A 57,671-nucleotide genomic window follows, 5' to 3' on the forward strand; every position below is an offset into this window, starting at 1 on the left:
TGTCCGATACCTAGAAAGTAAACGACCCATATTTATCAATGCACTATTTTGTTATTCTGTCAATGCGTAAGTCCTAGTTAGGTAACTAGGACTGGCAAGAATGGAGAAATGTGACAACACAATTTTTCTGTCCATATCTCCATAGTGAGGTTGAACTTACTGAAGAGCGAGAACTACATATTGTCGATACACATCCCGATTTCCTACCATCTTATCAGGAAAGAATTGCTAAAACTCTAGCTGACCCAGATGAGGTTCGATGTGATTAACGTTTCGGCAATACTCTTCTATTTTCACAGCAGTCTGGTAAGGGTCGCAAGGGTAGGTATGTTGTAGTAGCTGTTGTGAATGATACAGATCCCACAGAGCGCTATTGGATCGTGACAGCTTACTTAACAAAAAATGTTACCCAAGGAGAGATAATATGGCAAAAAAACTAACTTTTAAATACGATGCTATTGGGGATTTTTTGTACGTCAATAAAATGTTCGCCTTATGCAGAGCAAGAATCGCAAGAACTAGACTATGGAATTGTGGCTCGTCTCAATCCTGACACGGAGGAAATTGAAAATCTGGAAGTTATGTTTTTCTCAAAGCGGTTGCGAGAAAGTAATGTATTAGAATTACCAATTGTCGGTGATTTGCACTTGAGTCAAAAAGCTTAAAAAAGTGACGACACGCTAGCACTCCCCTTAAAATCCCGATCGCCTGTGTTAAAATTATGGAAACTCAACCATGAGAAGTACAGAACTACCTAAAAGCCGATGGGACAAGTCCCTTGGAAGGATGGCTTGATTCCTTTCAAGATACGAAAACTGTATCTAAAATCAAGAAACGACTCAGGCGAGTTGAGCTAGGCAATCTGGGAGATTATCGCTCACTAGGAGCCGGAGTTTATGAACTTAAGATTGATTATGGCCCTGGCTATCGGATCTATTTTGGACAAATCGGGTTAACAGTTGTGTTGCTGCTATGTGGCGGTGATAAAAGCACTCAAGAGCAAGATATTAGCCAAGCTAAAAAATATTGGAGAGATTATGAAAGAACTCAAAGTGCCAACAAGTAGAAGCTACCACGAATACTTGATTTCTTCTCTGAAAAACCCTGAAAGTGCTGCTAGCTATATCGAGGTTATGTTGGAATTAGAGTCAGAAACACCAGAACCAGAATTGCTGCGAGCCGGACTTAAAGATGTGGTGGATGCTTATTTGCAGATGAATAAGTTATCGACGGAAGCTAAAGTTATATATGAGAAACTCGATCGGATGTTGTCTGAGAGTGGGGGCGAGGAAATTTATGCTTTGATAGTTTTACTGGATAAACTGGGGTTCCAGTTAGCTGTCGCGGTAAAGTAGGTTAATTAATCGAGTAGTTAGGGCGATTCCCTACGGGATAGCTGCGCTTCACGCACTTTTTGACAATTTGGGATGTAAGGGCGATCGCACTTTTTCAGCTTCAAGTATTCGGGTTAGCTACTGCCTTCGTGATGTACTGGATAATCGCGTCAAAATCCTTACGGATTTCTGCCAGTTGTTTTACCCAAGTATTAGAAGCATAAATCACTTCCTCTTGATTCTGGCGAGCCGCCGCAATTTGCTTCTCAATCTCACCGTAAACCTGTTGCTCAAATTCAAATAGCTGTATTTCAATTTGATTTTCTAAGTCTTTGGCTATCGATTGAAATTGACTCGTAATATCGCGGCGGATATCAGCCATTTGCCTTTCTCGCTCGTGTTCCTGTTGCATTTGTAAAATATCTACTCCTACCGAAACAATTGCTAGAGCAGGCCCCAGGAATTTAGCAGCATTGCCGATGTTTTTTGCAATACCAACCGCTTGCCAAGGTTTAAACTTAAAGCCGACAAATTTTCCCACAGCTAAAAAACCTTGATGTAGACCGCTTCCTACTACATCTCTAGAACGTAGAAAGCCTTGTCCAGCGGTCTTTGCAAAACCCCTCGTTGCCAAATTAGTCAGCTCCACTCCGGCCGTCTCACCAATTTTTTTAAGCCAATTAACTTGGCCTTTAATTCGCTCCACATCCATACCAGAACCAGGATTTTGGGCTGATACATTTTGGTTTTTATCTAGGCAAGCAACAAAACTCTTGACTAGATTACCTTTCAGCACTTCTTCAACCTCCTGCCGGATATCTTCAACTGCTAAATTAACAACTTCTTGCAGTTTGGTTTCTGCTTTCTCATAGTGCGTCTGCACGGTGAGTTCAGCTTGTTTATTAAGGATTTCAAAGTTACGATCGCTACCTACTGCTGCGGCAAGAGTGTTGCCTTCGCTAGCAACTCCTGAAGCCATCTCTAGGGCTATATTTTTAACCTTGGTTCGCAGGCGATCGCGCTCTTTACGCACTGTGCGAGATAACCGTGTCAGCACTTCAAAAAAAGTTGAATCTGCGCCTGAGTTGCGAGTAAAGCTCAACTGAGCCTCATCCACACAGCTTAGAGCAATTCGGACTGGTGTATCAAAACGAGCAAGAGAGCCTCGACGTTCTACAAACTGATTTAGAGCATCAATAAAAGTTGGAAATCGGCTGATTTCCGTCAGAAAATCATCTTTATCATCAATGCCTTCACAGTAGTCTTTGGCATCGATAAAGCAGATCGGAAATTCATCAAGACTGTAAGGCTTCAGTGCATCGGCAAGACTTTGGCGGTAGTTGGAAATCTTTTGCTCTTCTTCTCCTGCTTCATCAGACATTTTATTGATAACCAGCATCATTTTCCAGCGATAGCCTTTTTCATAGGCTAACTTCTTGAAATTCTCTGCTGTCAACGAGTCAAAGAGCATATAGGTGAGGCAGAAAACCAGCAAGTCTGATTTGTTGATTGCCTCATAAGTAATCTCATCATGATCTTGGCGGTCTGTAAAAAGTCCAGGCGTATCAATTAGCTTGATACCGTTCCAGTCATAATTGGTAGTTTTATCAGTAGCAATATCAGCATCAATACGGATATCGCGCCGTCCCGTCATGGCAGAGATAATAGTTGATTTACCAGCACTGTATTGCCCGACAAAAGCTACACCTAGAATTCCCTGTTCTTGATACTCTTTTAATTCATCGTCCACTTTTTTGCGGATAGCTGTTAATTCTGATGTGTTTCCCTGAGCCAGTAAGCTGTCAAATTTTACTAGCGTTTTGTTGAAAAATGCGCCGACATCGGCAGCTTGAAAGTTGGAGTTGTTCTGAGTCATGGTAGTTTAGTCCTTATTTGGGAGATTTGAGAGCGCTAATCGCTAAAGGAAATATCCTCTTGAAGGATGTGTTTAATATCCTCTAGTGATTTTCGTAGTTGAACTTTGGATTTTGTGACAATCTTCATGTTGCGCCCTAAATCTCGTTCGACTGTAGCAATGATTTGGTTGATACACTCATCTGTCATAGTTTCATATTTTTCAGCACACCAGTCAATGATTCGTTTGGCATAAGCACGATTGAGATAATTTTCTATACCTGATAACTTCTTTTTTGCTCGTTCGAGATGAGTCACGATCGCCTCTAGTCCTGAAATCAATTCTTCAAAATAGATGTTGATATTCGTGGTTACAGAATCAGAATACTTACCAAAATATCCCTGATCCTGCTGTAGAGTCTTGTGCCTCTGAGTGTTGAGCTGAGTTTCCAATGAAGTTGAGATATTTATAACAGCCTCGCGTCGCTTTTCATCTTTGGATTTAAACATTCCAACAATCCCGCTAACCACACCACTTACAATCCCGATAGCGAGACTCACAGGAGGGGCGACGAATAACGCAATAATTCCTGCTATCCCTAGAATGCCTCCAGCAATTCGCACAAAATCTCGAAAATTGTTTGAATCCTGCTCAGAAAATTTGAAATCGCTACTACCAAGCTCAGATATTAGCTGTAATTCATTTCCTATTTCCTCCAGAACTTCCTGAACTTCCTTATTTAATTTTTTGCTAGCCTCTTCATAAGCTATCTTTAAGCGTTTTTCAAATCGAAGTGCTTTTAATTTTTTTTCCCATTCCTGCTTCATGGTAACTTCGTTACAGTTCCAATGATCTTCTGCAAAAGATGGAACAGCTTCTATAGCATCTTGAAAAATCCTCTCGATTTGTTGCAGTAAAGAGTCTTTAGCATCCTTAGCTGCTGTTTGGATGTCCTTTTGAATTTCCTCACGCTTATTTCTCAGCGTCTCTGTCAATTTTTCATAGACTAAAGCTTGTTGATTCACCCATTGGTAAGGATTATCAATTGCACCTACGGTAGAACCTAGCAAAGTTTGAGAGCGACGAATTGCCCCATGATTAACCAGAGATACACGGATTGAATCCAGAAAACCCTGCATCCGACTTGCTTTAAAAAGCTCCTGTTTCTTCTCTTCGTGTTCTGGTTCGCGGGAAAGCTGGGCCGCCAGCAGCATCACAGGAACAATATCGAAGTAGTCATTAGCATAATGCTGTTTAGCGTAACGGCGGATACGTTGAATGTGCCCACCAATACCGCTTTGACCCTCCATAACAAACAGTTTATCAGGGTTCTGTAAGAAATGCTCCAACCGGCGTGGGTCGCTCAGATTTTTATGGATATTCAGCAGAATAATGAGCGGCTTAGCTTTTTCCTTCAATAATTGTAAGAAACCAAACTCACTCTCTTGGATGCTGTCATTTGTGACCACATAACAAATCACATCTGACTCGTCGATAATACTTTTAGCAATTTCTTCATCACTTTTGCCACCGGGAGCGCCAATCCCAGGAGTATCAATGATGCGAATATTCTTCCATTCGCACACCCGATTAGACCGAGTTGTGCGCTGCTTGCCTACACCGATCGCATCCCATCCACCATCTGTAATTATGGCGTGAAGAGTGCTCTTTCCCGCCTTAGTTCTGCCCATAAAAGCGATGCTGAAATGATTGAGAGCGCGTTCCTTAGCCCGAAGCGAGTCGCGCACAATTTTCATTTCTTTGATAATTTCGGCACTTAGATCGTTTCCAGTATTCTCAAGTTGCTTGGCGACTTCCTTAGCAGTGGTAGCTTGACCTTTACCGCTTGTTTTATATTTGATGTCTTCGATAGCCACTTTAATATTTTTTTCCAACTTGGAAAGAGCTTTATCAGCACTTTCAAGTGCCCCTTCAGCAAATTTGTAATCTTCATCGGCGATGACTGCACATTGACGTATGGCTTCATCATATTCTGGTCCCGTTAACAGGATTTCTCGTCGCAGTTCCTCAACTTTTTGCTCGCTCCCAGTGAGCTTTGCTAAATTATCCACCAATGCGCGTGAAAGGAGAGAATCAGCCCCTGCAAGGAAACGCGCACAGAAAGAGACTTTCTGTTGTTGGTTGTGTTCGCCTATGAATCGGGTATCAGCGAAGGCTCCTGCTTCTGCCAACTGTCGCTGTACTTCTCCAGTTGGCCAGTTCCAAATCCCTGCTACTTGTTCCGCCATCTGGCGTTCTAATGCTGAACAGAAACCGTCAACATAGGCGATCGCCAACATTTGGGACATGGCCTCACTTTGCTCACCGGGCGACACTTTCCGAGCTAAATCTTCTACAGAAAGGTGGTTTTCATCTTGAGCCAGAATTTTTTCCATCTCAGCTAGAGTGCGTTGAGAAGCGCTGATCTGCTTTGCTAGTTCGCGTAGTGCTTTCGACTCTTCACTATGAATCTGCTGATCCGCACATACCATGTGTGTGACTAATAGGAATGGGTAGTCTAGGTGTTCGGTGGTTTTTGAGATTAGGTCAGACATCTTAATTTATTCAATATAAAGTCATATTAGTAGGTTTTTCCATCCCAGCTCGACCATAAAAAGTCACATTTAGCTGGTTGCTACCGAAAAAGTCATAGATTCAAGACTTATTCGGCGGCAGTGTTTCCGAATTCCTGTCCTATGATACCTTATTCTTAGGTGACTTAGAATCACTATTGCAGCAGCAGTGCGATCGCCTAACCGCATCGGAACAACAAGTTATCTCTTGGCTAGCAAGTGCGATCGAACCAGCAGACATCTCAAAAATACCAGACAACCTGCAACTATCACCGCCAGAACTCTTGAAAGTCATGCAATCTTTAGGACGCAGGTCATTACTTGAAACAGTTAAACAAAACGGGCGATCGCACTTTACGATCGAGCCAGCAATCAGAGAGTACATAACAAACAAAAAATGAAAATCGCCACCTGGAACGTCAACTCAATCCGCACCCGCCTAGAACACGTTACTAGCTGGTTGCAAACAAACTCCCCAGACATTCTCTGCCTGCAAGAAACCAAAGTCACAGACAAAGACTTCCCCCTAGAACCCTTCACCAACCTCGGCTACAACTGCTACATTTCCGGTCAAAAATCCTACAACGGCGTCGCCATTTTGAGCCGATCGCCCTTAACGCAAATCAGCACCGGATTTGCCCCAATTCTCGGCGACGAAACCACAGGTATCTTTGACGAACAAAAACGCCTAATAGCCGGAATAATCGACGATATTTGCATTATTTGCGTATACGTTCCCAACGGTTCCGAAGTCGGCAGCGAGAAATATGAGTACAAACTAAAGTGGCTCAAACTCCTCCAAGAATACCTCAAAATTACCCTCGACAAATCCCCCAAATTGTGCATTTGCGGCGACTTCAACATCGTCCCGGACGATCGAGATATCCACAATCCCAAAGCCAATGCTAACTCCGTCGGCCTATCAGTAGCCGAGCGCCTCGCGCTAACAGAAATCATAGAATTAGGATTAAACGACCCCTTTCGCAAATTCACATCAGAAGGAGGTCATTATAGCTGGTGGGACTACCGCGCCGCCGCATTTCCCCGCAACAACGGCTGGAGAATCGACCACCATTATCTCAGCCCTCCCCTCTACGAACAAGCAAAAAACTGTACAATAGACATTGCTCCCAGAAAATTAATCAAACCCAGCGACCACGCCCCCGTAATTGTCGAAATTTGATTTATAAGTTATAAGGTTAATAGCAACTGAGATATTGCACCATTCTCAATAAGCCTTTTCTGGGCGGGCAGGATGCCCACCCCATAAGAAAATTCACTCTTTGTGGAACAGGCATCTTGCCTGTTTTTGAGAAATGTGCAAGATGTAAGTAACAACCAACAACTAAAAATCATGTTCTTAGTAACCGGAGCAACAGGCGCACTAGGTCGCCGAATTGTACGAGAAATCAGACAGCAAGAGAAGCCTGTCCGCGCATTTGTTCGCCTCGCCTCTCGCTACTCAGAACTAGAAAACCGAGGCGCCGAGATTTTTATCGGCGACTTAAAACAAGACAAAGATATTAAAAAAGCCTGCCAAGGAGTGCAGTACATCATCAGCACCCACGGCACCGGCGGCGACGTTCAAGCAGTACATTACCGCGCTAACATAGAATTGATCGACTGCGCCAAAGAAGCCGGAGTTGAGCACTTTGTATTTCTGTCTGTACTGGGAGTCGATCGGGGATACGAAGATTCCGCAGTATTCAAAGCCAAGCGAGAAGTTGAAAAATACCTGCAAAACAGCGGATTGAATTATACCATTTTGCGGCCTGCCGGCTTTGCTTCCAGCTTGTTACCGCTAGCAGAAAGATTTCGAGAAACCGGATTTTACCTGCTAATTGGCGATGGCAAAAACCGCACATCTGTTGTCAGTACCGACGACTTGGCTCATATTGCCGCAGACTCGCCAACAGTCGAAGGCGCGCGCAACCAAATTTTACCAGTCGGCGGCCCAGATGTGCTGACAAGAGACGACATAGCCCGCATTTTTGGACGTTTGTTCAATCGCGAACCGACGGTAATTAACCCGCCGCTGGTTGTGTTTGACGGATTGCGAAATGCCTTGGGTTTATTGAATCCTCAAGCTCAAAAAGGCTTGGGAACTTTGCGGGTATTGCTAGCTAACGAGTTTTTCTGCACGCCGGAAGAAGTGCAAAATTTAGAATCAATCTACGGCATGAGAATGGAATCCTTAGAAAGCTTTCTGCGGCGAAATTTGAGCGTTTAAAAGGCTAATTTAACTTGTAGGGTGCGTCAGACATTGATTATTTCGATGTCACCAGGTTTTTCTCCTTTGACGCACCTTACAGATGTGCTACAAACCTTTTCTTTTAAGCAGATATCGGCTGAGATTCAATATCAATATACCTCGTAACTGCGATCGGCGGAGCAGTCGGCTTAGCAATCAAATAACCTTGAACAAAATCCGCTCCCCGCTGCCGCACCCACTCTAACTCCTCCAAAGTTTCCACACCTTCAGCAACTGTTTTAATTTCTAATTGAGCGGCAATTTCTAACATCTTTTCAGTAATTAGTGCCTTATAATAATCTTGATGGACGTTCCGAATTAATTGCATATCCAACTTCAGAAAATCTGGACGCAACTGGTGCATCAAATTTAAATTAGAAGAACCGCTGCCGAAATCGTCTAGGGCAATTAAAAATCCCGCTTCTCGGTAAAACCTCAGAATTTTAATCAAGTGATCGATATCAGGAGGGTGCTGAGATTCCGCTACTTCAAAAACAATATTGCTGTGAGGAATTCCCGATTCATCAATAGCCTGTACAGTCATTCGCAGGCACGTAGCGGGATCGTAAACTGAAGTCGGAGAAAAATTAATAAAAAGTAGTTCTTTGATATCGTAAACATGGGCTTCGCGGATAGCACGAGTCCGGGCCAAAGCATCTAGTTGAAAAATTATGCCTGCTGATTCTGCTTGCCCAAAAATCCGACCCGGAGGAATTAAGTTTCCTTGCTCGTCAATTCCTCGGAGTAGGGCTTCGTGGGCAAAAATTTTAGAAGTATCTGAGGTATAAACAATGGGCTGAAAATGGGTAGTAATGCGTTCTTCGGACAATAAATCTAACAGCCAATCAGACTTGTTGAAGTTAATAAAAGAGTCTAAGGAAGTGCTGCGATAAAAATCGCTAAGTTTCGGCTGTTCTACTTCGCGCATCCACAAAACTTTTGTCTCTTTCAACTCTTGATTTGTCAGCACGGATGATGCTAGGGCGCTAAACTTTTCTCTCGCTATTCCCTCAAGGATAACGTACAAACACTTGCTCTCTTCTAAAAGCTGGAATTCAAGTTTAGCCTTTGCCAGTGCAGAAATAACCTTGTTCAGCGTGTGCGATACTGGAAACCACAGGTATAAACCTCCGCTGCCCTCTATTTTTGCGGGTACTGTTTCGCAGCGAGAGCATGAGCCGAAGGCTTTGCCACTTCTTTGCACTAGAATATCCTCCGATTTTTGGGTAGATTTTAAAACTTCTAGGAACTAATATTAATTATAAGCTTATTCAGCTATTAATACATCTATCTCAAGGTGTAAATCTCGATTAACTTATAGTTAAGAATTATTGTAGTGTTTTTACTTGCCTTTGGTTTCAAACCTTGGTAAAATTTATAAGCATTGAGCAAGTAAGTGTAGTTAAACATAGTGCAACATCCCAACAGAGGGAGAAGACAATGACTTGCTGCTCTGATTCTTTACGCCTTATTCTCGGCGTTGCCTTTGCAAAAACAGTCGCTACAGTTGATTTTTTGGCAAACGGGAATTAACACGCCCGATCGCCCGATAGACCAATTTATCCCAACCACAAATATACACAGCCGGACGATCGCCCCAAGCAAACTCAAGAAAAACTCAATTGCTGCGGAATATCCGATTTAATTTAAAAATCGGGATGACAGGATTTGAACCTGCGACCCCCTCGTCCCGAACGAGGTGCGCTACCAAGCTGCGCTACATCCCGAATTTAGTCACTATTTCTTTAGGATATCACATTAAAGTCAAAATTGAGCAAGCTCGTATATAATTATTTGTAAAACACTACTCAGGCGGAGACAGACGTGACAGTTAAGCCCCAGTGGTTGCGAGTTAAAGCCCCCCAGTGGGAGCGCGTCGGCAACGTCAAAGAAATTTTACGGGATTTATCCCTGAATACAGTTTGCGAAGAGGCTTCGTGTCCGAACATCGGCGAATGCTTCAGCGCCGGTACTGCCACATTTTTGATTATGGGCCCGGCTTGTACCCGCGCCTGTCCCTACTGCGACATCGATTTTGAGAAAAAGCCCAAACCTTTAGATCCGACGGAGCCCGAAAGATTGGCGCAAGCGGTGCAGCGGCTCAAACTCAACCACGTCGTGATTACCTCTGTCAACCGGGACGATTTGCCGGATGGGGGCGCGTCTGTGTTTGTGGAGTGCATTCAAGCGGTGCGATCGGCGATGCCCGATACAACTATAGAAGTTTTGATTCCCGACTTGTGCGGCAACTGGCAAGCTTTAGAAATTATTCTCGCAGCCCGCCCCGATGTACTTAACCACAATACCGAAACCGTCAAGCGACTTTATCGGAAGGTGCGGCCGCAAGGAAAGTACGATCGCACCTTGGAACTATTGCAGCGAAGTCGCGAACTCGCACCGGGGGTTTACACCAAATCCGGCATCATGGTGGGACTGGGAGAAACAGACAGCGAAATTCGAGAGGCGATGCAGGACTTGCGGGCTGTCGGCTGCGATATTTTAACAGTTGGACAGTACCTGCAACCGACTCAAAAGCACTTGAACGTAGAAAACTTTGTGCCGCCGGAACAGTTTGATGCTTGGAGAAAGTTTGGCGAATCTTTGGGATTCTTGCAAGTTGTCGCTTCTCCCTTAACTCGCAGTTCGTATCACGCCGAACAAGTGAGGGAACTGATGAAACTTTACCCGCGCTAGCAATTTGAACTTGAGCTAAGTCATATCAAATCCCTTAGCATCGGAATGATATAGAGGACACGGCACTGCCGTGTCCCTACCGCGATTAATTGTAGGGACGGCAGTGCCGTGTCGAAAGCTGTGGGTAATATTAATTCCGATGCTACGGGATTTGATATCACGCCCAGAGCAACATTCTCAGTAAGATAGAACTTAGCCACTCGCCCACAAAAAAACCGGGTTTTTTAACAGAGATTTAGGGCTTTAATCAAGTATTTTGGTTAACAAACCCGGTTTCGACGCACCCATGCGTCCAGGACTGTAAGACCCGATCGAGTCAAAAGCAACGAAAAACCTGCGCTTTCTGTGCAGGCCAGGTGCAAAAGACCCCGTTTCTGATGCTGGTGTTCTGGGCGTGATGTTAACCGGGAAGCAGCAGCCAATAGCAAAACAATTATCGGTCGATCGCCCCCTCAAACTCATGACTTACGCAAAAGACATCGAGAAACCCGGTTTTTGCGTCAGCCGCTAATTCGGTACTGCGGACTTTACAAACTCTGAAGCTGATATTCTGTAAGGATTAAACTTGGGCCCCACTGCTGGGTATTTAATTGAGAGCGCCGAGTTATATAAAGTTTTATTAAAAAAATTGCTAATTTTCCGAAGTGATCGGGAACCAGGTTATTGGTGATGAAGATTAACTTAACTTCTGACGAAGGTCACTGGTTTTTAGCTAGTCACTATCTATACTAGCTACATAAACAAACAAGTACAACGCACTTTTTTGGCCCTCAACCTGTTACATCAGAAAGTTCTTAGCGTTTTCCCGAATCTTGGTAAAACAAGTGGGGCCGCGAAAGTTCGATCGACAACAGCATCCAAGTCAGGAAAGTTAGTAAAGAAACAAAAAGCGGTGATGCTTCGTCTTTACAAAATGGGCATCATAATTATCAATAACCGCTAAGCGTAGCATCTTTTCACCCGGAGCAACTGAGAAAATTACTATGCCAGCCACCTCTTTTTATGCTGAAGCTGAATTCGACGAACAACTGCGAGTCAATCCCTTGCAAGATGATGTGTTGGATGAAGATGCTGAAGAAGCTGGAGACGAACCGATCGATCGAGACCCAGCAGAGACAGAGGATGCAGACCAAGCAGCCAAATTGCAAAAAAATGCCAGCCGCCGCACTACAGACTTAGTGCGCCTGTACCTCCAAGAAATCGGTAGGGTTCGTCTCTTGGGTAGAGACGAAGAAGTCTCGGAAGCTCAAAAAGTTCAGCGCTATATCAAATTGCTGGAATTGCGCACCACCGTCGCCTCCCAGGAAGAAGGGCTAATTGGGCGCTTCGTGCATTTAATTGAGGTGCGCGATCGCTTGTCGGCACAGTTGGGACACAAACCTTCCTTGGAACGCTGGGCCTTAACCGCCGGCGTCGCTGACGTGCCAGAACTCAAGCGAATTATGGCAGAAGGCAAGCGCCTGTGGGCCGAGTTAGCAGAAATGACGGTGGAGACGATCGAAAGAATTCAAGCGGAAGGCATCGAAGCTAAAGACCACATGATTAAGGCGAACCTGCGCCTAGTGGTTTCGGTGGCGAAAAAATATCAAAATCGCGGTTTAGAATTGCTCGATTTAATACAAGAAGGTACTCTCGGACTGGAGCGAGCGGTAGAAAAGTTCGATCCGACGCGGGGCTATCGGTTTAGCACCTATGCCTACTGGTGGATTCGGCAGGGAATTACGCGGGCTATAGCGACTCAAAGCCGCACCATCCGCCTCCCCGTCCACATCACCGAAAAACTTAACAAAATCAAAAAAGCCCAGCGCAAAATTTCTCAAGAAAAAGGTCGGACAGCTACGATCGAAGATATCGCTGTCGAGTTGGACATGACGGCGCCCCAAGTCCGAGAAGTTTTGCTGCGAGTCCCGCGCTCTGTTTCTCTGGAAACTAAAGTGGGGAACGAAAAAGATACAGAGTTGGGCGACTTGCTCGAAACCGACAGCATCTCCCCAGAAGAAATGCTGATGCGAGAAGCTCTGCACCGCGACTTGCAGCAACTGCTGGCAGATTTGACCAGCCGCGAGCGAGATGTAATTCTGATGCGCTTTGGTTTGGGAGACGGACACCCCTACTCGCTGGCAGAAATTGGTCGCGCTCTGGACTTGTCCCGCGAGCGAGTGCGCCAAATTGAAGCCAAAGCTTTGCAAAAACTCCGCCAACCCAAGCGCCGCAACCGCGTGCGGGACTATCTGGAGTCTCTGACTTAAATTTGCCCGTGGGCCCGCCGGCTCGCGGAGCGAGGCATTCGGCACTTATGCAGAAGGCAGAAGGAATTCGGCTGAAGTAAAAATTTTTATAACTTCTAAACAACTTCTCTGTCCTCTGCCGCAAGGCATAAAGCTTGTTAAAAGTCAAAAAATATCAAAAACCCAATTTTTTCCTCAACCTTTTTTTCAATAAGCTTCGATATTTGCAAAATATCTCGATCGTTGTGTATTATTGTCAATAGGCAGACTTTCTTGAGAGGGTCACTATGGCACTTTACACCGCGTCCTCATTTAAATCCGAACTCAATGACAAAGGCTGGCGGATGACTCCCCAACGGGAAACTATCTTGCACGTTTTTCAGAACCTCCCCAAAGGCAATCACCTGAGCGCCGAGGATTTGTACACTTTGTTAAAAAATCGCGGAGAAAACATTAGCTTGTCCACCATTTACCGAACTTTAAAGTTAATGGCAAGGATGAGCCTCCTCCGCGAACTCGAACTAGCCGAAGGTCACAAACACTATGAAATAAATCAGCCTTACCCGCACCACCACCACCATCTAGTCTGCGTTCAGTGCAATAGAACGATCGAATTTAACAACGACTCGATTTTGAAAATTGGCATGAAGCAAGCTGAAAAGTCTGGGTTGCACCTGCTAGACTGCCAGCTAACCATTCATACGGTTTGCCACGAAGCTTTGCGGATGGGATGGCCGTCTTTGGTTTCCAGCAATTGGTCTTGTCCGAGGTCGATCGCCCAGCACGGAAGCAGCGCCCCGGATGCAATCGAGTGACAACGCACTATTTTTCGCATTTCAAGTACGGCTTGTTACCTTTTTTAACAAAACTCTTCGGCGCAAGTGCGATTGCAGTTACGCAGAAACCGGGTTTCTTAAGAAAAATACATCATTTCAGGAATGAGTCGGAAACCAGAAACCCGATTTCTTTGATGTAGCATCCGCAAGTCCGGGGCTAAAAAGTTGGGTTCAACAAATCGTCGCTGCTGACCCCGCAACTGTGCTGAGCTCGCTCGATGGCGTTTTTCGTTGAAGCATCAAAAACTCCGCCGATCGGGCTTGTGTAAAAGCCGAGGTCTTGCAGCCGCGTTTGTAATTGCTGAATCCTCGATCGAGAGTTAAAACTGCTGCTAATCGCAACAGCAGGAACAGCCAACCGCCCAGCTCATCCGTTTTGGCTCTGGGCCAAAGTCGCCGGAGTGGCAATACCCGTCGCCGGTGACAAATTGCGTTCCTGCTGAAACGACAGCACCGCAAACTCGGTCTCGGCTCCAAATACTCCGTTCACTCTTGCGGGATTTTTGCCCAGACTTCTGAGCGAAGACTGAAGCTGCCGGACACTACTGCCCAGTATCGCCCCGCCGCAGACCAGCGACGACCAGGGGCTGCGGCTGTGCCGCCTGCCTGTTGCCTTGTCGCAAAGCCGATCGAGTGCTGCGATCGACTCTGCCAGTCCCGAACAGCCCGCTATCCCTCTGAAACCGGATCAAAGCTGCTTGAGTTGGTCGATCGAACCAACCGTGAATCTGGCTCCTGTAATAACCCAATTCTTGCAGCCGCCGCTGCACAAATTCTACTTGTCGGCCTCTATCGCCCAACTCCAGAAAATCTTCGGCATTACCCTGTTGGTCATCTTCCTCAGTCGATGAGGTAATTTGAGCTTGCCTCATCTGGGCATCGATAGCAGTCAAAGTAGCAGTGTCAGCACAGCCGTCAGAAACCAGATTGTAATCTTGCTGAAAACGAGTCACAGCGTAGAGAGTGCGTTCGCGAAACTTGCCGTCAACGCCGCCTTCAAAATAGCCCAAAGCTTTTAACTGCCGCTGGATCAAGTCTACCGTCGCTCCTGTGTCCCCGAACCGCAGCCCCTTGCAACCACCATTTTCCGAAATATCCCCCGGAAGGGTAACGGGGGGAATCGGGCTGGTGGAGCCAAACAGCAAAGCTAAAGTTTGCCTGTCAGCAACTCCAGTCACCCGCAGTCGATTAATTCGCTGGAAATATCTAACCGCATTCATGGTAACTTCCCGAAAACTCCCTGTGGGATGCGTGTTGAAGTAGCCTAGCTGCTTCAATCTCCGCTGGAGAGCAGAAACATCTGCACCCGCATCTCCAAAACGCAGTTCCCTATAATTTGTATGGTATGTTGTCAAAGAGGTTTTAAAAGGTCGATCGTCATCGGCAAAACTGTTGAGTGCTATCACAGTAGATCGATCGGGCCTGCCAGTCAGCGACAGTTGATAGTCTCGCTGAAAATTAGTCAGAGCTTGTCTAGTAACCGGGCCGAGTTGACCTGTCGAAGACCTGGGAAAATAGCCGAGTTCCCGCAACCTGTCTTGAACCGATCGCAAATTTGGGTTTCTTGGATCTATTTGAGCAAAAGCCGAACCGGCTGCACTCAAAACCGACAGCATCAAAGCCAGAGACAGCAAACGGACGTAAGTCTGAGTCGATCGGTTTTGCCACTTGGGATCGTTAAAAATTTTCGACTCTGCGGGTGCTTCGCAAACAAGAGCAAGTTCGAGGTAGGCGAGGGATTCCATAACTTTTTACTGTGAAATTGTGGCTGGGGTATTTGGACAAACTGCCAAAGCTAAGCTTTGGTTTCTTAAGGATTTACGAAGGCTAAGTTGTACCTGGAAAGCGCGAAGCACCCGTTTTTAAAAAAAATTTGCCTTCAAAAATAATTGCAGGTAACAACCAAGATAGCATCGCTGTTGATGGAGACGCGAGTGTCTGCAAAAAAGTTTGCAGCCATATCTTAGCCTTGAGGGGGGAAAATGACCAGTTTTGGGGTATTTTTGCTGAATATTTTATGGTGTTGTGTCTGAAAAAATTAGTTACTGACGATAAATTAGAAATCCCCACCCTTGCTAGTTGCAAATAGGGCGGGGATTTTATTGGTTAACTGTTCGTAAAAATGGGATATTAACTTAAATTAAGCCGAACCGATCGCAAATTAAAGCTACTCCCGCTGCAAAAACCGTAATTCCCAAGGCTACCAGAGGATTTTGCCCTCTGCTAACGGCAAAAGAGGTAACGACCCCAGCTCCTAAAGCCGCAGTAACAGCAGCACTCGCCAAATCTCGATCGGGACGTTTGTCGTACATATTTTTTATTGTTGGTAGCTGTTAAGCTGAAAACTTACATCTTGGGATCAAAGCTACCACTCTTGCCTCTGCGGCGGTGACAACAGTCGGCGTTTTGCAACTAACCTTAAAATTTTGCTAATTTTCTTAACATAGTCTCATTAATAACATAAGTTAAGATTATGTATTTTCGAGTTTTTATGTTGAGTTTTAGCTATTGAAACCTTTTGGTCGCTGGGCTTTTATGTAAAATTCAGGATTTTGCAGAGGCGATCGCACTCACAGTCTCAGCCTCTGGTGACTGCAATTCCAAATATCGTAAATAAATTTAACTTGACTTTTTGTGATAAATATGTATCTAGCTATTTAAGACAACAGACAGGAAAAACCCGGCGTTGGCGAACAACCTGCACGCTGCGATCGCTTCGCTGCCCTCACAATGAGAGGAGTATATTTTTTGTCGAAGTCCTATTCGCCCTCAACTTTTTCAGTATTGCCGCCCTTGACCCAACCTTCGCGATTGCCATCCTCAACCCGAATTCGCTGCCACTCTTTGTCCGGCGAATCTTCCAAAACCACGACTTTTTCCTTGTAACCAACACCGCCAATGCGGTTCGAGTCTCGGTTGCCACTATCCCGGAGAATTAAGCCGATCGGCTGAGTTACCAGAGCTCGGTAAGCTCCCGGTTCCAGCGGTTTCGGAGACGGGGCATCGCTAGATGTAGAAACAGGGCTGGCCTGGGCTGTTGACTTCGGCTCAGCGCCTGCAATTTGAACTGCTGTTTTGTCGTTGGAAAAAACAGGTCTTTCGGGCGCAGTAGTTAGCTTAGCGGCAAAGTAAAGTGCAGCCGCCACGCTAGCACCTGCCATCAGGACGATCGCTAGCAGAAAACCCACTAAAAATTTGAAAACGCTATATACACTGTTCATAAAACCGCAAATGAAGGAAGAAGGAAGAAGGAAGAAGGAAGAAGGAAGAAAGGAGAGGGAAGAAAGTTAACTGTTGAGTGTTGACTGCTGAATGTTGAGTAAAATCTGGTAACTGCCAACTGACAACTGGCTGCTAACTACTGACTGCTGACTTCAAAAGCTTACCCCTGAATCCGGCGGCTCAAGCTGCCGTATCTAGAAGCAAGGCGAGCTTTCCCAGCAGCGGCCCAATCTTGGAGAAACTGGATTTGTTCGCTCGCCGTTCTGGCTAAGGGTACCATCTGGCTAGCTGATTCTAAAATATCATCTGTCGTAAAGTCTCGATTTTGGCTAAACCCAATGTGCATTGCTTCAATCAAAGTTTGCTCGATTTCCGCTCCTGAAAAATCGGGAGTTTCGTAAGCCAAGCGCTCTAAATCGTAATTTTTGATAATGTGCGATCGCAACCGCAACAAATGTACCTCAAAAATCGCCCGCCGTTCCTCCTGGCTGGGCAAACCCACAAAAAATATTTCGTCAAACCTGCCTTTTCTGAGCATTTCCGGTGGCAAAGACTGGATGTTGTTGGCAGTTGCAACTACAAACACCGGCGAAGTTTTTTCTGCCAACCAAGTAATAAATGTCCCGAACACCCTGCTGGTTGTCCCGGAATCGCCTTTACCGTCGAATCCCGCAAAAGCTTTATCAATCTCGTCTATCCACAGCACGCAGGGGGCCAAAGCTTCCGCTAGCTGAATCATTTGTCTGGTGCGCGATTCCGATTCTCCTACTAATCCGGCAAACAAGCGCCCCACATCCAAACGCAGCAAAGGCAAATGCCAGTGGTGGGCGATCGCCTTTGCAGTTAAGGATTTTCCGGTTCCTTGAATTCCCACTAACAATAAACCTCTGGGATGCGGCAAACCGTATTGGCGGGCTCGATCGGAAAAAGCACCGCCGCGCCGCAGCAGCCATTCTTTGAGATTGTCCAAACCGCCGATATCGGAGATATTTTCGCGGGCTGGGTAAAAATCCAGAATTTGAGTTTGGCGAATTGTTTGGCGCTTTTCTTCTAAAATCAGTTCCGCGTCGTCGGGATGCAGTTCGCCTCTGGTGGCGATCGCCTTTGCCAAAACTCGGCGGATTCGTTCGATCGACAGCCCTTGACAGGAGCGCACCATTTCATCCAGCAAACGCCCCTCAATGGCTTGTCCGGTTGCCCCTAACAGCCTTTCCACCTCAATTTTGATTTCCGCCGCCGCAGGCAGGGGAAACTCCAAAACTGTCATCACTTCGCTGAGGTCTTCCGGGATCGAAATTATCGGAGATACGATGACAATATTTTTGGGCACAGATTTGAGGAGTCTCGCCAAATTCCGCAGCTTGCGGGAAATCGAGACATCTTCTAAAAACCGGTGAAAGTCCCGCAGAATAAAAATTGCCGGCGCGGTGGCGGGCAATTTTTCTAGAAATTCTAAAGCTTGCAGCGGGTTGCGCTTGCCAAAACCGGCATCGTTGGGATTGCCTTGGTAGCCGTCAATAAAATCCCAGATGTAGACAGCGCGAGAACCTTGTTTTTTGGCACATTGGGCGATCGCCGCTTCTACGCGCTCTTCTTCCCGTGTGGGAATGTAAATTAGGGGGTAGCGCGATCGCAGCAGTAGTTCAAACTCGTCGCTAAAAATAGTCATTAGTCAGTTGTCAGTGGTTAGTTGTCAGTGGTTATTTCTTATTTGTTATTTCTTATTTGTTATTAGCTAATGCCAACTGCCAACTGCCAACTGCCAACTGACTAAGGCAATTGCCGTTTAAGTGCTTCCAGAGACGCCCAGCGACTGTCAGAGACTGTTTCTGAGCTTTCTGTATTTGCATCATCAGTTGTTAAAGAAATTCCCGGACATTCAGTATCACATATCTGTTTGTGCGGCAGTTCCAAACACATTTGCTCGTACACCCAATCGCTGGGAGAGAAATAGCCTGCAGGGGACAAATTTTCCACCAAATCTTCAAAATCAACTTCAAATTCTCCTGAACTTGAATCAAGCTGATTCGCTTTTTCTTCAAGCCAGATTAGTTCCGATGATTGGAGTGCCAAACGGTGATTGTATTGTTTCAAGCATCTGTGGCAGGTGAGAGTAACAATTGTTTCTGCTTTCGCCTTCACCTCAAGATAATTTCCTTGGTGAGTCACTTGCAGTCGCCCCCGCACCGGAGTAAGAGTTTCTAAATCGGGGATAAATTCTTCAAAATCAATGACCTCTTTCCGCTCAGTTTTTGTGAGGAGATGAGGGATATAAATTGTCTCCATAATCTTTTGCCTTCCTACTTCTTGAATTCAAAGGTCAAAAGGAATAGTTAATTTTTAACTTCTTCCTTCTTCCTTCTTCCTTCTTTAGCGTCAGCGCAGCCGCACTACCAAACGCCGATCGGGTTCTTGTCCTTGACTGTAAGTTTCTATGTCCTCACATTCGCTCAAAAAGCTGTGGACTTGACGGCGTTCTGCTGAAGACAGGGATTTGAGTTCAAATTCAACTCCCGTCGATCGCGCTTGATCTGCTGCGTACTCTGCCATCGATCGCAATTCCTCTTGGCGGCGGATGCGATAGCCATTGAGTTCAACTGTATAAGGAAGTGACTCCTCTACTTCCTGACCTATATTCTGAACCGTGTTGCAGAGGTACTGAATGGCATCTATTACATTACCGTCAGGCCCGACTAAAATTGCCACTTGTTCTGCCGTCAGATTGCTTTCATCTATTGTCATCCAATAGCAATCTTTTTGTTGTTCGCATACCACTTTTGACGGAATTGCGGACAGATGTAGCAATTCTTCTAACCATTGCTGTCCGCGCTGCATTTGAGAGTCTTTCATTGTTGTTAACATCAAGCCTTTTTCTTAGAACGCTTGGGCTCAAAGGGAAGTGCATCTAATCCCTGTTCTTTTTGGGTTTTCGCCTCTGCTTCGTCCACGATTTTTTGCAGGTTTTCGGGCAGCGGTTCTCTGGACAAAATAAACGATTGAACTGTCTGGAAGATGTTAGCAATCAGCATATACATCAACACGCCAGCGGGCAGCGGGAAGAACAAAAACATCCCCGAAAATATGACAGGCGTCAGTTTGTTGACTGTAGCCTGTTGGGGGTTGTCGTTTGGCCCTTGTGCTTGTCCCGAAAGGGTTTGGTTGATGTACAAACTGATGCCGAAGCCGAGGATCATCACCAAAATATCCCAGTGGATTGTACCGTCGGAGTCGATCGCGCCAACGCGACCTAGAGCTTCAATAAACAGGAATCCTTTGTTAGTAGCCAATCCGGGGATTGTGCCTTGAACTGTGGCTTCACCGGGCGCTAAGGCTGTGATATTGCCCTGTTCGTCTACTTGTACCAGTTCTTCGCCTTTGATGACTTTCCACCGGGGTGCAAAGTCTATTTCGCTCTTGTTTTCTGTCGCTACGGCGTTTAGAGGTTTACCCTCTGGCGTTTGAAATTCAATCTTGGTTTTGTCGCCGACTGCGAGTTTGTCGCCGCCTGGAATTAGGCCAATAATTGGAGCGTGAAAAGTACCTGTGACGTAAATATTTTGGGGCGGTGTAGCAAAAGCTTGCGGTTGAACAGCTTCGATTTGTTCTTTGGGAAAAACTTGGACGTTCACGCTGTAATTTATGTCCGAAAACGGCGAACCTCTGAGGGTTGCAAACAGTGCAAACAGCACTGGCATTTGCAGCACTAACGGGAAGCATCCTGCTAGAGGATTGCCGAATTCTTTGTATACCTTGCTCATTTCTTCCTGCTGTTTGGCAGGATTGTCTTTGTAGAGTTTTTGAATTTGATCTACTCGCTCTTTCATCAATGGCTGCGCTACTTTCATGCGCCGCATATTGCGGAGAGAGCCTGCATTGAGAGGATAAAGAGCAAAGCGAATCACCAGCGTCAGTGCTACGATCGCTAAACCGTAGCTTGGCACGATCCCGTAGAAAAAATCTAGGATCGGGAGCATGAGGTTGTTGGAGAGAAACGAGATACCAAAATCCATTCGCTTTGAGTTAATTTAGGTGCTCTATGTTTGCTGTTGAGAACTATTTTTACCCGCTGAACGCGAGCCGCCTCAACTTTTAGGGTTTTGTCTCTATCTTAGGACATTGCCCGTCGATCGACCGCCTGGCCTGCGGGTATTTTGTTATGAGTTTGCCAATAATCGCACTGACTTTATCCTGATTTGAGGAAGAAGCAGTTCGGTTATTTAGCTTGAGCCGCGTTTGCTTTTTGAGCTGCTGCGGGCAGTTTTTCGTTAATGTAGTCATACATTGCTCGAAATTTCGGAATAGCTCTGAGTTCCAAGCGGCTGCCATTTTTCATGGTGAGCACCATGTCTCCGTAACTCCCGAAACCGCGAGGTACTGTGACGATTTTGACTATATCTGAGTAGATAACGTCTGTGCGATCGCCCCCCATCCAACCGCTAGTTACGGACACTCGGCGACTCGTGATTCGATACCGCAGCCACAGAGCCCGGACAATTGCTCCTACTGCGAGGGGGATTCCTACGACTGTCAGCCCTAGGAGCAAGTTGACGATCAAGTCTCCGGGCGCGGGGCCGCCTTCATAATATACTTCCTCTCGAATTCCCATCTAGTACCTCGGCTTCTACCAACAACTGCTCTAATTCTTGCAGAATTTCTGCATAATTGCACTCTTGTGCGATCGGACGCACGACAATTACTAAATCCCACCCGAATTTTAATCGGGGCAATAGTTGTCGCAAAGCTGCCCGAATCTGGCGCTTGATCCGGTTGCGGACTACAGCGCGCTTGCTGACTTTCAAGCTGATAGAAATGCCTGTGCGAGTGGGCTGCAAGGATTTTTCGGCTGTCGGTTTGGCGAATTCGGCGCTTTTTGGTTTGCGCAGAGCTCTTAAGCTGAAATGAGCGGAGTTGCGGCGCATTCCCTTGCGGTAGACGGCGCTGAAGTCTTTTCGGTGCTTGAGTCGGTTTGTCTCGGGCAACATGGCGTAGGGCGATCGTTGAGGTCTCTCAACCTTGATGCAGTGCTAGACTGCGAGGCGGTGGCGACCTTTGCTGCGGCGGGCTTTGATTACCAATCGACCGGTTGCGGTGCGCATTCTGGCGCGAAAACCCGATGTTCTTTTTCTTTTGCGGCTGGTTCCGTGCAGGGTTTGCTGTGTCATTTTGATTTCTCCGGGCTTGTTACTTTACTTTTGATTAATATTCACAATCTTCTAGTTTACCATAGAGTGGTTTTATTGGCAATAATATTTTTATGGGTTGAGATGTAATGAGAGTAAGAGTGAAGTTGCGATCGCAGCCTTCAATGATTGGTAAAGGCTAGAATCCCGACAACTTTTACGTGCTGCGGGGTTATCAACTGCTGACATCTATTGACAGCATAACGAAAAGAATTGGATGTTTGAAAAACAATGCGTTAAAATGCCAAATATAACCGGAAAAAAAAGATGAATGCCACAGTATTAACCCCTACTCCGAATTTTTTAACCCAATTAACTTATCAAGTTCTAATTGAAAAGCACGATGAAGACCTCTACAGCGCAATAGTTTGGGAATTGCTAGAGTGCAGAAGCTCAGGATCTACTAAAGAAGAAGCTTTAAAAATTTTGCACCGATTGTTGACCGAGCGTCTAAAAAAAGTCGAAATAGTCTCTCTGACAGTAGACATTCCCCAAGCTGAAAATCCTTTAATGAAGTGGGCAGGAGCCTTTAAAAACGATCCGCACTTTGATGAGATGCTAGAAGATATTGCAGAACTGCGCCGCGACAGGAATGCACAAATGGCAGAATATTACGATAGACTCGAAGAATCAGAAGCCACCAATAAAATTGAGGTGGAGGAAACAGCTAAGTGACTTTGTGGATATTTGATACAGACCATGCCACACTTTTTGGGCAGGGGAATCTACAAATAGTGCAGCGTGTCAGTGCAGTTAATCCAAAAGATATTGCCATTACGATCGTCACATTTGAAGAGCAAATGTATGGGCGACTTAACCGTATCAGACGAGCGACATCAGGGGATGAAATAATATCAGCTTATGCAAGTCTGCGAAAAACCATTAACTATCTAACCGATTTTGAGTTCCTTGACTTCGATCGAGATGCTCAAGATTATTATATGGAATTTTTGCGGCTAAAAATCCGCGTTGGCACGCAAGATTTACGGATTGCAGCGATCCTCTTCGAGGGCTTCGCTAACGCACTTTCAAGCAGCGGTGTTCTACTTACCCGGAATCGCCGAGATTTTGAAAGAATCCCTGAATAGAGGTTTGAAGATTGGTCAGTTTAATGATTGGGATGTGCGATGAGCATGATGTAGTTGCTTAAAAAAGTTCGATCGCCCTTCGCGCAAAAGAGAGAAAACTGAACAACAGCACGACACGGATAGCACGGATACACGGATGATATTGCAAGGACGATCGTAATACCCGGTAAAATATCAGCAAAGATTTCCGACCTGGAGTTAATATGGAAATCCGAATTGAACCTTACGACGCTCATCAACTTGATGCAGTCATTCGTCTTTCGCTGCGAGCATGGGCTCCGGTCTTTGATTCGATTGAGAACGCGATGAACGCTGATGTCTACCGGGCATTCTATCCCGATAATTGGCGTGTGAGCCAACAAAAGGCTGTCGAGGATGTCTGCGCTGCGGAGGACACAAATGTATGGGTTGCGATCGACGCTAGTTCAACCGTGGGCTTTGTAGCCGTAAAACTACACTCGGAGGACAGTATGGGTGAAATCTACATGGTTGCTGTCGATCCAGACTTTCAAGGTCAAGGGATTGGCACCGCTCTGATAGAATTCGCTCTCAATTGGATGAAAGATGCTGGAATGTCTGTTGCTATGGTCGAGACCGGAGGCGATCCCGGCCATGAAAGAGCACGTCGTACCTACGAAAAAGTGGGCTTCGAGCTGTTACCAGTCGCCAGATACTTCAAGAAGCTTTAGATCCGCAGGGATGGAAGACGAGCAAGAAACTGCGTAATTCCGTGTCAACATCCGTGTTTTTCCCTTATTTCAATTCAACATTTACCGTAGCAGACATTCCCGGTGCAATCCGCGATTCGTAGCCTTTAATGCTTTCGGCATCAAACACAACTTTTACCGGAATCCGCTGCACAACTTTGGTGAAATTGCCCGTAGCATTATCGGGAGGCAATAAGGAGAATTGAGCGCCTGAAGCAGGGGAGAAACTATCCAGATGACCTTCAAATTTGCGGCCACCAAAAGCATCTAATTTGATTTCAACTTTTTGGCCTGGTTTCATGTTTGCCAGTTGCGTTTCTTTGAAGTTGGCAATTACCCACAAATCGTTACTGACGATCGCCATTAACGGAGTTCCCGGCTGCACCCGCTGCCCGACTTCAACGGATTTGCGGCCGATTTGTCCGGCGGCGGGAGCGGTGATATTCGTGTAGGAAAGTTGCAGTTGAGCGTCTTTAACCGATGCTTCCGATTGGGCGATCGCAGCTTTAGCAGCATCATACTGCGATCGGCTGACTTTAGTTTGTTCGCCCGTAGCTTGCGCCTGTTGCAATCCGCCCTTTGATGCAGCAAGTTTGGCTTCGGCGGTGCTGATACCTTCTTGCGCTAGGGCGACTTTAGCTTCAGCGCTGGCGACGCCGACTTGGGCGCGCGCTACTTGAGATTGAGCTTGTTTTACCCCTTCTTGAGCTTCGGCTACTGCTGCTTGGGCTGCGGTTACGCCTTCCTTGGCTTGAGCTAAGCGCGCTCTGGCTTGGGCAATTCCTTGTTGGGCTGCGCTGGTTTGGCCGACAGCTACTTCGTAGGCTGCTTTGGATGCGTCTAGTTGCTGGCGGGCGATCGCACCTTCTTGCTGCAAGCTTTCGTACCGTCTGTAATCAGCTTGCGTCTTGACGAGGTTGGCTTGCGCTTGTACTAGCTGAGCTTGCGCTGCGGCAATTCCGGCTTCGGCTTCCGTCACTTTGGCTTGGGCTTGGGGAATTCCGGCTTGAGCTTGGGCAACTTTGGCTTGCGCTGCGGGCACGCCGGCTTCGGCTTCGGCTACCGCAGCTTCTGCTGCGGGTACGCCTTGTTGCGCTTCTCTAATTGCTGCTTGGGCGGTGGAAATGGCAGCGTTGGCGCTGCCGATATCTCCTTGCGCTTGGGCTGTTTTGCCTTGGCTGGTTTGAGAGGCTAGGGAAATATTGGCTTCGGCTGCTTCGGCTTGGCGGCGGGCGTTTTCTAAGGCTGCTTGGGCTTGTTGGACTTTAACTTGGTAGTCGCGGGGGTCGAGTTCGATCAGCAGTTGTCCGGGTTTTACTTGTTGGTTGTCTTGTACTAAGACTTCGCCGACAGTACCGTTGACGCGGCTGCTGATTTGGTGGATGTGTCCGGCTACTGTGGCGTTTTCGGTTTCTTGGTGGATGGAGGCGTATTGCCAGTAGTGGTAGCCGAAGCTGCCTGCTGCGATCGCCCCTATGCCCAGCGCGGCGAAAATCAGTGGTTTCTTCGACTTTTTCTTGGGTGTTGCAGCCGCCGGCAGGGGTGCTTGCAGTTCTGTTTCTGCGTCTGTTTTGAGCTCGGCGGGGGCGCTGATTTCTGTTTCTGGGGCGGGCGTTAGGGGTAGGCTTTTAGCTATGGTGTCGTCGATCGGCTTTTCTAAGAGGGCGACTGCTTTGCCTTTGCCGTTGAATTCTGCTGGGTTGGTTTCGTTGGTGAGTTTCATGGTAGTTGACTCCTGAGATTTTAATAAGATGCCGTTTGTTTAGGGTGCGTAGTATTTATTTATTAAGACTGCGGTTTTTAAGAATGCGTAGTATTTTGCGACTATTTGTAATGTAGTAGAGGTAGATGCGGCTGCGCTTCATCCAAAAGAGCGATTTTGTCGGTTTAGGAAAGATTGACGATCGCGATATCGATGAGTTGTGAGAAGCGTTCTCGATCGGCCTTTGAAATTCCAGTCATTGACTTCTCTCTGATATTGGCTACCAGCGGCGGCAGCACCTCTTGCATTGCCCTGCCTGCATCTGTCAGCCAAATTCGCCAAATGCGCCGATCGCGGGTGTCTCTCTCCCGGCGGACTAAGCCTCTTTCTTCCATGCGATCGATCACGCCTGTCAGCGTCCCGCCTACCTGTTGCAGTTTGTCGCCAATGCTGGAAGTCGGCAAACCGTCTTCTTGCCACAAGCAGCACAGTACCAGCCAGTGAAAAGGTGTCAATCCAAAGGGTTCGAGTACCTCTTGCAGCCTGCGAGTGCCTAGCTGCCCCAGCAGTTTGAGCCGGTAGCCGATGCTGTGGGGGGCGAGAACGTCGTGCCACTGAGCTAGATTTGTGCGATCGATAGTGGGTGCAGTAACCATCGGCTTATTACTTAGTGTTCGTACTATTAGACTAAGATGTTTTTCGGGAATTGTCAAGGGGGCGCAAGCAGATTTTTTGAGCCAGACAGCTATGCTAAAGCCGGGAATCCGTCGGGGACTTAAGTCCCGGCTAAAAGCTGAAGTCGGTTGAAACTGAGATGTTGCACCATTCTCAAGAACAGGCAAGATGCCTGTTCCACACTCCAGTTGACTTTTTGTGGAACGGGCTTCTAGCCCGTTGCTGACATTGGTGCAAGATTTCAGTTGAAACCTACTAAAAAATTCAAGCTTAACTGATGGGATGCTCGATCGTTCGATCGAGCATCCCACCGCTTTTTAGTTTAGTTTAAGTGGACTTTAGCTGTGATCCTGGGACTTAAGTCCCCGGCGGACTCGCGGGCACACTCGCAGACTGTGGCGCTGCGGAGGATGTGTAGCTTTCAATACCATTATCGATCGCACCGGGACACCACCCTGCAAGCCGGATGTCCGCCCTGCGAGGTGTGTTTACAATTCTTAATTTTTCTTAAACTAGAAAGAGTAAATCAAGTTTGCGATCTGAATTTATGTTGCTTCCAGCCGACCAACGCACCAAGTTAGACGACACCGATGATACACTGTTCTATTCCTCTCCTCGGTTTGTGACGCACGTAGACGAGGGATTCATTCAGCAACTAACCGATTTGTATCGGGAACGCTTGAAACCGAATACTCGGGTTTTTGATATGATGAGCAGTTGGGTTTCTCATCTACCCGACGAGATGCAATTTGCCCATGTCGAAGGACACGGATTGAATGAAGAGGAATTGGCAAAAAATCCCAGACTGAATCATTATTTCGTGCAGAATTTGAACGCAAATCCCAAATTGCCATTGCCGGATGCAGAGTTTGACGCCGTTGTCAACTGCGTTTCAGTACAGTATTTGCAGCACCCGGATGCGATTTTTGCCGAGATTCACCGAATTTTAAAGCCTGGTGGAGTAGCAATTTTTAGCTTTTCCAACCGGATGTTTTATCAAAAAGCAATTGCGGCTTGGCGGGAAGGATCGGAGGGCGATCGGGTAAAATTGGTCAAGCGTTACTTTGATTCCGTCAAAGGAGCGAACATACCCGGATTTAGCCAGCCGGAAGTAATAGTTCGCAAGGCTAACTTGCCGACTTTTATGCAAATGCTGCGAATAGGAAGCGGAGATCCGTTTTACGCGGTAGTTGCTTACCGGCAAAGTTAGGATTTTTTGCAGTCAGGACTTGAGGATTTTAGCTGAAGGTTGAAAAAGCTAAAGTCCTGACTGCAAACTTGTCAGGAATCGAATAATTATACAAACTGTTACTCTTCTAGCCATTCTGCGTAACCGCAAGCAAGCAAATGCTTTTTCAACTTAGCAATAGCTTTAGCATCTGGTGCATAAGTTGAACCGACGGCATATACATCATTCAGCACAAGAGAATAATCTTTTCCCGTTGAGTGTGCCATGACTTCTGCTAAATTGCGATCGGATATTTCATCGTAAAGCAGCGCCAAAAGCGGAAAATAATCTTCCTCTTTAATTCCGCCCGGAAAAGCACGCTGAATTAGGTTGTAGGTACTCGACAAATAAGATGCAATAGGAACTTTTATTTTCATTTTTAATTTCCCGTTAAACGATATGGAGGGTGGACGTACACGCTGAAATCGACACCTTGACCGCTTATGGCCCTCACAGCTTTAGCATCTGCTGTCATGGTTGTGATGCCCAACTGGTCGCCTGTTCCCAAAATTATTATATCATTTGCGCCTAAGTTTCTAGTTGTCTGCAAGTTTAATGCTCTCTTCGAGGGATTGTCAGGAATGACAGCCACTTTCTGGATGAATCGACTTGCTCTTCCTTGCTCCAATGCACCTGCTATGCTTTGAACAATATTAGTCAACTCATTAAAAGCCGTCTGAGTCATCACCATTTGCTGTCCTTGTACGTATTGTCGTAACTGAACACGGACTGGCGAATTTTCAGATATAAATGCAATTCCCGTGCTAGTATCTAGATTGAGCATTTAAATAAAAAATACAAAGTCATCACAATTGTACTGTGAAACCATATCAGCAAATAGCGATCGACGAATGCGGGGAGCCGCTAGTTCCAATTCCAACAGAACATTTTGCCTTTGAAATGCCGCACCCTTATCAAAAGTTGGGTGCTCCCTATCACAACAGCAAAGTAGATTCGCCTTACTATTTGCGGCAAGGAGTTGTAGATAGTTTAATCGCAGCTCAAACTGAGCTACAGCAAAATCATCAAAATTGGCAAATTCTTATATTTGACGCTTACCGGCCGGTGGAAGTCCAGCAATTTATGGTAGATTATACTTTTAATCAAATTGCCCGAGCTCAAGGCTGCGAATTTCCGGTTTCCGAAGACAAACGCCAAGTGATTATAGAACACGTATATCAATTTTGGGCTGTGCCGAGCATGGATAGCGCGACGCCTCCCCCTCACAGTACAGGTGCAGCTTTAGATGTAACTTTAGTGGATGAAAATAATCGCCCAATTGATATGGGTTCTCCGATTGATGAAATATCAGAACGTTCTTATCCTGATTATTTTGGTAATAGCAAGGAGCCGCACAAACAAGAATATCACCGGCGCCGACAAATATTAAAATATGCGATGATAGCTGCGGGTTTTCAGCAGCATCCTAATGAGTGGTGGCATTTTTGTCGGGGCGATCAAATGTGGGCGTGGTTGACAAATCAAAACAATAGTGGTAGTCAAGTTATCGCTCGATACGGCCGCTATTAAAAGGGTACGCCATTACATCTGGACTGGCGCACTCTCGACCTTGAGAAACCGCGTTTCTTGACAAAAAACCTCAGCTTTTAGCTGGTTCCTGCGGCAAGAAACCCGGTTTCTGACATTCTGTGCGTCCAAAACTATAAAAGCTCGATCGGCATAAATCATTTGTATCCGAAGACACGACAACTATTGCCAGCGGGGTAGCGGTGGTTTAAAATCAACGAGAGCGAACAAGTGCAGGCAAATCGAGCCAGCACTGCAAACCCTAAAGGATAACTCAGAGTTCACCCAATGAAAGCACTCATCCTCTCTGGCGGCAAAGGAACACGCTTGCGTCCCCTCACCTATACGGGTGCTAAGCAGTTGGTTCCTGTAGCAAATAAGCCGATACTGTGGTACGGAATTGAAGGAATTGTGGCGGCTGGGATTACGGATATTGGGATTATTATTAGTCCCGAAACCGGGGAAGAGGTGAAGACGAAAACAGGAGATGGATCTCGCTTCGGTGCAAAAATTACTTATATCTTGCAAGAAAAGCCGGCGGGACTCGCTCACGCGGTAAAAGTGGCAAGACCATTTTTGGGCGATTCTCCGTTTATTATGTATTTGGGAGATAACTTAATTCAGAATCAGTTAGATCCCTTTTTAGAAATTTTTAACAAGCAGAAACTAGACGCTCTGATTTTGCTGCGTCCCGTTCCCAATCCCTCTGCTTTCGGTGTTGCAAAAGTTGATGATAAAGGAAGAGTTTTGCAGTTAGTAGAAAAACCACAAGTTCCGCCATCGAATTTAGCGCTGGTGGGGATTTACTTTTTTGCTCCTACTATTCACGAGGCGATCGATCAAATTCAACCTTCGCCCCGGGGCGAACTCGAAATTACCGATGCCATCCAACAGCTCATCAATCAGAAAAAACACGTAGAAGCCTGCAATTTAGAGGGTTGGTGGCTGGATACGGGGAAAAAAGATGATTTGCTGAGTGCAAACCAAATCATTTTAGATAGCTGTATCGTAGCTTCAACTGAACTAAAAGTAGACGCCAAAAGTCAAATTATCGGGCGAGTGCAAATAGGCGAAGGAACGGAAGTAATTAATTCTACAGTTCGCGGGCCGGTGGTAATTGGGGAAAATTGCCACATTGAAAATTGCTTTATCGGGCCTTACAGCAGTATTGCCGATCGCGTGACGATGATTGATGCTGATATCGAACACAGCGTAATATTGCAAGGGGCGAAAATAGTTGGCATTCACCAGCGAATTGTTGACAGCGTGATCGGGCAGCGAGCTCAACTCACCAATGCGCCGGCCCGTCCAAAAGCTCTGCGGTTTATGATTGGTGATGACAGTCAAATTGAGTTAGCTTAAATAGGAAGAGGAAGGTTGTTCGATTTATTCGAGGTAAGGTGGGCAACTTATTTGTGTCCACTTAAGCTCAAAGGTAATAGCAGTCTATTGTCTTCCTTCCACAGTCTTCGCGATCCCCCCTAACCCCCCTTAATAAGGGGGGGATAAGAGTATTCTTGCGTCCCCCTTATTAAGGGGGATTTAGGGGGTCGAGACTCGGCTACAACCCTGATTTGGACATGGTTTAAATCTTAAGTTAGCATCAATGGTGCGCCGTGCGCACCCTACATTTAAAGGAGACGGAAGATTGGAGTACGAAGAAATACCAACTCAACAAATTATAGATAAATTGCGGCAAACTTTGGAGCCGCGAATTGGTATTGCACAGCCGCCGCTGGGAAGAGAAAATAGTGCGATCGCTCAAAATGAAGATGACGAGGACATCGCCCTTCTGAAGACAGGGTTCGACATTTACAATGTTCCCATTACTTCTTATCAAAGGCGGCTAGGTTCGGTAGTAATTGCAGTTAGGAAAATAGTCCGAAAATTGCTCAGACCTGTACTCGAACGTCAAGTAATTTACAATTTTGCTAATACCCGCGTCGTGCACACATTGAGCACACAATTGCAAAAATTGCAAGAAAATCAACAAACTCTAGAGAAAAAAATTAAATCGGAATTCAGCAGCGGATATCCCGAAGTTACAGCACAGCTTGAGACTCAACAAAATGCGATCGCAGCTTTTCAGTCTGAAATAGAGCAAATTAAAGCAGTGCAGCAGCAACATACTGCTATTTTAGAGGAGATTACCGCTCAATTGCTCGATCGACAAAAATAAAACATCAAAGATGACCACACTGCCAATATGCTCGTTAATTATAGTCAACTATAACGGTCTGCGCCACACGAAAGATTGCTTAAAATCTCTACAAAAACTTGCGTATCCCGAACAGCAACTCGATTTAATTGTAATTGATAATTGCTCTCAAGACGATTCGGTTAATTGCCTTCGCGAACAGTTTCCGAAAGTTCGCGTTTTTGTCAATACTGCCAACAACTTTGCTAAAGCCCTCAACCTCGGCATCAGCGAAGCAAAAGGGCAATATATCGGCTTTCTAAATAACGATGCTACCCTTGACAGTCGCTGGTTAGAGATGCTTGTAAAACGGCTAGAAACTAATAATAAGGTAGGTGCGACTAGCGGCAAATTGCTCTTTAAAGACGGGCGGATTAACAGCGCTGGCATTCAGCAATTACCTAATTTTTATTGGCAAGATGTCGGCTTTGGCGAGAAAGATTCGGGACAGTACGATACAGAACGGGAAGTCGAAGGGCTTTGTTGGGCGGCGGTGCTTTTTCGGAGAGAATGTCTGGAAGATGTCGGGCCGATAGATGAAGATTTTGTGATGTATTTTGAAGATGTAGAGTTTGCCAAACGCTGCCACAAACGCGGTTGGAAAATGCTTTATACTCCCGCAGCCATCGCCCATCACGAATATCGGGGTTCGAGTAAAGGAAGCAAACTTACCGAGTATTTCTGCAACCGCAATCGATTTTTGTATTTGGCAAAACACGAACCTTTGCAATTAGTCAAAGCAATTCATACTTCGGACTTTTTTACTAACAAACAGTACGATTTGCTGTTCGAGAGTTTGTTTGTAGCGATTAAGAAGCTGCTGGATTATCAGAAACCGGAAATTATCGAAACTGTACTGCCGCAGTTGTCGGAAAAGTTGGCTGTGATTTACAGTCGGATGAAGGTCGATCGCATTTTACCTCGATTGCAGGTGGTTCGGGGCGATCGCAAAATGTCGATCGCAATTTACGATCACGGACTGCATTTCATCGGCGGCGGTCAAAAATACGTTGCTACCCTCGCCTCGCTGCTGCAAAATGAATTCGACATTACTTTTATCGCCAACAAACCCGTTGCTGTTTCCGACTTAGAGTCGTGGTACGGACTCAACCTTTCAGGATGCAAAGTTAAAATTATTCCCTTGGCATTTTACGAGAAACGCGGAATGCAGTGCATCGATTCCAGTATCATCACGGAGGATATGGAAAATCCCTTTGATGAAATTGCTAGAGAAAGCAAAAATTACGATATTTTCATCAACGCAAACCAACTGGAAAAAGTGAAACCGCTGTCGCCAATTTCAGTATTTTTCTGCCACTTTCCCAATACCTTCCGCAACCGCCACTTTGCCGTTGATGATTATACTTTTATTATTGCCAACAGTCAATTTACTGTCAAGTGGTTGGAGAAACGCTGGAACTTACAGCCCACTTTTATGCTTTATCCGCCCGTGGAAATGGCAACAGTCAAAGTGCCGAAAGAAAACATCATTTTAGCTGTGGGACAGTTTGAAGCTGGGGGAACAAAAAAGCAAATTGAACTAATTAAAGCTTTCCGCAGTTTGCTAGCAGATTATCCCGAAGAACTTCAAGGATGGCAGCTAATTTTAGCCGGTAGCAGCATTCCCAAAAATCCTTATTTAAAGACGGTTCAGAATTTTTTAAAGCAAGATTCGAGGGCGATCGAACTAAAAGTCAATGCTGACTTGGATGAGGTAAAATCGCTTTACGCTAGAGCGAGCATATTTTGGCATGGCTGCGGTTTTGGTGAAGTCAATCCTCAAAGATTTGAGCATTTCGGGATGGCGACTGTAGAAGCCATGCAAAATAGTTGTGCTCCGATTGTTTTCAACGGTGGCGGCCAACCGGAAATTGTCGAACACGGGCGATCGGGCTTTTTGTTCCATACCGTTGAGGAACTTTGCCAGCATTCACATCAACTAATTGTTAATCCCGATTTGCTAGCAGAACTTCAAGCTGGTGCACAGCAGCGCAGTCAGAACTTTAGACTGGCACGTTTCGAGAAAAAAATCAAGAGTTTTTTTGAGATTATTCACCAAGAATATGCTACAATTCGGCTGCCAAATCCTGCCGATATAGCTCAAATGCTCGATCGAACTTAAAGGCTAATTAAATAGTCCACCAGGGGTTAAAACCCCTGGCTCAAAGCTAAAGTCTTCTTGCATAGGACTAATATTAAAGTCGATTTTGTTACCGTTTTCTTCAGTCCCTCTCTGCTGGGACTTTGTATGTGTAGTCGCGACTTCCAGTCGCCGGATATCTAAAATCATGTCTAATTCACTGTTAATCAATTTGTCCTTCTTAACACCCGAACCAACGGGAATCGGGACTTACGCAGCTAATCTTTTTCCGCAACTGCAACAGCTAGAACCAACATTACTCGCTTCCCAGCAAATTGAAAATTATACTTGCTATCAAATCCCCGAAACTCTGACACCGGATCGCGGCCCGAAAGGACAAGTTAACAGGCTGCTGTGGACTCAATTTGATTTACCTAAAATTTACCAAAAATTGCAGTCAAGCCTCATATTTTCTCCAATTCCAGAAGCACCTTTGTATTCCGGCTGCCGCTACATCGTCACAGTTCACGATTTGATTCCTTTGCGGTTTCCCCAACGGTTTTCGCGATTGACAGCTTATTTCCGCTACTACATACCGCAGGTTTTGCGCCAAGCAGAACATATTATTTGCGATTCTGAAGCAACGGCGATCGATGTTGCTAACTTTTTCCAGATTCCGCGTCAGAAAATGACCGCCATTCCCCTAGCTTGCGATAATATTAATTTTAGATATCTCGACTTGCCAGCCAAAAATTATTTTCTTTATACCGGCAGACACGATCCTTACAAAAACTTGGAAAGATTAATTGCTGCATTTGCGAGTTTGGGCGATCGCGCCAACTGCGAATTATGGCTAGCCGGGCCTCCCAATGCCTACACGCCACAGTTAATAGCACAAGTTGAACAATTGGGTTTACAATCTTTGGTAAAGTTTCTCGGTTACGTTCCCTATTCTCAATTGCCCGTACTGATGAATCAGGCGATCGCCCTAGTTTTCCCTACACTTTGGGAAGGATTCGGCTTGCCAATTTTAGAAGCAATGGCTTGCGGCACACCCGTCATCGCATCCAACCTGTCATCAATGCCAGAAGTAGCCGGAGATGCCGCATTATTAGTCAATCCTTACATCGTCGGAGAAATCGTCGCAGCCATGCAAACAGTAGCCACAGATTCAAAAGTGCGATCGAACTTAAAAAAAGCTAGTTTAGCGCGATCGGCTCAATTTAGCTGGCACAAAACCGGAACAGCAACCGCCAACATCTTACAACAATACCTTTAAATTTTCCCTCTCTTCCTCTCTGCGCCCTCTGCGCCCTCTGCGGTTAAATAAAAAAAAAACACCAAAAAACCGCAATCTACCTATTACCCCATGCCCAATCCCCAATCCAAATTACTAATCAACCTCTCCTTCCTAATTTCCAAACCAACCGGCTTAGCCATCTACGCCAAAAACCTATTTCCCCACCTAAAATCCCTCAACCCAACCTTACTCACCGCCGAAAAATTTCCCAATAACAACTGCTACCAAATCCCCGCAAACCTAACACCCGAACAAGGAACAAAAGGACACATCAACCGATTGCTGTGGACGCAAACCCAACTCCCAAAAATTTACAAACAGCTAAAATCTAACCTTTTATTTTCCCCCATTCCCGAAGCTCCTTTATTTGCAGGTTGCCGCTATATAATTACAGTACACGATCTAATTGCACTGCGATTTCCCCGCCGCTTCGATCCTCTGACACCTTATCACAAGTATTACATTCCCCAAGTGCTGCGCCAGGCCCAACACGTCATCTGCGACTCAGAATCAACGGCCAAAGATATCGCTGATTTTTGCAAGATTCCAACTTCTTTAATATCGCCAATTTTTCCCGGCTACGATGCCAATTTTTTTCGATTTTTAGACTTGCCAACCAGCAATTATTTTCTTTATATCGGCCGCCACAATCCCCATAAAAACGTGCAGCGAGTTGTAGCAGCTTTTGCGGCTTTGCGCGATAATTCCGAGTACGAATTGTGGATTGCAGGTTCGGAAGACAAACGCTATACGCCGCTGCTGAAAGCGCAGGTTCAAGAATTGGGATTGTTCGATCGGGTAAAATTTCTAGATTACCTCCCCGCAGCAGACTTGCCCAAAGTCATCAACCGGGCGATCGCCCTGGTTTTCTCCAGTCTTTGGGAAGGATTCGGTCTCCCCGTGCTTGAAGCAATGGCCTGCGGCACTCCTGTCATCACCTCTAACCTGTCTTCAATGCCAGAAGTGGCGGGTGGTGCAGCATTATTAGTCAACCCCTACAGCGTCGAGGAAATTGCCTCTGCTATGCACCAGCTTGCAGTGGATGCTAAAGTTCGATCGCACTTGCGGGATCTCGGTTTGGCTAGAGCAAAACAATTTAGCTGGGAAAAAACAGGCCTGGAAACTGCTGCTATTCTCGATCGGTATCTTTAACGAAGGAAGTTCGGCAACGAGCAGTGTACGGGATGTAACGGATACAAGAGGGAAGTTCGGCAACGAGCAGTGTACGGGATGTAACGGATACAAGGAAGAGGGAAGAAGCAAGAGGGAAGAAGTCAGTAGGCAGATTTAATGCCCCATGCCCAATTCTCCATGCCCCATGCCCCATGCCCAATTCCCTGACAGCCTGACTTAGGGACTGTAGGCCCCTTTTACTTGTTGATACCCAACTGATCGCCGCGCTTGTACTGCTGATAAGCAGCAAAAAACAGCCCCGACAGAGTAACAAAGATTAGACCCAGAACAATACCTGAAAGTAGCGGTTCTACCATGAGAGCTCCTTAACGTTAAGATTTAACAACCTATTTTTAATATTACCAGCACTTACACAGATGAATTTTCCTAAAAGCAGCCTTCCGGGGGTCTCAGAGCTTGATCTCCCCGCTGCGAACGATTAAGCTATGTTATGAGAAATAAATTTTCTTGTAGATAGTTTTTTAAATTGAACTCCTTTGAATCACCAACTTGCTGGGAATGAAATTAGAAACCCGATCGAGCGACTTGCCATATTTGCGATCGCGGTGTTGCTTGCCATCATGTTGGCGAGTATGACAATTCGTCAATTTCAAGTCGCCGATCCCTACGTCAAAAACGTACTGTCCCTGACGGGCAACCAGTTTCAGGGTTCCGCCATTTTTCAAATGAACTGTGCGGGATGCCACATATCCGTTGCAGACACTCAAGTCGGGCCCAACTTGCACCGAGTGTCCGAGCGCAAATCCGAATTCGATCTGATCCGCCAAGTCACCAGCGGGCAAACCCCACCCATGCCACAGTTTCAGCCGAGTCCGCAAGAAATGGCCGACTTGCTGAAATATCTCGAACAGATTTAACCAAAGAAGGGGAACGGAATTCGTTCCCCTTCTGGCGATTGTTCTGACTATTGATATTACCCGAAATCAGGACACGGCAGTGCCGTGTCCCTACAATTAATCACGACGATCGATCTTTACATCATTCGAGACCGATGGCCGTCCCGCCCCGCCAGCTACGATTATTTTGGGGTAGGGAAACGGCATTGCCGTCTCCTCCGTTGCTGCGGAGTGCGGCCTAAACCAGCAAGCTAAAACTGCTCGCCGATAACTGGCCGGGCAGCACGCCGGACACTACAGCCAAAATCTGGTCGCTGTTGGCGATCCCGATCGCAGTTGAGGCATTAGTTTCGGTAAACGACAGTTGATTGAAGTCCAAGCCTCCCAGCAACACGATCGCATCAACTCCTGCGGTGAAGTTGATAATGGTGTCAATTCCTCCGTCCGCTGCCAACACAAAGCCATTGCTGCTGCCGCCGACGAGAGTATCGCTACCAAGACCGCCATAGAGCAAGTTATTGCCGAGATCGCCAAAGAGCAAATCATCCCCGCCGCCGCCAATTAAGGTATTATTGCCGTTGCCGCCGCAGAGAGTGTCATTACCTAGATCGCCAATTAGCGCGTCGTCGCCTGCACCTCCCAAGATTACGTCGTCGCCTTTGCCGCCATACAATACGTCATTACCTTCATCCCCAGAGAGAGAGTCATTGCCGCGATTGCCGTAAATAAGATCGTCGGCGCGATCGCCAAAAATCAGGTCAAAGCCTTTGCCGCCGAAGAGAGTATCGGTATCGACACCTCCGTAGACAGTATCGTTGCCCGTATTGCCATTGATATAGTCGCCGCCCTGTTGACCAAAGATCAAATCGTTGCCGCCCAATCCGAAGATAGAGTCACTGCCAGCACTACCCACGATCGTATCGTCGCCGTTAGGGCCGCCGATCGCACTGCCGGCGGGCAGATTGGGAGGGTTGATCCTGGGGAAGTCGCTTGGACAAACCAAATCAGTCGTTTGTGGACTCGGAGTCGGAGTCGGTTCAGGGCTCGGAGTCGGAGTCGGTTGTGGGCTCGGAGTCGGTAGAGGTGTAGGTGTAGGTACAGGTGCAGGTGCAGGTGTAGGTTCAGGGCTCGGAGTCGGAGTCGGCGCAGGCGCAGGAGTCGGCGTCGGCGCAGGAGTCGGAGTCACGATCGGAGTCGGCGCAGGAGTCGGCGTCGGAGTCGGAGTCGGCGTCGGTGTCGGGAAGTTCCCGAAGTTGATGCCGCTGACAATAGCACCCGATGTCAGCACAATATCCGCCGGGGCGGGCGTGCTTTGGGTAAACCCAGTTTGGTTGACTTCCCGGACACTGTAAGTTCCCGGCGTCAGGTTTGTGAACAGGTAGTTACCGCTGGCGTCTGTGGTGGTAGTAACAGGAACAGGAGCAGGAGTACCAGGGGTTCCAGCTACCAGATTGGTTAACACAATTTGGAAATTGGGTAAACCCGGTTCTCCGCCATCCTGAATGGCATTGTTGTTGCTGTCTCGGAACTTCAGACCTCGGATCGTGCCCGGTAGGGGCAAGAAGTTGCCGAAGTCAATGCCCGTGATGTTACCTCCACCTGTTACCGTAACGGGGGCGGGGTTGGGGGTCGTCTGCGTCCAGCCATTTTGCTGGACTTCCCTGATCTGGAAAGTACCTGCGGGTATGTCCTTGAGAGTGTAGTTGCCTGTGGCATCGGTGATGGTAGTGGGCTCGCCCTGCTGAAACAATCCATCCGGAGTGATACTGTCGAGGAATATTTGCCAGTTAGCTAGTCCCGTTTCCCCGGCATCCTTAATACCGTTGTTGTTGGCGTCGTTGAATTTTAGGCCGCTGATAGTCGCCGGCTGGAAATTGCCGAAGTTGATATTAGCGATGTCTTGACCGCTGGTGACAGTGATATCCGCCGGGTCGGGGGTAGTTTGCGTCCAAGTAGGCTGAGGAACTTCCCGCACCTTGTAGGTACCTGCTGGCAAGTCGAGGAATTTGTAATTGCCTGCGGGATCGGTGGGGGTGTTGGCTTCTCCTGTGTCGAGGGTGCCGTTGTCGTCGGTATCGAGGAAGAATTGCCAGTTGGCAAGTCCTAGTTCCCCGCTATCTTGTACCCCATTGTTGTTGAGGTCATTGAACTTCAGCCCGCTGATGCTATTGGGCTTGAAGTTGCCGAAGTTGTTGTTTTGGGAGTCGGTGCCGCTGGTGACGGCGATCGTGTAGGAACCGGGGGCTGCCGGTGCTGTTTGCGTCCAGCCGGTTTGCGGTACTTCCCGGACGTTGTAGGTGCCTGCTACCAAGTTGGTGAACTGGTACTTGCCGGCGGCATCGGTGACAGCGGCATTGGTGCCTGTTTCGGCTGGTACTGCATCTTGGACGCCGTTGTTGTTGGTATCCAGGTAGATTGTCCAGCCTGCTAGCGGTTGTTCTGCTGGCAAATCTTGGGTGCCATTTTTGTTGAGGTCATTAAATTTGATCCCGCCGATCTTGCCGAACTGGAAGTTGCCGAAGTTTTGATCCGTAATGGCGGTGCCGCTGACGGGGTTAATTGTATAAGAAGCCGGGCCGGCGGTTTGTGAGGAACCAGTCGGTACGTCTTCTCTCACAAAGTACCGACCGGGACCGACGTTAGTAAAGCTATAACTTCCAACAGCCGGCCCAGGCGTCCCGGTAACTTGATTCGCGACTTCGGCGTCGCCGGTATCTAAAGTGCTGTTATTGTTAGTATCCTTGAACAAGCGAACGGTAGTACCGTCGAGGGGCGTGTCGTCAGCAGTGAAGCCGTCGCCTGTGAGGTCGGTGAATTTGGTGCCGCTGACGGTGATGTTTTGGAAAACGCCGAAGTTCTGGGCGGTGATGGGAGTACCGCTTAGGGCGGTAACGGGAATGGCGGCAGCGGGAAAAGTGATGGTGGAGTTGGCTGGGGCAGTGGCTTGTATCAGGTAATTGCCCGGACCGATATCGGAGAAAAGATAATCTCCAGTTCCCGCTGTTGTTTGCGCCGCGCCGACAGCGGTATCGGTGCCGACTTCCAGAGTGCCGTTGTTGTTGGTGTCTTTGTAGAGGTTGACGGTGACACCGTTTAATGTGGTGTCGGTGGGAAGGTCTAAGACGGCGTTGCCGGCGAAATCGGTGTAGGTTTTACCCGCGATCGAAGTCAGTTTGAAGTTGCCGAAGTCTCGGCCCGTAGCAGCGTCAGCAACACCTGTGCTGTAGGGAGTTACGCCTGTAGCGGGGAGAGTTTGCTGCCAACCTGTTACTGCCACTTCCTTAATCGGGCTGTTAGTCTTGGTGTCGGCGAGGGTGTAGATACCGCCGATCGCAACGGTGGTCTGTTTTTCAGTGGCCTCCGGCACATTGTTGTTGTTGTTGTCTACATAAATAAGAAAGCTTTCCGCTGGAGTTGTGGCCGTGGCATCAGTCCCGTCTTTAACGCCATTACCGTCGCTATCGTTAAATTTCTGACCGGTGACAGTAGGGCCGTATTCGTAAGCGCCGATGTCAACAGCGCCGTTGACGCTGCGGGCATAGGGCTGACCGAATTGAGTACCCCGCTGGTCTGCGGTGAGGGCATTGGCAGTACCGGCATTGATAACGCCTCCAGCGCCGACGGGGGCAGTGCCGAGTAAGGCGTGAGTCAGGGTAAGACCGCCGTTATTTTTCAGGGTGTCGAGCCAAGTTACGGCGACGCCTGTGCCGATGAAACTGGTGTTGTTAGTGACAGTTCCCGCAACTTCGCTGGCGGCGGCTGGGACGGTATTGTTAACAACGAGGGTGTTGTTGAGAGTCAGAGCTCCGGCGTTGTTGAAAATTCCGCCACCGGTAGTGCTGGCATTCAGCAGAGGGGGGACGACAACTGCGGGGTCGCTGGCGATCGTAGTATTAGTTAAGGTGGCAGTACCAGTCTGTACAAAAATTGCACCGCCCAAACCCAGACCTGCCGTAGCGCCGGCACCGCCAGCAGCGCCGCCCGTTGCTCTGCTGCTGCTGAAGGTGCTGTTGCTGACACTTAAAGTACCCGTGTTGAGAAAAATTGCGCCTCCCAAACCGGCACCGCCACCGCCTGCTGCTGCGCCTCCTGTGCCACCGTAGTCGCTGGTGCCACCGGTGCTGCCAGCACCGCCGCCACCGCCAAAAGTACCGCCATTACCGCCGACGCCATTACCGCCGGCGCCTTGGCCTCCAGCACCGCCACCGCCACCAAAGTTGCCACCTAGACCACCTGCACCGCCGACACCGTTGGTTGCACCGCCGGCACCACCGCCACCGCCACCTGCACCGTTGCCGCCACCTGGACCGCCTTGACCGCCGGTTCCGTCTGTCCCGCCAGCAGGAGCAGTGCCGCCTGCACCGCCTGTGCCGCCGGGGGCGCCGATGCCGCCGATACCGCCTTGACCGCCTTGGCCTCCCGCCGCTGTGGTATTGCCACCCGCGCCGCCGGCGCCGCCTGTAGTTCCGGCGGGAGCTGCACCGCCTGCGGGGGCGCTGGTGGGGGGAGTGCCGGGGCCGCCGGGGCCCCCAGTGCCTACGCCTGGAGTAAAGATGCTAATTAGGTCGCTGTTACCCCCACCAGCGCCGATCCCGGCAGCGCCAGCACCGCCGATCGCCCGGTTGTTCGAGAAGGTAACGCTGTCAATGGTGACTGTACCGCTGTTGATAAATAGCGCGCCGCCCAATCCCGCGGCACCACCGCCACCGCCCCCAGCAGCGGCATCACCGCCCAGTGCCTGTCCATTTTGAATGGTGAGGTTGGAGATGCTGACGGCGGCGCTGTTGTCTACGAAGAAGATCCGGTTGCTGTTACCGTCGAGGGTTAGGCCGGAGGTGCCGGTCGGGTTGAACTGGAATGTAACGCTGTCGGTAATTGTCGGTAAAGCGCTGGTGAGGGAAATCGTGCCGCTAATGCCGCTCAAGTCGATGATATCTGCACCGCCGGAAGCGTTGGCGATCGCGATCGCGTTCCTCAAGCTGCCGAATGTGTTGGTATCGGCGTTGCTGGTGACGCTGAATGTGGCTAATACAGAAGGGTACGCCTCTCTCGCCTCTGCGGAAAATGCCAAAGCCGTCTCTATTTTGCCGGTAGTTACTTCCAGTTCCCAGTCTCCACCGAGTGCCGCACTGCCGGTCAAGTTATCGGAAGCCGCAACTTCTGCCCCCGTGAGCTGGCTCAGCCTTTGGACGAAGGCGACACCTGCTTCTGTGGCGCCGACGTTGCATCCGTAAAGCAGAATTTCGGGTTTAGCTGTAATTGGAGAGTTCGAGTTTGCCTCGGCTGTTGGTAAAGCAAACCATTCTTCTAAATAATTGCGGTAGCTTTCAATGTTGCTGAGATTGATTTCTGTTGCGCCGATTTGGACGCTGGCTGCTGCGCCGTGAGACAAAATGTGGACGGCTGCAATGTTTGTCCGCTGTTTAAGTGTTTCGGCGATTTGCTCGATGCCGTCGCGATCGCCCTTGAGAACAATAACTTCTGTATCCGAATTTGTAGTCTCTGTTAAATTTTGGTAATCTTTAACTTTTGTATCTACGAAAAGTAACTGTTGTTTCCGTTCTTTGCCAAGTTCCATGATTAAATTCCTCTGGTACACGCACACATCAAAGTGATAACACAAACCAAGCTTAGCAGCGATCGGCTCTTTCCTGTGCCGATCGCCCGTGCTTCCACATATACTTATCTATTGACAGCAACGCATTTTTGTGTATTGCCACAATAAATCACTTAATTTGATTGCTTAGAAGTCTGAAAAGAAGATGTTGTTCCGGCTTTTACAAAAATATTTTATAATACCTGCACGAAGTTTCTGATTTTAAAACGAACTCAATACCATATTTTATAAACAATGTCAATCATAATAATTACTGATGGCCATCGATAGTGATTGGTTATTGGTTATTGGTTATTACTAACAATCAACAAGTAACACCTCACAACTACGAAGCAACAAGTAACAAATAACAGCCAACCAATAACCAATAACAAATGACTAATTACCAACTTTCCTCATCGGGATTATTAGAATTGCTCCAGATTTCCACATCTAAATCGTTGAGATAAATCAGAGCACTTTCAATCTGTTGAGCAGTACCGTTAAGTTCCAAATCAAACCAACCGTCATCTGAAGTTTTGACACCCAACAAAGCTGCATTAAAATTCACCCTCAAACCGTATTCCGAAATCAGGTTAGAGATGACTGGTTCTTGATGGTATTCTTTAGGAACACGAATGCGAATGCGGGTTTGAGTCACTCTTCTGTCTCCTGACTCAGCGCGAGGGAGGTCTGATTGTTGAGTTTGGTGAAAATTGTCGATCGGCTCAAATTGAGGTTCGCTATTGTTTTGAGATAACATTTGGGACTCCTAATGTTTTTTTCAGTTTACATTTTGCACCAATATCTGGTAGGGTGCGTCGCTGCGAGAGTTTCGAGCTTCCAAGCAGATTGTTTAGGGCGACGCACCCTACTAATGACTACTCATGACTAACAACGGCGCACCCTACAGCCTAATGAGTTCGGTGTACGCTGCGCACCCTACAGCCTAATGACTGATGATTATTCCTCAACTTCCTTGATGCTAGTTTTTCGTTCCAAAATCTCCTTAAGTACGAGGGTAACAACTGCTAAAAGACCGAGAACTACCGCCGCTGAAAATGCTGATTGCGTCGCGTACTGCTTGTAAGCATCCTCTACAAACAAAGGCAAAGTTTGCGTTTTTTTAGCAATATTTCCCGACACCACAGAGACTGCTCCAAATTCTCCCATCGCTCTAGCATTGGTCAAAATTACTCCGTAAAGCAATCCCCAGCGAATACTCGGAAGCGTGACATTCCAGAAAATTTGCCAGTCATTTGCTCCCAAAGTTTTCGCCGCCTCTTCTTGATCCGTTCCCACTTCTTCCAAAACAGGAATCACTTCGCGGGCCACAAAAGGCAAGGTAACAAATGCAGTAGCCAGCACCATTCCCGGGAAGGCAAAAATCACCTTAATATCAGCAGCTTCCAGCCACGGCCCGAACCATCCCACCCGACCGTAAAGCAGTACAATCATTAAACCTGCAACTACCGGAGATATGGCAAAAGGCACGTCTAAAATGCTGATTAATAGCGTGCGGCCCGGAAATTTGTTGCGGCCAATTACCCAGGCTGCACATAAACCGAATACTGTATTTACAGGCACAACTATCAGAGAAATCACCAGGGTAAGTTGCGCTGCGTGCAGAAACTCGGGCGATGTTAAGTTAGAAAAAAATGGCTCTACTCCCTTTCTGAAAGCTTGGTAAAAAACGTTGAGGGTGGGGACAAATAAGACAAGAGCAAGATAGGCGATCGCAATTCCGATTAAAGTTGGTTTTACCCACGCTTTCTCCTGACTCCGACTAGAACCTGCGGGCGGAAATTTGTTGTTGTAATCAGCGGGTGAATTTATCTTAGCCGTCATAGCGTCTTCTCCATGCTTGTAATAGATTAATTGCGAACAGCATGGTCAGCGAAATACCTAACAGGATAGTGCCGATAACTGTTGCTCCTGCATAGTCGTACTGTTCCAATCTTTGAAAAATTAATACTGGCGCGATTAAATCCTTGAACGGTATGTTAGAAGCTACAATTACAGTAGAGCCGTACTCGCCAACCGCTCGCGAAAATCCGAGGGCAACTCCGGTTAAAATAGACGGAAATAACGGCGGCAAAACTACTCGCCAGAAGGTTTGAAATTTAGAAGCACCTAAGCACCAAGCTGCTTCTTCGATGTCTTTTTCCATCTCGTTTAAAACAGGCTGTACGGTTCTAACTATAAATGGAAAGGAAATAAATATCATCGCTATACCTACGCCCAAGCGAGTAAAGGATATCTTGATTCCCAAAGGTGCAAAAAGCGAACCAATCCAGCCGTTATCGCTGTAAACTGTGGCGAGAGTTAAACCGGCGACGGATGTGGGTAGTGCAAAGGGCAAATCGACGATTGCATCGACAATCCGTTTTAAGGGAAAGTCGTAGCGGACTAATACCCAGGCAATTAATGTGCCGAAGACTCCGTTAATTAATGCCGCAATTAATGCTGTAAAGAAGGTGACATCGTAGGCGGAAAGGGCGATCGGACTGGTGGCAATTGCCCAAAATTCGGCGGGGTTTGCTGTGCTGGCTTTCAGCAGCATTGCTGCAACTGGGAGCAATAGCATTAAACTGAGGTAGCCTAGGGTGATTCCCCAAGGTAATGTGATTTTGCCGATCGCCCTTTTGATATTTTCTATCGGAGATTGAGGGTTGCTGGTTGGAGATGATACAGCCATAAGTGAATAGTTTTGAGTTGTCAAGAATAGTGAATCTTTTAGAGCCCCGACAACTTCGGGGAAGTCTGGGCTCTGAGCATTCTGTTTTTTTACTGTTTAATTGAACCTTGGATTTTGTCAAAAACAGCTCCGTCATCGAAGAATTTCTTCTGAATATCTCCCCAACCTCCTAAGTCTTGAGCTGTAAATAGGGTTTTGATGGGGGCATATTTTTGGACAAATTCTGGTTCCGCGGCTACTGTCGCATCTACTGGGCGGAAGCCTGCTTTGGCAAATTCTCGCTGAGCTTCTGGGGTGTACAGAAATTTGACAAATGCTTCGGCGACTTCGCGGGTGCCGTGTTTGGTGACGTTTTTATCGACGATGGCAATCGGATTGTCGATCGAAACATTGACTTCGGGAATAGTATAAGTCGGTTTTTCGCCTTTCTGACCTGCCAGAAGAATTTCGTTTTCGTAGTTAATTAAGGCGTCGCCTTGGCCTTGTTTGAAAAATACGTCGGTGGCTTCGCGGGCATCTTTAGTCAGGATGGGGACGTTTTTGTAGACTTTGCTAGTAAAGTCTAATGCTTTGGTTTCGTCTCCTCCGGTTTTGAGAATCGAACCCCAAAGTGCGAGGAAATTCCAGCGTGCAACGCCTGATGTTTTGGGATCGGCAGTAATCACTTTTACTCCGTCTTTGCTTAAATCTTCCCAGTTTTTGATGCCTTTGGGATTGCCTTCGCGGGTGACTATTGCTGCTACGGATTTGCTGACTATGCCATCGTTGGGGGCTTCTTTTTCCCACCCGGGCTCAATGAGTCCGGCTTTTTCGATTTTTGCGGTGTCGAGGGCGAGGGCTAGGTGTACGATGTCTGCTTCTAAACCGTCAATTACGGCCCGAGTTTGGGAACCGGAACCGCCGTAGCTTTGGTTGAAGGTGACGGTTTGCCCTTTTTCTTTTTGCCACTGTTCCACAAATTTGGGAATTATGGCTTCGTGGGCGGCTTTGGTGACGGCGAATGATACTAGGGTTAATTCTACGTTGCCTTTGTTGGCTGCTGGGCTAGCACCGCCTGGACTGCTGCCGGGACTGGCTGCGGGGTTGTTGCTGGTTCCCTGGCTGCAGGATGCAACGGCCAGACTTAAAGTTATTCCCACTAAAAATAGCGACACAAATCTTTTCAGTGCAGTCAATGATTTATTTGTGCCGGCGGGTGGCTGTTGCGGCCAGTGAAGGTGTTGAGTTAGGCGTTGCCACGGACTCATTATATTTATTCCTAAGCGAGAAAGTACGGTTTTTAGGTCGGAATACCGTAATTATGGTTGTGAAGTACGATTATAGACAAGAGCGAGTGAAATGGCAATAAAAAAAACGAATTGGGGGAACTCAGGGTCGATCGAATATCCTGAAGTCTTTTCCCTCGGTGTTTTTGATTCAGATTAGCGGTAAAATGTAAACCGTATAAACACGGCTCGATCGAGTCAAGGTGCTAAGCTTGCGCGGCTGCACGATACGCCTTACGGATACCATCGACCGATCGCCCAAATGTAAGAGTCCCGCCCCAGGGGGGATGCGCCTGACTCGCGCGATCGCCCTTAACTAAGAAAAAGTTTTAACTGGTATGTCCTTACCCCGCCCCGTCTCAGACACCCTAATTGAACTGTTGAAGCCTGTAGCCTCTGAATTGGGAGAAAGATTGGGCGCAAGCGCTGTCAACGAACGCTATGCAGAAATTGAGCCGTCTGGTTCTTCAGCTTTGAACCAGCAAATCAAAAAAGACCCCCGCTGGATTAAAGCACAAGTGAGATATTTGCAGCGGCAGCAGGCGAGAGAACAAGAATTAATCGCGATCGCTGGCGCAGAAGAAGAATGGGTAAAGGAAGAACGCGCTAATCGAATCAAGGCAGAAGAAGTGAGAGATAAGCGGGCAATTAGCCGGCTTTGCCGCGAGTTAATGCGAGAGTTTCAATCAGAAGCAATTCGAGTTAAGCTGAGCGAAATTCAAACTATTTGGGACAGAGACAACTGGTTTTCTAATTTGAGCAGGCAGGAAACTGAACAGATTTTGCAGCAGCAGCAGCACCGATTGCTGCTGTTAGTTGCTCCCGCAAAAATTAGCCAAGATTGCCCGGATTCGTTTCGCCACAATCTGAATATCGAGCTGCCGGGTAAGTTGAGAGCTTTTTTGAACCAGCACTACCCCCAGCACGGAGATTTGTGCCCGGTTCAGTTTTACGGAGACTATTTCAAAAAATCGATTTCTGATATTGATGTGGAGCGGTTGCAGACTGTGTTGTCTCCCGTACCTACAGCTATACTGTACAGCGATATCAGCGATTATGAAGTTAATTTTCATGTAGGTTTTTGGGGAATAATCAATCAGAGCGTTTCTCTAGTCGCGATGCAGCCTTGGAATTGGGAAGAGGTTTATCATCAGTTAGAATCGCAGGGGAAAGATGAAAAGCTTAGCCTGCGGATTATTCGGCAAATAATTGTGACAATTCACAAATTATTGGCTGCTTTTTTAGCGGATTTGTATTATTTAAATATCGATTTTACTCACGAACCTCAGCTATTTAAATTAGAGGCGGAATTTGCTCAGGAATGGTTTTCTAAAGATTGGGCCCTACCGTATATTGACACTCTTAAAGAAATTCAAGAGCAGCAGCGAATAACGTATAAGGGAGAGATGCGGCGGCTGGCTTTGCGAGAGGCGAAAGCTAAGGCCGAACGCAAGCGTTTGGAGGAGGCTGAGATTAAACGCAGAGAGGAAGCTGAGGCGGCATCTGTGCGGGCGAAGGAATTAGCTCACAAATTTAAAAATCTGAAATGGCGCTGCGTATACACGGTGCCTGGACATTCATCGTTTGTGAATTCTCTGGCAATTAGTCCTGACGGCAAAATTCTGGCTAGCGGCAGTTGGGATAAAACTATTAAGATTTGGAATTTAGAAACAGCGGAATTAATTGGCACTCTGACGGGACATTCCGATCGCGTAAATTCGGTTGCTATTAGCTATGACGGAAAAATGTTGGTCAGTGGCAGTTCGGACGAAACAATTAAGTTTTGGAATTTGCACAGCGGTGATTTGCTGTGTACTTTTCCGGGACATTCTATGGAGGTGAATTCGGTGGCGATTAATCCGAAGAGCCAGGTAATTGCTAGCTGCGGCGGGGCTGATAATACGATTAAGCTTTGGAATTTGCGGAGTGGTGAGTTGCTGCGAACTTTGAGGGGTCATTCTGACAATGTGAATGCGGTGGTTTTTAGCCCGGACGGTAAAATATTGGCCAGCGGCAGTTCGGATGCGACGAGCAAGGTTTGGGATGTGGAAAGCGGCAAGTTGCTGCGGACTCTTTCGGGGTTGAATGTTGGGGTGAATTCTGTGGCGATCGCGCCGGACGGTCAGATTCTTGCTAGCGTGAGCAATGATTATACGATTAAGCTGCGGAATTTGCACACGGGCAGTTTGTTGCGGATTTTAAATTCTAATTCGCCAAAAGGAAAGGGTGTAGCAAATTTAGGAATGAATGAGGCGCTGCATATTTTGCAGAATTATGTGAGTCGGGGCGATTCGGTTGCTATCAGTGGGGACGGTTTGACTTTGGCTAGCGGCTGCGATGATAATACGATTAATATTTGGAATTTGCAGACGGGGGAGCTGTTGAGCGCTCTTAAGGGACATTCGGGTACGGTGTATTCGGTGGCGATCGCACCTTCGGGCAATATACTTGTCAGCGGAAGTGCGGATGAGACGATCAAGATTTGGCGCTGCGATTAAGAAATCAGGACACGGCAGTGCCGTTTCCATACAATATTATTTGGACGTAGGGAAACTGCCTTGCCGTGTCCGACCTTGCGGGTAGGGCTTTTGGGCGAATTTGAAAAAAACTTGGTCTGGGGGGTTGCGCTGATGGCTGTATGTTTGCTATATTAGTTTTTGTTGCTGGTGTAACTCAGTTGGTAGAGTAGCTGATTTGTAATCAGCCTGTCGCAAGTTCGAGTCTTGTCACCAGCTTATTTCAGGAAATAAAGGCTAGATAAAACTTCTAGCCTTTATTTTTTTTGCCTCGTGGGCGATCGTCTCACGGCGCTTGTCACCCGCCTCAGCAATTTTGATTGTTAACGTAATCTTTTTTTCAAAAATAGAAATATCTAGAGCTATATTGAATCTGGCGATCGCCAACTTGAGCGTCTGATTATCAAGTTTGATTAAATGTTAGCAACTCAGGTTAGCAAGCTATTCTAAACTAAATTTGTCAGCACTGTACCGGAGCAGCGAAATGTCCCCTTGGGTAAAAGATCCACATTCAGGCGGAGTTAAAATCCCTCCGGCAGTTCAAGAACGGGTGAAGCAGCGTATTCTCGATTATGCTGCTGCTAACTACGCTGGTAAGTACACTCGCCTAGGCATCCGCTTTCGCAGTCAGTTTTGTTACATTGATGCCTATACAGAACCTGATGTCCCCCTAGATTTTCCGAGCAAAGAGCTTCGCATATCTCGTGAAGAATATTTAGAACGAAGGCGAAATACCCCCCTTCACCTGTGTCGGCTGCGTTACTTTAGTGATGAAGAAGCTTGGACTCTGGGGTTTTACGCCTATAGCAGTGAAAAATACGAGCCTTGTATGTTCAGAAATGGCAGTTTCTACGGTACGCCTGAAGAAGCCTTTGATATCTCTTCTATGTACTTGCAATAACCCAAAATGAGCGAATATCAATATTACGAGTTTCAAAGCGTCGATCGACGTTTGACTCAATCCGAACAAGAAGCACTCAGCCAACTCTCTAGTCGCGCGCAAATCAGCTCTAGTAGAGCTATTTTTGTCTATAGCTATGGAGACTTACCGGGCCAAGAAAAACAATTATTAATCAAATATTTCGATGCTATGTTTTACATAGCTAATTGGGGATCATTACAATTAATGTTTCGTTTTCCCAAAGGTTTGATTGATATTGAACTGATGCAGAAATATTGCGTTGAAGATATAGTTGAGGTTTCGGAAATTAATAATTTTGTCATTTTAGAGATTTCTATTAATGAGGAAGAAGGTTTTGATGGGTGGATAGAGGGAGAAGGAAATTTATCCTCTTTGATAGGTTTGCGCCAGGAAATTTTGCAGGGAGATTATCGTTTACTTTATTTGGCTTGGCTGAAAGGGATTACCTATCTTGATGAACTCGACGACGAAGATGAAGATGAGCGAGATGATGATGATGAAAATGATGATGCAAATGATGATCGAGAAGGACTAGAGCCACCTGTTCCTCCTAATTTCGGTAAGTTATCTTCATCGTTACAGGCTTTTATCGATATTTTTGAAGTGGATGAGCATCTACTGAAAGCTGCAATTAGTGCGAGTGTTACTAAAGATTCAATTCCCGAAAGTAGCATCAAAGAAGCTATCAAAAAACTTGAACGTTCTGAAGTTGATACTTTTTTACTGCGGTTACTCAAGGAAGAATCTAATCTGTCTATAAAATTGGGTAAGAAATTATCAGAAATAATAGAATTTAGGCAAAAGCAAAATCCCGGAAAACGAACAATTAGTCAGCTTTTAGCAAGCGCAAAAAAGGAAGAAAAAAAGGAAGAATACAGAATAGAACAGGAAGCTAAAGCTGCACGAATCAGAGAATTAGAAGCTTTGGCTAAGCGAGAAACGGCTGCTTGGGAAGATATAGACGCTCTTATTCAAAAAGGAACTTCTAAATCTTACGACGAAGTAGTGCCGTTACTTTTAAAACTCCGAGATTTGGCTGATTATCAAAAGCAGCAAATTAAGTTTTTAACACGGCTTCAACAACTGCATAATAAATATAGCAGTCGCTCTGGATTGAAAAGACGTTTGCTTAAGGCGAATTTATAATCCAATACGCTGGGGAGAGGACTATTTCTTGCTCGGAGATCCCCCTAAATTCCCCTTAAAAAGGGGAGTAGGGGTTGACTTTGATGCAGCTATTTTCCCGCCCTTTTTAAGGGGGGATCTGGCTTAACTAAACCTATTGAATTTTACCTAATACAGCGCAGGCTTTTTTCAACCAGGCGATTGTTGCTGCATCCACTACGGGCGCGAGTTTCTCGACTACAGCAGCATGATAATGATTCAACCATGCTAGTTGAGTCTGTGACAGCCGATCGACATTTATTAATTTGCGCTCAAACGGAATATACGTCAGCGGTTCAAATCTGTACCAAACCGTATCATTTTTTGATGGCATTTCCCTGACAACATAGAGATTTTCGATGCGAATTCCGCCCCATCCCGGTTCGTAATATCCCGGTTCAATGCTAGTTACCATTCCGGCTTCCAGGGGATACTGCACAGATTTGCTGATGCCGTTGGGCCCTTCGTGACCGGCTAAAAACGCGCCGACTCCGTGCCCGGTACCGTGTCCGTAGTCTAGCTGTTCTTGCCATAATACCGCACGGGCGATCGCATCTAATTGCGCTCCCGTTGTTCCTTTAGGGAATTGCTGCATTGCACAGTTAATGTGGGCGATTAAGACTGTGGTGTAGTGTTCTATTTGTAGCGCCGTCGGTTCTCCGATACTTACTGTTCTCGTATCGTCGGTTGTACCTGCTAAATATTGCGCGCCTGAGTCCAATAACAGCATTTCCCCCGGTTTTAACGTTATTTCTGGGCTGGGGGTTCCGTAATGTACGATCGAGCTATTGGCTCCCGCACCGGCGATCGTTCTAAAAGTTAAAGTCTGAAAATCTGTTTCTTGCTGGTAAAAATTTTCGATGCTTTCTTTGACATCAAACTCGGTCACTACCTTACCATTTTCTAGCTGTTCTGTCAACCACTTTAAAGTAAAAGTTTTCGCTCGACTTGCTTTGAAATTAGCTGATTTCATCTGCTCGATTTCTACGGGATTTTTGCGAGCTTTCATCCCTTCGATGGGATTCGTTTCAAAAACTATTTCGATGTTGTAGAACTGCGCTTCTTGCTGGTTTAAGATTAACTGGTACGTGCCTGCTGTGCTGTGTTTCGGGTCTAAAAGTACCCGAACTTTATTTGGCAAATTTACGCAAGTTTCTAATGTATGCGGATAGTCTGCGTAGGGAAGTAAAGTTACATCCGCCCGCAATTCTTGCTTGATTTCTGCTGAAACGCGATCGGGATTTGTAAACAAAAACGCTGAATCTGCGGTGACAATGGCATAGGATATGAAAATGGGGATGTGGGGAATATCCGAGCCTCGGAGATTGAACAGCCAGGCTATTTGATTGAGGTTGGTAATCGGTAGCACGTCGATGTTGGCGAGTTGCATCGCTTCCCTGACTCTAGCTAATTTTTCGGCGGCGGTTTCTCCTGTCAAGGATACAGGTAAGCTAAATATCGGCTCTGCATCAATCGCGGGTAAAGTCTCTGCTGTTTGCCAAGGATTTTGCGATCGCACTTTGTCTGTCAAATTCTCCGGAATTGGTACGATCTCAATCTCTGCATTCGCGAATTTTTTCACCCAATTTTGATATTGCTCTGTCGCTACAGTAAACGGGTCAAAACCCATGCGAAGTTTAGTTAATTTTTCTGCCGATTCTACAGCCAGTTTTTCTAAAGTTTCAATTAAGGTTAAATTTCCTTCTAAGCCGAGTTTCGATATTTGAATAATTCCAGTATCGACTTGCAATTCTGCTTGTTCGTAATAGCGGGAATCCACAAACAACCAAGCGGAATTTTTGCCAACCAACAAATCGCCGGCGGAACCCGTAAAACCGCAGAGCCAAGCTCGCCGTTGCTTGGCTGCTGGAACTGATAAATTTAAGTGTTCGTCAACTGCTGGGATGAAATAGCAATCTAAGTCGTAATCTGCCATCAAATCGCGCAAGTCTGCCAGTTTTGCAGCGGAGGTATCTTGAATATTTGTATTTGCTTTCAAGTTAGTTGCAATCATTTTTAAATCTCCTATTTTAGTTATTTAAAATTGTCTTCAAGCCTTTAACTAATCTCCTAATACCTGCGGTGGCGGTTGCTTTTTCCAGAGCACCGTAAGCAACGCGTAAATAGCAGCCGCTATCCATGCCGAATGTTGTACCGGGAAGCACTGCTACGTGATATTCGCGAATTAATTGTTCGACTAATTCCATTGTATCGAGTTCAGTGTCAACTTTCAAGAAAAAGTAGAATGCTCCGCAGGCTGGGGAAATTGTACACAAGTTTTGGATGGTATTGAGTTCGTCTAATACGATTTGTCTCGCGGAGGCGATCGCCCTTACATAATTATCGCAGTAACCTCTACCAACTTGCAAGGCTCCCAGGGCTGCATACTGGGAAATCACCGGCGGACAAATTAAGATTGTATCTTGAATTTTCCTCACTGAAACGAGCAAGTGTTCTGGGATTACCATATACCCAATCCGCCAACTCGCAAAACCGTAGGCTTTGGAGAGGGTAAACAAAGAAATTGTGTATTCGCTGCTGTCGGGAAAAGCTGCGGGAGAACAGTGTTTAACTCCCTCATAAGTAAAATATTCGTAAGCTTCGTCGCTGATGTGATAGATGTGGTGCTGGCGGCAAATTTCGTTAACTTCCCGGAGTGCTTCAGCAGAATAAACAACGCCAGTTGGATTGTTTGGTGAAATGGTGACAATTGCTCGCGTCTTCTCGGTAATTGCTTTTTTTATAGCAGCGATATTGAGTTGATAGTTGGCGTCTGTTTCTACAATTACGGGACGGCAATTTGCCATAACTGCCGCCATTTCGTGGTTGAAGTAATAAGGGGATTGAATAATAACTTCGTCCCCCGCTGAAGTGATGGCAAGAATCGCGTTGGTAAATCCCATGTTGCTGCCGGCGGTAACAACAACGCAGTTTCTGCTGTTAATTTCTATGCCGTTATCTGTTTTGAGTTTCGCTGCGATTGCAGCTTGTAATTGTGGAAGTCCTTCGACGGCTTTGTATTTGTGATTGTCGGGATTTGCGAAGAATTCGGGGATTTTCTCAAATGATTCTTGTGGCGGATTGTAGTAAACTACGCCTTGTCCTAAAGATATCGTTCCCGGATTTTGGCGGATCAGTTCGCCTACTACTGGAATGATTGGCGACTGTACCGATTGCATTCGAGTTGGATTAATTTTCATATAAAATTTGTTATTTACGGCGTTATCTGATAATTTATGCTACCGCAAAATCGTGCTAAAATGAAATATCAGCTCATAACAGGAGAAAGTTCCTATGTCAACGATGACTGTCAAAGATGTTGAGCAAGTTCAAACTGCTTTTTCTGAAGCTGGTTTAGATTACCAAATTGAACTAGAAGGCGGGAAACTTTCAATTATGGGCCCATCTGACATCGTATCCAGTGAAATCAGCAGCCGTCTCATTGCCTTTCTTTTCGCTTGGGTAAATCCCCGCCGTCTCGGACGAGTTTTTGACTCCGCAGGCGGCTTTATTATGCCAGATACTAACGTCAAAGCACCCGATGTTTCTTTTGTGCGCGCCGCACGATTGCGCCAAAGTCCCCGTTATTTCGGACAACTTGTCCCCGATTTGGTGGTAGAGATTAAATCTCAAAGCGATCGCATACAGCCAATCGAAACCAAGGTTTTGAAGTTTGTTGAGCTCGGAGCGATTGTCGGAATTGCGATCGATCCTGATGAAGAAACAGTGAAGATTTATCGCTCTGCTGGCGAACCACAAATCTTACAAAATGGCGATATCTTAACAGTACCAGAACTTTTCCCCGGTTGGGAATTGCCGGTTTCTGAATTGTGGCCTCCCATCTTTACAGAAGAAGAAACACAATCCTAGAAAAAATACAATATATCGCAACAAGCAGAGAGTTAAACTCTTTCAATTTCTATTGTAGAACCTTGCGGCGATTTGTATACTTTAACTTGTGCGGGCAATCTTTCGCCTAATCCTCGAACGTGGGTAATCACTCCAATCAGCCTTTCTCGCTGCCGCAAAGATTCTAAAATTTGAGTAACGCTTTCGAGAGTTTCGGTGTCTAAAGTGCCAAATCCTTCATCTAGAAACAAGCTGCCCAACTGAGTTCCTTGAGACAGTTTTTCTGACAAAGCTAAAGCCATTGATAAGGAAGTGGCAAAGGTTTCGCCACCGGAAAGTGTTCGCACTCGTCTAGCTTCACCGCCGTTCCAATTATCTGTTACCCAGTATTCGCCGTCTTGGTTTTTTAATTTGTAGCGATTTTCGGTTAATTCTTGCAAAATTAATGTGGCGCTGCCGACTAATTCTGCTTCTAAATGTTCTAAAATGTAGGATTGAAATTCGTTGGATTTGAGATTCTGCGCTAAGGTGTGATAAGTTTGCTCTTGTTCTGTGAAATTTTTGATTTGCTGTGACAGTCTTTCGGCTTGTTCGAGATTTTGGGCTGCTACTTGAATCCAAGCTAAAAGTTCGGCGCGGTTCTTGTTGGCTTGTTTTAGATTTTCTTGGGCGGTGTGTTTTGCAGCACGCACTTGTGCTAAAGTATTTTCATCGCTAGTCCTGCCTGCGATCGCCTCGCTCAAATCTTTCGCCCGCGTCTCTAACTGAATTTTTGACTCGCGCACAGAGCGAATGGCATTTTCCCATTGCGATTGTTCCTTAACTGTCGCAACCGCTGCTAAAAATGTCTCTTCTGTGAAATCAGCCGCTGTTAATTTTGCTGACCAATCCAGGTTTAACTGCTGTTTGTGGGCCTGGGCTTGTCCAAAAACCTCTCCAGCTTGTTGCTCTCTCTCTGCTGCTTGAATAGCAGTATTTTGAGCAGTTTGATAAGATTTTTCGGCAACTTTCACCAGATTTGCCAAGTCTTGCTTGTCGTCTTCTAAGGCTTTTGCTAAATTAGCATAAGGTTGATATTCGGTAATTTGATAAAGCGCATTTACACAACTTTGCAACTGCTGCTGCCGGCGGTCTGATTCGCCGATCGCATCTTGATATTCTTGCTGTTTAGCTGCTTGAGTCGCCGCTGCAAAATTAAATCTTTGTTGAAAATTATCATATTCCAATGATGCCAGTTGGAACTGCTGTTCGATTTCGCGGTATTGGCGATCGCTCTCTTTAAGCATTGCCAACTCCTGCTGCAACCGCAAGACTTCCCACTGAGGATTTTCCAGAACTTGAGTGATTTGCTGCTGCAATTCGGCAACTCTATTCGCGGTTAATTCCAACATTTGAGCAATTTCCAACTCTTTTTGCTGGCAGGATGAAACTGCGCTTTTTCCCTCAGCAGCCTCCATTTGAGCACCTTGAAAAGCCTGATTTGCCGTCGCAAATTTCCGCCGCAAACCAGCGACATTGACAATATTAGAGTTGGGCAAAGGAGGGAGCCGATCGCTCTCAGGATGCACCCCCCCGCACACCGGGCAAATATCGCCAGAATCCAGCGACATTCTGACAGCAGCAACACTCTCTAAACGCGCCGCTTCCGCATTAGCTGTTTCCGCCGCTTCTAACTCGCCGCCGCACTTTTTCAGCTTGATTGCGGCGGCTTCTAAATTAGCAACAACCTGCACATAATGCTGTTGATATCTTTCCCTCTCTGCGATTGATTTATTCAACTGTTCCTGCTGACTTTTTCCCTGCTTGGCAATTAGCTCAAATTCCATCAATAAGGGTGCAATTTGCTGCAATTGCTCTAAACGCTTTCCTCCGGGCGAATATTGTTCGAGCAGTCCCGCTGCTTTAGTAACTCGAAAACCAGCCGCCTGAATTTTAGTGTTAGCAGCTTGCAGTTCTTTATCTGCTGCTTTAAAAAAGCGGAGTTTTTCCTGTTGAGTTTTTTGGGCGCGCGCAACTTCTGTTTCTAATTGAGCGCGCTGTTCTTCATATACTTTAGCAGCAGCCAGAGCATCTTCGCGAGCCTTAATTTGCGCAGCTAATGCCTCTGATTTGGCTTTGGCCGCATCAAGTTGCTGCTGCTCTGCTGCCAGCTCTGAGCGAGCTTTAATTAACCGCTCTCGCGCTGCCACCGCAGCACTTTCGGCAGTTTCATGTTGACTGCGAGCCGATCGCACTAAAGCCCAATCTCCCTGTAAATGATTGGCAGCTTGCGCTCTTTCTAAACGCTGTGCTAAAATTGTCATCTCAGCGGAACTAGCATTTAATTCAGCCAGTTCTTGTTGCAGCTCTTGCCAGCGAGCGATTTGCGAAAATAGCTGTTCCTCTTCATCTAGATCCTTTTGAGCTTTCATCACAGCGCGATCGAACTCCGGCAACTGCTGCTCTAAAATCAAAAGTTGCGATCGTCTTTGAGCCACCTCATCCGCCGTCGGCGCACTCAACTCAGCTAACTGCCTTTCCACCATTTCCCGTTCCTGTTTCAGCAACTTTGCGAGTTCGTTTGCTTCCTTCCGCATCTGCTCAAAAATCTCAAATCCCGCTAGCTGCCGCAAAATTTCCCGGCGTTTTGAAGCATCCCCTTTAATAAACTCATCAAACTTGCCTTGAGGCAGAACAATTGCTCGCGTAAAAGTATCAAAATCCATTCCTAAAATCTGTTCAATGGTATTTTGAACAGCAACAATACTCGTCCCCAAAGTTTCCCATTGACCATTTTGCCAGTTGTCTAAAATCACCTTATTCTCGGGATTTTTTGGACGGAAACGCCACCTTCGCGTCACCCTATACTGTGCGGAACCCACAGAAAAACGCAACTGCACTTTTAAATTTTCGCTGCCTTGACTTGCCAAATCGCTTACTTGTTTGCCGCTGCGAGTTGTCGTGCCAAAAAGAGC

At 46.7% G+C, this 57,671-nt stretch carries 53 protein-coding genes, 2 tRNA genes and 1 pseudogene (1 of these 56 running past the window's edge); 27 read left to right on the forward strand and 29 right to left on the reverse strand.

Features of this window, described 5'->3' with window-relative positions; translation table 11 throughout:
• Window positions 1-452: 452 nt before the first annotated feature.
• The 3 genes from QUA02_RS18665 (at window position 453) to QUA02_RS18675 (ending at window position 1,355) form a co-directional block, all read left to right on the forward strand.
• The gene (locus QUA02_RS18665) at window positions 453-665 is read left to right on the forward strand and encodes a hypothetical protein (protein WP_333029792.1); all 213 of its coding nucleotides are present in this window, start codon (window positions 453-455) and stop codon (window positions 663-665) included.
• A 113-nt stretch (window positions 666-778) separates the two neighbouring features.
• Window positions 779-1,066: a type II toxin-antitoxin system RelE/ParE family toxin gene (locus tag QUA02_RS18670; RefSeq protein WP_333029793.1), complete on the forward strand. Its 288-nt coding sequence runs from the start codon at window positions 779-781 to the stop codon at window positions 1,064-1,066.
• Complete coding sequence (locus QUA02_RS18675) at window positions 1,038-1,355, forward strand: helix-turn-helix domain-containing transcriptional regulator (RefSeq protein ID WP_333029795.1); 318 nt, start codon at window positions 1,038-1,040, stop codon at window positions 1,353-1,355. The genes QUA02_RS18670 and QUA02_RS18675 overlap by 29 nt, the downstream gene beginning before the upstream one ends.
• A 100-nt stretch (window positions 1,356-1,455) precedes the next feature.
• Here the strand turns inward: QUA02_RS18675 and QUA02_RS18680 are convergent, their stop codons facing one another.
• Window positions 1,456-3,210 carry a GTPase gene (locus QUA02_RS18680; protein ID WP_333029796.1) on the reverse strand — a complete coding sequence of 585 codons (1,755 nt, stop codon included), beginning with the start codon at window positions 3,208-3,210 and terminating at the stop codon, window positions 1,456-1,458.
• Between the two features lie 35 nt (window positions 3,211-3,245).
• A complete protein-coding gene (locus tag QUA02_RS18685; RefSeq protein ID WP_333029797.1) occupies window positions 3,246-5,744 on the reverse strand; it encodes a GTPase in 2,499 nt (832 codons plus the stop codon).
• A gap of 176 nt (window positions 5,745-5,920) precedes the next feature.
• On the opposite strand from QUA02_RS18685, the gene QUA02_RS18690 reads away from it, so the two are divergent.
• The 3 genes from QUA02_RS18690 to QUA02_RS18700 all read left to right on the forward strand — a co-directional run bounded on the left by QUA02_RS18690 (window position 5,921) and on the right by QUA02_RS18700 (window position 7,992).
• On the forward strand, window positions 5,921-6,163 hold the full coding sequence (locus QUA02_RS18690) for a hypothetical protein (protein ID WP_333029800.1): 243 nt from the start codon (window positions 5,921-5,923) through the stop codon (window positions 6,161-6,163).
• The gene (gene xth, locus QUA02_RS18695; RefSeq protein ID WP_333029802.1) at window positions 6,160-6,945 is read left to right on the forward strand and encodes an exodeoxyribonuclease III; all 786 of its coding nucleotides are present in this window, start codon (window positions 6,160-6,162) and stop codon (window positions 6,943-6,945) included. Before QUA02_RS18690 ends, xth begins: the two co-directional genes overlap by 4 nt.
• Before the next feature lie 171 nt (window positions 6,946-7,116).
• Window positions 7,117-7,992, forward strand: a complete 876-nt coding sequence (locus tag QUA02_RS18700) for an SDR family oxidoreductase (protein ID WP_333029804.1) — start codon at window positions 7,117-7,119, stop codon at window positions 7,990-7,992.
• Between the two features lie 103 nt (window positions 7,993-8,095).
• Here QUA02_RS18700 and QUA02_RS18705 read toward each other — a convergent pair whose 3' ends face one another.
• Window positions 8,096-9,217, reverse strand: a complete 1,122-nt coding sequence (locus QUA02_RS18705; RefSeq protein WP_333029806.1) for an EAL domain-containing protein — start codon at window positions 9,215-9,217, stop codon at window positions 8,096-8,098.
• Window positions 9,218-9,493: 276 nt separating this feature from the next.
• On the opposite strand from QUA02_RS18705, the gene QUA02_RS18710 reads away from it, so the two are divergent.
• Window positions 9,494-9,658, forward strand: a complete 165-nt coding sequence (locus QUA02_RS18710; protein ID WP_333029807.1) for a hypothetical protein — start codon at window positions 9,494-9,496, stop codon at window positions 9,656-9,658.
• A gap of 8 nt (window positions 9,659-9,666) precedes the next feature.
• Here the strand turns inward: QUA02_RS18710 and QUA02_RS18715 are convergent.
• Window positions 9,667-9,740 (reverse strand) — tRNA-Pro (locus tag QUA02_RS18715).
• 91 nt (window positions 9,741-9,831) lie between these two features.
• Here QUA02_RS18715 and lipA point away from each other — a divergent pair.
• The 3 genes and pseudogenes from lipA to QUA02_RS18730 all read left to right on the forward strand — a co-directional run.
• Window positions 9,832-10,707 (forward strand): annotated as a pseudogene (lipA, locus tag QUA02_RS18720) (lipoyl synthase); the annotation flags it as partial.
• Window positions 10,708-11,690: 983 nt separating this feature from the next.
• A complete protein-coding gene (gene sigC / locus QUA02_RS18725; protein WP_333029809.1) occupies window positions 11,691-12,956 on the forward strand; it encodes an RNA polymerase sigma factor SigC in 1,266 nt (421 codons plus the stop codon).
• Window positions 12,957-13,222: 266 nt separating this feature from the next.
• Entirely contained in the window at window positions 13,223-13,750 is a 528-nt protein-coding gene (locus QUA02_RS18730; protein ID WP_333029811.1) for a ferric uptake regulation protein, read from the forward strand.
• Window positions 13,751-13,928: 178 nt separating this feature from the next.
• Here QUA02_RS18730 and QUA02_RS18735 read toward each other — a convergent pair whose 3' ends face one another.
• From QUA02_RS18735 to QUA02_RS18745, 3 genes are read right to left on the reverse strand one after another with little or no spacing between them, the layout of a single operon-like run.
• Window positions 13,929-14,129: a peptidoglycan-binding domain-containing protein gene (locus tag QUA02_RS18735; RefSeq protein WP_333029812.1), complete on the reverse strand. Its 201-nt coding sequence runs from the start codon at window positions 14,127-14,129 to the stop codon at window positions 13,929-13,931.
• 9 nt (window positions 14,130-14,138) lie between these two features.
• Window positions 14,139-14,261 (reverse strand): peptidoglycan-binding domain-containing protein, encoded by a 123-nt coding sequence (locus QUA02_RS18740; RefSeq protein ID WP_333029814.1) that lies wholly within the window; start codon window positions 14,259-14,261, stop codon window positions 14,139-14,141.
• Window positions 14,262-14,313: 52 nt separating this feature from the next.
• Window positions 14,314-15,516, reverse strand: coding sequence for a peptidoglycan-binding domain-containing protein (locus QUA02_RS18745; protein ID WP_333029817.1), 1,203 nt, complete (start codon window positions 15,514-15,516; stop codon window positions 14,314-14,316).
• Window positions 15,517-15,644: 128 nt separating this feature from the next.
• Between QUA02_RS18745 and QUA02_RS18750 the strand changes: the two genes are divergently transcribed.
• Entirely contained in the window at window positions 15,645-15,860 is a 216-nt protein-coding gene (locus QUA02_RS18750; protein WP_333029818.1) for a hypothetical protein, read from the forward strand.
• A gap of 46 nt (window positions 15,861-15,906) precedes the next feature.
• On the opposite strand, the gene QUA02_RS18755 is transcribed toward QUA02_RS18750, so the two are convergent.
• The 9 genes from QUA02_RS18755 to rpmH form a co-directional block, all read right to left on the reverse strand.
• A complete protein-coding gene (locus tag QUA02_RS18755; protein ID WP_015174186.1) occupies window positions 15,907-16,083 on the reverse strand; it encodes a hypothetical protein in 177 nt (58 codons plus the stop codon).
• A gap of 447 nt (window positions 16,084-16,530) precedes the next feature.
• Window positions 16,531-16,992: an SH3 domain-containing protein gene (locus QUA02_RS18760; protein WP_333029819.1), complete on the reverse strand. Its 462-nt coding sequence runs from the start codon at window positions 16,990-16,992 to the stop codon at window positions 16,531-16,533.
• A gap of 161 nt (window positions 16,993-17,153) precedes the next feature.
• Entirely contained in the window at window positions 17,154-18,662 is a 1,509-nt protein-coding gene (locus tag QUA02_RS18765; protein WP_333029820.1) for a Ycf46 family AAA ATPase, read from the reverse strand.
• A 101-nt stretch (window positions 18,663-18,763) separates the two neighbouring features.
• Window positions 18,764-19,279 (reverse strand): YceD family protein, encoded by a 516-nt coding sequence (locus tag QUA02_RS18770; protein ID WP_333029821.1) that lies wholly within the window; start codon window positions 19,277-19,279, stop codon window positions 18,764-18,766.
• 90 nt (window positions 19,280-19,369) lie between these two features.
• Window positions 19,370-19,843 carry a Jag family protein gene (locus QUA02_RS18775; protein ID WP_333029822.1) on the reverse strand — a complete coding sequence of 158 codons (474 nt, stop codon included), beginning with the start codon at window positions 19,841-19,843 and terminating at the stop codon, window positions 19,370-19,372.
• An 11-nt stretch (window positions 19,844-19,854) separates the two neighbouring features.
• The gene (gene yidC / locus QUA02_RS18780; protein ID WP_333029824.1) at window positions 19,855-21,003 is read right to left on the reverse strand and encodes a membrane protein insertase YidC; all 1,149 of its coding nucleotides are present in this window, start codon (window positions 21,001-21,003) and stop codon (window positions 19,855-19,857) included.
• Between the two features lie 203 nt (window positions 21,004-21,206).
• Window positions 21,207-21,599, reverse strand: coding sequence for a PH domain-containing protein (locus QUA02_RS18785; protein WP_332981647.1), 393 nt, complete (start codon window positions 21,597-21,599; stop codon window positions 21,207-21,209).
• The gene (gene rnpA / locus QUA02_RS18790; RefSeq protein ID WP_333029826.1) at window positions 21,571-21,975 is read right to left on the reverse strand and encodes a ribonuclease P protein component; all 405 of its coding nucleotides are present in this window, start codon (window positions 21,973-21,975) and stop codon (window positions 21,571-21,573) included. Before rnpA ends, QUA02_RS18785 begins: the two co-directional genes overlap by 29 nt.
• A 42-nt stretch (window positions 21,976-22,017) precedes the next feature.
• Entirely contained in the window at window positions 22,018-22,155 is a 138-nt protein-coding gene (rpmH, locus tag QUA02_RS18795; RefSeq protein ID WP_006632320.1) for a 50S ribosomal protein L34, read from the reverse strand.
• 285 nt (window positions 22,156-22,440) lie between these two features.
• Between rpmH and QUA02_RS18800 the strand changes: the two genes are divergently transcribed.
• The 3 genes from QUA02_RS18800 (at window position 22,441) to QUA02_RS18810 (ending at window position 23,950) form a co-directional block, all read left to right on the forward strand.
• Window positions 22,441-22,848, forward strand: coding sequence for a type II toxin-antitoxin system HicB family antitoxin (locus QUA02_RS18800; RefSeq protein ID WP_333029827.1), 408 nt, complete (start codon window positions 22,441-22,443; stop codon window positions 22,846-22,848).
• A complete protein-coding gene (locus QUA02_RS18805; RefSeq protein WP_333029829.1) occupies window positions 22,845-23,261 on the forward strand; it encodes a type II toxin-antitoxin system VapC family toxin in 417 nt (138 codons plus the stop codon). Before QUA02_RS18800 ends, QUA02_RS18805 begins: the two co-directional genes overlap by 4 nt.
• A 203-nt stretch (window positions 23,262-23,464) precedes the next feature.
• Window positions 23,465-23,950 (forward strand): GNAT family N-acetyltransferase, encoded by a 486-nt coding sequence (locus tag QUA02_RS18810; protein ID WP_333029830.1) that lies wholly within the window; start codon window positions 23,465-23,467, stop codon window positions 23,948-23,950.
• A gap of 64 nt (window positions 23,951-24,014) precedes the next feature.
• Here the strand turns inward: QUA02_RS18810 and QUA02_RS18815 are convergent, their stop codons facing one another.
• The gene (locus tag QUA02_RS18815) at window positions 24,015-25,691 is read right to left on the reverse strand and encodes an HlyD family secretion protein (RefSeq protein ID WP_333029831.1); all 1,677 of its coding nucleotides are present in this window, start codon (window positions 25,689-25,691) and stop codon (window positions 24,015-24,017) included.
• A 164-nt stretch (window positions 25,692-25,855) separates the two neighbouring features.
• A complete protein-coding gene (locus QUA02_RS18820; RefSeq protein ID WP_333029832.1) occupies window positions 25,856-26,656 on the reverse strand; it encodes a MarR family winged helix-turn-helix transcriptional regulator in 801 nt (266 codons plus the stop codon).
• A 236-nt stretch (window positions 26,657-26,892) separates the two neighbouring features.
• Between QUA02_RS18820 and QUA02_RS18825 the strand changes: the two genes are divergently transcribed.
• Window positions 26,893-27,555 carry a methyltransferase domain-containing protein gene (locus QUA02_RS18825; RefSeq protein ID WP_333029833.1) on the forward strand — a complete coding sequence of 221 codons (663 nt, stop codon included), beginning with the start codon at window positions 26,893-26,895 and terminating at the stop codon, window positions 27,553-27,555.
• A 98-nt stretch (window positions 27,556-27,653) separates the two neighbouring features.
• Here QUA02_RS18825 and QUA02_RS18830 read toward each other — a convergent pair whose 3' ends face one another.
• Together QUA02_RS18830 and QUA02_RS18835 are read right to left on the reverse strand one after the other, a co-directional pair.
• Entirely contained in the window at window positions 27,654-27,950 is a 297-nt protein-coding gene (locus QUA02_RS18830) for a DUF3349 domain-containing protein (protein ID WP_333029836.1), read from the reverse strand.
• 2 nt (window positions 27,951-27,952) lie between these two features.
• On the reverse strand, window positions 27,953-28,357 hold the full coding sequence (locus tag QUA02_RS18835) for a DUF1308 domain-containing protein (protein ID WP_333029838.1): 405 nt from the start codon (window positions 28,355-28,357) through the stop codon (window positions 27,953-27,955).
• Between the two features lie 35 nt (window positions 28,358-28,392).
• On the opposite strand from QUA02_RS18835, the gene QUA02_RS18840 reads away from it, so the two are divergent.
• The 6 genes from QUA02_RS18840 to QUA02_RS18865 all read left to right on the forward strand — a co-directional run bounded on the left by QUA02_RS18840 (window position 28,393) and on the right by QUA02_RS18865 (window position 35,829).
• Window positions 28,393-29,103, forward strand: coding sequence for a M15 family metallopeptidase (locus QUA02_RS18840; protein WP_333029839.1), 711 nt, complete (start codon window positions 28,393-28,395; stop codon window positions 29,101-29,103).
• A gap of 285 nt (window positions 29,104-29,388) precedes the next feature.
• Window positions 29,389-30,462 carry a glucose-1-phosphate thymidylyltransferase gene (locus QUA02_RS18845; protein WP_333029841.1) on the forward strand — a complete coding sequence of 358 codons (1,074 nt, stop codon included), beginning with the start codon at window positions 29,389-29,391 and terminating at the stop codon, window positions 30,460-30,462.
• Between the two features lie 244 nt (window positions 30,463-30,706).
• A complete protein-coding gene (locus QUA02_RS18850) occupies window positions 30,707-31,279 on the forward strand; it encodes a hypothetical protein (RefSeq protein ID WP_333029843.1) in 573 nt (190 codons plus the stop codon).
• A 10-nt stretch (window positions 31,280-31,289) separates the two neighbouring features.
• Window positions 31,290-33,419 carry a glycosyltransferase gene (locus tag QUA02_RS18855; RefSeq protein WP_333029845.1) on the forward strand — a complete coding sequence of 710 codons (2,130 nt, stop codon included), beginning with the start codon at window positions 31,290-31,292 and terminating at the stop codon, window positions 33,417-33,419.
• 166 nt (window positions 33,420-33,585) lie between these two features.
• The gene (locus tag QUA02_RS18860; RefSeq protein ID WP_333029846.1) at window positions 33,586-34,656 is read left to right on the forward strand and encodes a glycosyltransferase family 4 protein; all 1,071 of its coding nucleotides are present in this window, start codon (window positions 33,586-33,588) and stop codon (window positions 34,654-34,656) included.
• Window positions 34,657-34,746: 90 nt separating this feature from the next.
• A complete protein-coding gene (locus tag QUA02_RS18865; RefSeq protein WP_333029847.1) occupies window positions 34,747-35,829 on the forward strand; it encodes a glycosyltransferase family 4 protein in 1,083 nt (360 codons plus the stop codon).
• Window positions 35,830-36,047: 218 nt separating this feature from the next.
• Here the strand turns inward: QUA02_RS18865 and petG are convergent, their stop codons facing one another.
• The gene (gene petG / locus QUA02_RS18870; RefSeq protein ID WP_015174208.1) at window positions 36,048-36,167 is read right to left on the reverse strand and encodes a cytochrome b6-f complex subunit V; all 120 of its coding nucleotides are present in this window, start codon (window positions 36,165-36,167) and stop codon (window positions 36,048-36,050) included.
• Between the two features lie 180 nt (window positions 36,168-36,347).
• Here petG and QUA02_RS18875 point away from each other — a divergent pair, with 180 nt between their 5' ends.
• Window positions 36,348-36,728 carry a c-type cytochrome gene (locus tag QUA02_RS18875; RefSeq protein ID WP_333029848.1) on the forward strand — a complete coding sequence of 127 codons (381 nt, stop codon included), beginning with the start codon at window positions 36,348-36,350 and terminating at the stop codon, window positions 36,726-36,728.
• A 217-nt stretch (window positions 36,729-36,945) separates the two neighbouring features.
• Here QUA02_RS18875 and QUA02_RS18880 read toward each other — a convergent pair whose 3' ends face one another.
• The 5 genes from QUA02_RS18880 to QUA02_RS18900 form a co-directional block, all read right to left on the reverse strand.
• Entirely contained in the window at window positions 36,946-42,285 is a 5,340-nt protein-coding gene (locus QUA02_RS18880; protein ID WP_333029849.1) for a DUF4347 domain-containing protein, read from the reverse strand.
• A gap of 421 nt (window positions 42,286-42,706) precedes the next feature.
• Entirely contained in the window at window positions 42,707-43,066 is a 360-nt protein-coding gene (locus QUA02_RS18885) for an NIL domain-containing protein (protein WP_333029850.1), read from the reverse strand.
• A 200-nt stretch (window positions 43,067-43,266) separates the two neighbouring features.
• Window positions 43,267-44,151: a sulfate ABC transporter permease subunit CysW gene (gene cysW, locus QUA02_RS18890; RefSeq protein WP_333029852.1), complete on the reverse strand. Its 885-nt coding sequence runs from the start codon at window positions 44,149-44,151 to the stop codon at window positions 43,267-43,269.
• Complete coding sequence (gene cysT, locus QUA02_RS18895) at window positions 44,141-45,001, reverse strand: sulfate ABC transporter permease subunit CysT (RefSeq protein ID WP_333029853.1); 861 nt, start codon at window positions 44,999-45,001, stop codon at window positions 44,141-44,143. Before cysT ends, cysW begins: the two co-directional genes overlap by 11 nt.
• Before the next feature lie 89 nt (window positions 45,002-45,090).
• Entirely contained in the window at window positions 45,091-46,248 is a 1,158-nt protein-coding gene (locus tag QUA02_RS18900; protein ID WP_333029854.1) for a sulfate ABC transporter substrate-binding protein, read from the reverse strand.
• A gap of 356 nt (window positions 46,249-46,604) precedes the next feature.
• On the opposite strand from QUA02_RS18900, the gene QUA02_RS18905 reads away from it, so the two are divergent.
• The 4 genes from QUA02_RS18905 (at window position 46,605) to QUA02_RS18920 (ending at window position 50,850) form a co-directional block, all read left to right on the forward strand.
• Window positions 46,605-48,764 carry a WD40 repeat domain-containing protein gene (locus QUA02_RS18905; protein ID WP_333029855.1) on the forward strand — a complete coding sequence of 720 codons (2,160 nt, stop codon included), beginning with the start codon at window positions 46,605-46,607 and terminating at the stop codon, window positions 48,762-48,764.
• A 164-nt stretch (window positions 48,765-48,928) separates the two neighbouring features.
• A tRNA-Thr gene (locus QUA02_RS18910) sits at window positions 48,929-49,001 on the forward strand.
• A gap of 265 nt (window positions 49,002-49,266) precedes the next feature.
• Entirely contained in the window at window positions 49,267-49,683 is a 417-nt protein-coding gene (locus tag QUA02_RS18915; protein ID WP_333029856.1) for a hypothetical protein, read from the forward strand.
• Between the two features lie 6 nt (window positions 49,684-49,689).
• Window positions 49,690-50,850 (forward strand): hypothetical protein, encoded by a 1,161-nt coding sequence (locus tag QUA02_RS18920; RefSeq protein ID WP_333029857.1) that lies wholly within the window; start codon window positions 49,690-49,692, stop codon window positions 50,848-50,850.
• A 133-nt stretch (window positions 50,851-50,983) separates the two neighbouring features.
• Here QUA02_RS18920 and QUA02_RS18925 read toward each other — a convergent pair whose 3' ends face one another.
• Both QUA02_RS18925 and QUA02_RS18930 read right to left on the reverse strand, forming a co-directional pair.
• Window positions 50,984-52,882 carry an aminopeptidase P family protein gene (locus QUA02_RS18925; RefSeq protein ID WP_333029858.1) on the reverse strand — a complete coding sequence of 633 codons (1,899 nt, stop codon included), beginning with the start codon at window positions 52,880-52,882 and terminating at the stop codon, window positions 50,984-50,986.
• 16 nt (window positions 52,883-52,898) lie between these two features.
• Window positions 52,899-54,068 (reverse strand): pyridoxal phosphate-dependent aminotransferase, encoded by a 1,170-nt coding sequence (locus tag QUA02_RS18930; protein WP_333029859.1) that lies wholly within the window; start codon window positions 54,066-54,068, stop codon window positions 52,899-52,901.
• Window positions 54,069-54,162: 94 nt separating this feature from the next.
• On the opposite strand from QUA02_RS18930, the gene QUA02_RS18935 reads away from it, so the two are divergent.
• Window positions 54,163-54,738 (forward strand): Uma2 family endonuclease, encoded by a 576-nt coding sequence (locus QUA02_RS18935; RefSeq protein ID WP_333029861.1) that lies wholly within the window; start codon window positions 54,163-54,165, stop codon window positions 54,736-54,738.
• Between the two features lie 32 nt (window positions 54,739-54,770).
• Here QUA02_RS18935 and QUA02_RS18940 read toward each other — a convergent pair whose 3' ends face one another.
• Window positions 54,771-57,671 carry the 3' portion of an AAA family ATPase gene (locus tag QUA02_RS18940; RefSeq protein ID WP_333029863.1) on the reverse strand. It continues 141 nt past the right edge of the window, so 2,901 of the gene's 3,042 nt are visible here — the last part of the coding sequence; its start codon lies beyond the right edge, outside the window; it ends in the stop codon at window positions 54,771-54,773.

This window comes from Microcoleus pseudofavosus SVA1_A4, assembly GCF_036700565.1.
Lineage (GTDB): Bacteria > Cyanobacteriota > Cyanobacteriia > Cyanobacteriales > Microcoleaceae > Microcoleus.

Coding starts and splice junctions, on each gene's coding strand:
- QUA02_RS18920 (WP_333029857.1), top strand. CDS start 49,690: ATGAGCGAATATCAATATTACGAGTTTCAAAGCGTCGATCGACGTTTG.
- petG (WP_015174208.1), bottom strand. CDS start 36,167: ATGGTAGAACCGCTACTTTCAGGTATTGTTCTGGGTCTAATCTTTGTT.
- QUA02_RS18850 (WP_333029843.1), top strand. CDS start 30,707: ATGGTGCGCCGTGCGCACCCTACATTTAAAGGAGACGGAAGATTGGAG.
- QUA02_RS18815 (WP_333029831.1), bottom strand. CDS start 25,691: ATGAAACTCACCAACGAAACCAACCCAGCAGAATTCAACGGCAAAGGC.
- QUA02_RS18915 (WP_333029856.1), top strand. CDS start 49,267: ATGTCCCCTTGGGTAAAAGATCCACATTCAGGCGGAGTTAAAATCCCT.
- QUA02_RS18925 (WP_333029858.1), bottom strand. CDS start 52,882: ATGATTGCAACTAACTTGAAAGCAAATACAAATATTCAAGATACCTCC.
- QUA02_RS18665 (WP_333029792.1), top strand. CDS start 453: ATGCTATTGGGGATTTTTTGTACGTCAATAAAATGTTCGCCTTATGCA.
- QUA02_RS18845 (WP_333029841.1), top strand. CDS start 29,389: ATGAAAGCACTCATCCTCTCTGGCGGCAAAGGAACACGCTTGCGTCCC.
- QUA02_RS18685 (WP_333029797.1), bottom strand. CDS start 5,744: ATGTCTGACCTAATCTCAAAAACCACCGAACACCTAGACTACCCATTC.
- QUA02_RS18855 (WP_333029845.1), top strand. CDS start 31,290: ATGACCACACTGCCAATATGCTCGTTAATTATAGTCAACTATAACGGT.
- QUA02_RS18680 (WP_333029796.1), bottom strand. CDS start 3,210: ATGACTCAGAACAACTCCAACTTTCAAGCTGCCGATGTCGGCGCATTT.
- rnpA (WP_333029826.1), bottom strand. CDS start 21,975: ATGTTGCCCGAGACAAACCGACTCAAGCACCGAAAAGACTTCAGCGCC.
- QUA02_RS18935 (WP_333029861.1), top strand. CDS start 54,163: ATGTCAACGATGACTGTCAAAGATGTTGAGCAAGTTCAAACTGCTTTT.
- cysT (WP_333029853.1), bottom strand. CDS start 45,001: ATGGCTGTATCATCTCCAACCAGCAACCCTCAATCTCCGATAGAAAAT.
- QUA02_RS18900 (WP_333029854.1), bottom strand. CDS start 46,248: ATGAGTCCGTGGCAACGCCTAACTCAACACCTTCACTGGCCGCAACAG.
- QUA02_RS18830 (WP_333029836.1), bottom strand. CDS start 27,950: ATGAAAATAAAAGTTCCTATTGCATCTTATTTGTCGAGTACCTACAAC.
- QUA02_RS18880 (WP_333029849.1), bottom strand. CDS start 42,285: ATGGAACTTGGCAAAGAACGGAAACAACAGTTACTTTTCGTAGATACA.
- QUA02_RS18775 (WP_333029822.1), bottom strand. CDS start 19,843: ATGAAAGACTCTCAAATGCAGCGCGGACAGCAATGGTTAGAAGAATTG.
- QUA02_RS18700 (WP_333029804.1), top strand. CDS start 7,117: ATGTTCTTAGTAACCGGAGCAACAGGCGCACTAGGTCGCCGAATTGTA.
- QUA02_RS18800 (WP_333029827.1), top strand. CDS start 22,441: ATGAATGCCACAGTATTAACCCCTACTCCGAATTTTTTAACCCAATTA.
- xth (WP_333029802.1), top strand. CDS start 6,160: ATGAAAATCGCCACCTGGAACGTCAACTCAATCCGCACCCGCCTAGAA.
- QUA02_RS18860 (WP_333029846.1), top strand. CDS start 33,586: ATGTCTAATTCACTGTTAATCAATTTGTCCTTCTTAACACCCGAACCA.
- QUA02_RS18930 (WP_333029859.1), bottom strand. CDS start 54,068: ATGAAAATTAATCCAACTCGAATGCAATCGGTACAGTCGCCAATCATT.
- QUA02_RS18865 (WP_333029847.1), top strand. CDS start 34,747: ATGCCCAATCCCCAATCCAAATTACTAATCAACCTCTCCTTCCTAATT.
- QUA02_RS18835 (WP_333029838.1), bottom strand. CDS start 28,357: ATGCTCAATCTAGATACTAGCACGGGAATTGCATTTATATCTGAAAAT.
- QUA02_RS18760 (WP_333029819.1), bottom strand. CDS start 16,992: ATGAACAGTGTATATAGCGTTTTCAAATTTTTAGTGGGTTTTCTGCTA.
- QUA02_RS18785 (WP_332981647.1), bottom strand. CDS start 21,599: ATGGGAATTCGAGAGGAAGTATATTATGAAGGCGGCCCCGCGCCCGGA.
- QUA02_RS18770 (WP_333029821.1), bottom strand. CDS start 19,279: ATGGAGACAATTTATATCCCTCATCTCCTCACAAAAACTGAGCGGAAA.
- QUA02_RS18745 (WP_333029817.1), bottom strand. CDS start 15,516: ATGGAATCCCTCGCCTACCTCGAACTTGCTCTTGTTTGCGAAGCACCC.
- QUA02_RS18885 (WP_333029850.1), bottom strand. CDS start 43,066: ATGTTATCTCAAAACAATAGCGAACCTCAATTTGAGCCGATCGACAAT.
- QUA02_RS18905 (WP_333029855.1), top strand. CDS start 46,605: ATGTCCTTACCCCGCCCCGTCTCAGACACCCTAATTGAACTGTTGAAG.
- sigC (WP_333029809.1), top strand. CDS start 11,691: ATGCCAGCCACCTCTTTTTATGCTGAAGCTGAATTCGACGAACAACTG.
- QUA02_RS18810 (WP_333029830.1), top strand. CDS start 23,465: ATGGAAATCCGAATTGAACCTTACGACGCTCATCAACTTGATGCAGTC.
- QUA02_RS18675 (WP_333029795.1), top strand. CDS start 1,038: ATGAAAGAACTCAAAGTGCCAACAAGTAGAAGCTACCACGAATACTTG.
- QUA02_RS18825 (WP_333029833.1), top strand. CDS start 26,893: ATGTTGCTTCCAGCCGACCAACGCACCAAGTTAGACGACACCGATGAT.
- yidC (WP_333029824.1), bottom strand. CDS start 21,003: ATGGATTTTGGTATCTCGTTTCTCTCCAACAACCTCATGCTCCCGATC.
- QUA02_RS18765 (WP_333029820.1), bottom strand. CDS start 18,662: ATGACTATTTTTAGCGACGAGTTTGAACTACTGCTGCGATCGCGCTAC.
- QUA02_RS18755 (WP_015174186.1), bottom strand. CDS start 16,083: ATGTACGACAAACGTCCCGATCGAGATTTGGCGAGTGCTGCTGTTACT.
- rpmH (WP_006632320.1), bottom strand. CDS start 22,155: ATGACACAGCAAACCCTGCACGGAACCAGCCGCAAAAGAAAAAGAACA.
- cysW (WP_333029852.1), bottom strand. CDS start 44,151: ATGACGGCTAAGATAAATTCACCCGCTGATTACAACAACAAATTTCCG.
- QUA02_RS18730 (WP_333029811.1), top strand. CDS start 13,223: ATGGCACTTTACACCGCGTCCTCATTTAAATCCGAACTCAATGACAAA.